51 protein-coding genes, 6 tRNA genes and 1 other RNA gene (2 of these 58 running past the window's edge) are annotated in these 55,996 nt (G+C 72.1%); 26 read left to right on the top strand and 32 right to left on the bottom strand.

Annotated elements, in window-relative coordinates; translation table 11 throughout:
- The 3 genes in view from BSL84_RS18460 to BSL84_RS18470 are tightly spaced (at most 25 nt apart) and all read left to right on the top strand, a layout consistent with a single transcriptional unit that may run on beyond the window.
- Positions 1–663 carry the end of a sensor histidine kinase gene (locus tag BSL84_RS18460; RefSeq protein WP_045320680.1) on the top strand. 987 nt of this gene lie to the left of the window's left edge, so 663 of the gene's 1,650 nt are visible here — the last part of the coding sequence; the start codon falls outside the window, past its left edge; its stop codon occupies positions 661–663.
- Between the two features lie 25 nt (positions 664–688).
- Positions 689–1,969, top strand: a complete 1,281-nt coding sequence (locus tag BSL84_RS18465; RefSeq protein WP_075970761.1) for a bifunctional glycosyltransferase family 2/GtrA family protein — start codon at positions 689–691, stop codon at positions 1,967–1,969.
- Positions 1,966–4,122, top strand: a complete 2,157-nt coding sequence (locus BSL84_RS18470; RefSeq protein ID WP_075970762.1) for a glycosyltransferase family 39 protein — start codon at positions 1,966–1,968, stop codon at positions 4,120–4,122. Before BSL84_RS18465 ends, BSL84_RS18470 begins: the two co-directional genes overlap by 4 nt.
- Before the next feature lie 101 nt (positions 4,123–4,223).
- On the opposite strand, the gene BSL84_RS18475 is transcribed toward BSL84_RS18470, so the two are convergent.
- Together BSL84_RS18475 and BSL84_RS18480 are read right to left on the bottom strand one after the other, a co-directional pair.
- Positions 4,224–5,798: an MDR family MFS transporter gene (locus tag BSL84_RS18475; protein ID WP_234363479.1), complete on the bottom strand. Its 1,575-nt coding sequence runs from the start codon at positions 5,796–5,798 to the stop codon at positions 4,224–4,226.
- Between the two features lie 61 nt (positions 5,799–5,859).
- Positions 5,860–6,318, bottom strand: a complete 459-nt coding sequence (locus BSL84_RS18480) for a MarR family winged helix-turn-helix transcriptional regulator (protein WP_075970764.1) — start codon at positions 6,316–6,318, stop codon at positions 5,860–5,862.
- Positions 6,319–6,433: 115 nt separating this feature from the next.
- Between BSL84_RS18480 and BSL84_RS18485 the strand changes: the two genes are divergently transcribed.
- On the top strand, positions 6,434–6,673 hold the full coding sequence (locus BSL84_RS18485; protein WP_030027646.1) for a hypothetical protein: 240 nt from the start codon (positions 6,434–6,436) through the stop codon (positions 6,671–6,673).
- Between the two features lie 22 nt (positions 6,674–6,695).
- Here the strand turns inward: BSL84_RS18485 and BSL84_RS18490 are convergent, their stop codons facing one another.
- The 10 genes from BSL84_RS18490 to BSL84_RS18530 all read right to left on the bottom strand — a co-directional run bounded on the left by BSL84_RS18490 (position 6,696) and on the right by BSL84_RS18530 (position 13,685).
- Entirely contained in the window at positions 6,696–7,505 is an 810-nt protein-coding gene (locus tag BSL84_RS18490; RefSeq protein ID WP_075970766.1) for a hypothetical protein, read from the bottom strand.
- Between the two features lie 109 nt (positions 7,506–7,614).
- Entirely contained in the window at positions 7,615–8,457 is an 843-nt protein-coding gene (locus tag BSL84_RS18495) for an RNA polymerase sigma factor SigF (protein ID WP_030027569.1), read from the bottom strand.
- Between the two features lie 230 nt (positions 8,458–8,687).
- Positions 8,688–9,530: an RNA polymerase sigma factor SigF gene (locus tag BSL84_RS18500; RefSeq protein WP_045320702.1), complete on the bottom strand. Its 843-nt coding sequence runs from the start codon at positions 9,528–9,530 to the stop codon at positions 8,688–8,690.
- Positions 9,531–9,922: 392 nt separating this feature from the next.
- A complete protein-coding gene (locus BSL84_RS36565) occupies positions 9,923–10,084 on the bottom strand; it encodes a hypothetical protein (RefSeq protein WP_167344740.1) in 162 nt (53 codons plus the stop codon).
- A 366-nt stretch (positions 10,085–10,450) separates the two neighbouring features.
- Positions 10,451–10,747 (bottom strand): hypothetical protein, encoded by a 297-nt coding sequence (locus BSL84_RS18505; protein WP_030027567.1) that lies wholly within the window; start codon positions 10,745–10,747, stop codon positions 10,451–10,453.
- A 143-nt stretch (positions 10,748–10,890) separates the two neighbouring features.
- Positions 10,891–10,975 (bottom strand) — tRNA-Ser (locus BSL84_RS18510).
- Positions 10,976–11,092: 117 nt separating this feature from the next.
- The gene (gene tadA / locus BSL84_RS18515) at positions 11,093–11,521 is read right to left on the bottom strand and encodes a tRNA adenosine(34) deaminase TadA (RefSeq protein ID WP_030027566.1); all 429 of its coding nucleotides are present in this window, start codon (positions 11,519–11,521) and stop codon (positions 11,093–11,095) included.
- A 59-nt stretch (positions 11,522–11,580) separates the two neighbouring features.
- Positions 11,581–12,129, bottom strand: coding sequence for a hypothetical protein (locus BSL84_RS18520; RefSeq protein ID WP_075970768.1), 549 nt, complete (start codon positions 12,127–12,129; stop codon positions 11,581–11,583).
- 293 nt (positions 12,130–12,422) lie between these two features.
- Complete coding sequence (locus BSL84_RS18525) at positions 12,423–12,602, bottom strand: hypothetical protein (RefSeq protein ID WP_030027564.1); 180 nt, start codon at positions 12,600–12,602, stop codon at positions 12,423–12,425.
- An 84-nt stretch (positions 12,603–12,686) separates the two neighbouring features.
- Positions 12,687–13,685, bottom strand: a complete 999-nt coding sequence (locus BSL84_RS18530) for a universal stress protein (RefSeq protein WP_075970769.1) — start codon at positions 13,683–13,685, stop codon at positions 12,687–12,689.
- A 163-nt stretch (positions 13,686–13,848) separates the two neighbouring features.
- Here BSL84_RS18530 and upp point away from each other — a divergent pair, with 163 nt between their 5' ends.
- Positions 13,849–14,484: a uracil phosphoribosyltransferase gene (gene upp, locus BSL84_RS18535; RefSeq protein WP_030027561.1), complete on the top strand. Its 636-nt coding sequence runs from the start codon at positions 13,849–13,851 to the stop codon at positions 14,482–14,484.
- Between the two features lie 68 nt (positions 14,485–14,552).
- Here the strand turns inward: upp and BSL84_RS18540 are convergent, their stop codons facing one another.
- Complete coding sequence (locus BSL84_RS18540; RefSeq protein ID WP_075970770.1) at positions 14,553–15,233, bottom strand: LytR C-terminal domain-containing protein; 681 nt, start codon at positions 15,231–15,233, stop codon at positions 14,553–14,555.
- Between the two features lie 93 nt (positions 15,234–15,326).
- Positions 15,327–15,623 (bottom strand): type II toxin-antitoxin system VapB family antitoxin, encoded by a 297-nt coding sequence (locus tag BSL84_RS18545; RefSeq protein ID WP_008740979.1) that lies wholly within the window; start codon positions 15,621–15,623, stop codon positions 15,327–15,329.
- A gap of 88 nt (positions 15,624–15,711) precedes the next feature.
- Here BSL84_RS18545 and BSL84_RS18550 point away from each other — a divergent pair, with 88 nt between their 5' ends.
- Together BSL84_RS18550 and opcA are read left to right on the top strand one after the other, a co-directional pair.
- The gene (locus tag BSL84_RS18550; RefSeq protein ID WP_079273243.1) at positions 15,712–17,403 is read left to right on the top strand and encodes a helicase HerA-like domain-containing protein; all 1,692 of its coding nucleotides are present in this window, start codon (positions 15,712–15,714) and stop codon (positions 17,401–17,403) included.
- 20 nt (positions 17,404–17,423) lie between these two features.
- Positions 17,424–18,356: a glucose-6-phosphate dehydrogenase assembly protein OpcA gene (gene opcA, locus BSL84_RS18555; protein WP_075970771.1), complete on the top strand. Its 933-nt coding sequence runs from the start codon at positions 17,424–17,426 to the stop codon at positions 18,354–18,356.
- Here the strand turns inward: opcA and BSL84_RS18560 are convergent.
- Together BSL84_RS18560 and BSL84_RS18565 are read right to left on the bottom strand one after the other, a co-directional pair.
- Positions 18,305–18,778, bottom strand: coding sequence for a cupin domain-containing protein (locus BSL84_RS18560; protein WP_045320685.1), 474 nt, complete (start codon positions 18,776–18,778; stop codon positions 18,305–18,307). The two genes, opcA and BSL84_RS18560, sit on opposite strands and share 52 nt — an antisense overlap.
- Positions 18,779–18,844: 66 nt before the next feature.
- A complete protein-coding gene (locus tag BSL84_RS18565) occupies positions 18,845–19,450 on the bottom strand; it encodes an HhH-GPD-type base excision DNA repair protein (protein WP_030031575.1) in 606 nt (201 codons plus the stop codon).
- 103 nt (positions 19,451–19,553) lie between these two features.
- On the opposite strand from BSL84_RS18565, the gene BSL84_RS18570 reads away from it, so the two are divergent.
- Positions 19,554–20,366 carry a VOC family protein gene (locus tag BSL84_RS18570; protein ID WP_045320686.1) on the top strand — a complete coding sequence of 271 codons (813 nt, stop codon included), beginning with the start codon at positions 19,554–19,556 and terminating at the stop codon, positions 20,364–20,366.
- Between the two features lie 65 nt (positions 20,367–20,431).
- Here BSL84_RS18570 and BSL84_RS18575 read toward each other — a convergent pair whose 3' ends face one another.
- From BSL84_RS18575 to BSL84_RS18590, 4 genes are all read right to left on the bottom strand, one after another.
- Complete coding sequence (locus tag BSL84_RS18575) at positions 20,432–22,855, bottom strand: helicase-associated domain-containing protein (protein ID WP_075970772.1); 2,424 nt, start codon at positions 22,853–22,855, stop codon at positions 20,432–20,434.
- Between the two features lie 278 nt (positions 22,856–23,133).
- Complete coding sequence (locus tag BSL84_RS18580; protein ID WP_030031567.1) at positions 23,134–23,556, bottom strand: PIN domain nuclease; 423 nt, start codon at positions 23,554–23,556, stop codon at positions 23,134–23,136.
- The gene (locus BSL84_RS18585; RefSeq protein WP_030031568.1) at positions 23,553–23,768 is read right to left on the bottom strand and encodes a type II toxin-antitoxin system VapB family antitoxin; all 216 of its coding nucleotides are present in this window, start codon (positions 23,766–23,768) and stop codon (positions 23,553–23,555) included. The genes BSL84_RS18580 and BSL84_RS18585 overlap by 4 nt, the downstream gene beginning before the upstream one ends.
- Before the next feature lie 147 nt (positions 23,769–23,915).
- Positions 23,916–24,000: transfer RNA gene (locus BSL84_RS18590), tRNA-Ser, on the bottom strand.
- Between the two features lie 131 nt (positions 24,001–24,131).
- Here BSL84_RS18590 and ffs point away from each other — a divergent pair.
- The 6 genes from ffs to BSL84_RS18620 all read left to right on the top strand — a co-directional run bounded on the left by ffs (position 24,132) and on the right by BSL84_RS18620 (position 32,718).
- Positions 24,132–24,226, top strand: an RNA gene (gene ffs, locus BSL84_RS18595) — signal recognition particle sRNA small type.
- A gap of 100 nt (positions 24,227–24,326) precedes the next feature.
- Positions 24,327–26,555 carry a DNA polymerase III subunit gamma and tau gene (locus BSL84_RS18600; protein ID WP_075970773.1) on the top strand — a complete coding sequence of 743 codons (2,229 nt, stop codon included), beginning with the start codon at positions 24,327–24,329 and terminating at the stop codon, positions 26,553–26,555.
- Between the two features lie 60 nt (positions 26,556–26,615).
- Positions 26,616–27,869: a phosphoribosylamine--glycine ligase gene (purD, locus tag BSL84_RS18605; protein WP_030032782.1), complete on the top strand. Its 1,254-nt coding sequence runs from the start codon at positions 26,616–26,618 to the stop codon at positions 27,867–27,869.
- 286 nt (positions 27,870–28,155) lie between these two features.
- On the top strand, positions 28,156–29,964 hold the full coding sequence (locus tag BSL84_RS18610) for a hypothetical protein (RefSeq protein ID WP_075970774.1): 1,809 nt from the start codon (positions 28,156–28,158) through the stop codon (positions 29,962–29,964).
- A 225-nt stretch (positions 29,965–30,189) separates the two neighbouring features.
- Positions 30,190–31,677, top strand: a complete 1,488-nt coding sequence (locus BSL84_RS18615; protein ID WP_075970775.1) for a N,N-dimethylformamidase beta subunit family domain-containing protein — start codon at positions 30,190–30,192, stop codon at positions 31,675–31,677.
- 135 nt (positions 31,678–31,812) lie between these two features.
- Positions 31,813–32,718 (top strand): phosphoribosylaminoimidazolesuccinocarboxamide synthase, encoded by a 906-nt coding sequence (locus tag BSL84_RS18620; protein ID WP_030026147.1) that lies wholly within the window; start codon positions 31,813–31,815, stop codon positions 32,716–32,718.
- 47 nt (positions 32,719–32,765) lie between these two features.
- Here the strand turns inward: BSL84_RS18620 and BSL84_RS18625 are convergent.
- The 8 genes from BSL84_RS18625 to BSL84_RS18660 form a co-directional block, all read right to left on the bottom strand.
- Positions 32,766–32,838, bottom strand: a tRNA-Gly gene (locus BSL84_RS18625).
- A gap of 22 nt (positions 32,839–32,860) precedes the next feature.
- Complete coding sequence (locus BSL84_RS18630) at positions 32,861–33,472, bottom strand: response regulator transcription factor (RefSeq protein ID WP_030026148.1); 612 nt, start codon at positions 33,470–33,472, stop codon at positions 32,861–32,863.
- Entirely contained in the window at positions 33,469–34,707 is a 1,239-nt protein-coding gene (locus BSL84_RS18635) for a sensor histidine kinase (protein ID WP_075970776.1), read from the bottom strand. Before BSL84_RS18635 ends, BSL84_RS18630 begins: the two co-directional genes overlap by 4 nt.
- A gap of 22 nt (positions 34,708–34,729) precedes the next feature.
- Entirely contained in the window at positions 34,730–35,494 is a 765-nt protein-coding gene (locus tag BSL84_RS18640) for an ABC transporter permease (RefSeq protein WP_030026150.1), read from the bottom strand.
- Entirely contained in the window at positions 35,491–36,435 is a 945-nt protein-coding gene (locus tag BSL84_RS18645; protein ID WP_030026151.1) for an ABC transporter ATP-binding protein, read from the bottom strand. Before BSL84_RS18645 ends, BSL84_RS18640 begins: the two co-directional genes overlap by 4 nt.
- Positions 36,436–36,594: 159 nt before the next feature.
- A tRNA-Gly gene (locus BSL84_RS18650) sits at positions 36,595–36,667 on the bottom strand.
- 72 nt (positions 36,668–36,739) lie between these two features.
- Positions 36,740–36,811, bottom strand: a tRNA-Gly gene (locus BSL84_RS18655).
- 88 nt (positions 36,812–36,899) lie between these two features.
- Complete coding sequence (locus BSL84_RS18660) at positions 36,900–37,217, bottom strand: histone-like nucleoid-structuring protein Lsr2 (RefSeq protein WP_030026152.1); 318 nt, start codon at positions 37,215–37,217, stop codon at positions 36,900–36,902.
- 320 nt (positions 37,218–37,537) lie between these two features.
- Between BSL84_RS18660 and purS the strand changes: the two genes are divergently transcribed.
- The 7 genes from purS (at position 37,538) to purM (ending at position 45,516) form a co-directional block, all read left to right on the top strand.
- Entirely contained in the window at positions 37,538–37,789 is a 252-nt protein-coding gene (gene purS / locus BSL84_RS18665; protein ID WP_008740952.1) for a phosphoribosylformylglycinamidine synthase subunit PurS, read from the top strand.
- Between the two features lie 2 nt (positions 37,790–37,791).
- Positions 37,792–38,472 carry a phosphoribosylformylglycinamidine synthase subunit PurQ gene (gene purQ, locus BSL84_RS18670; protein ID WP_075970777.1) on the top strand — a complete coding sequence of 227 codons (681 nt, stop codon included), beginning with the start codon at positions 37,792–37,794 and terminating at the stop codon, positions 38,470–38,472.
- Complete coding sequence (gene purL, locus BSL84_RS18675) at positions 38,469–40,718, top strand: phosphoribosylformylglycinamidine synthase subunit PurL (RefSeq protein ID WP_075970778.1); 2,250 nt, start codon at positions 38,469–38,471, stop codon at positions 40,716–40,718. Before purQ ends, purL begins: the two co-directional genes overlap by 4 nt.
- A gap of 139 nt (positions 40,719–40,857) precedes the next feature.
- Positions 40,858–41,640 carry a maleylpyruvate isomerase family mycothiol-dependent enzyme gene (locus BSL84_RS18680; protein ID WP_075970779.1) on the top strand — a complete coding sequence of 261 codons (783 nt, stop codon included), beginning with the start codon at positions 40,858–40,860 and terminating at the stop codon, positions 41,638–41,640.
- Between the two features lie 54 nt (positions 41,641–41,694).
- Entirely contained in the window at positions 41,695–42,501 is an 807-nt protein-coding gene (locus BSL84_RS18685; RefSeq protein WP_045320694.1) for an META domain-containing protein, read from the top strand.
- Positions 42,502–42,834: 333 nt separating this feature from the next.
- Positions 42,835–44,352 (top strand): amidophosphoribosyltransferase, encoded by a 1,518-nt coding sequence (gene purF / locus BSL84_RS18690; protein WP_030026158.1) that lies wholly within the window; start codon positions 42,835–42,837, stop codon positions 44,350–44,352.
- Positions 44,353–44,445: 93 nt separating this feature from the next.
- A complete protein-coding gene (gene purM, locus BSL84_RS18695; protein ID WP_030026159.1) occupies positions 44,446–45,516 on the top strand; it encodes a phosphoribosylformylglycinamidine cyclo-ligase in 1,071 nt (356 codons plus the stop codon).
- 79 nt (positions 45,517–45,595) lie between these two features.
- Here the strand turns inward: purM and BSL84_RS18700 are convergent, their stop codons facing one another.
- Entirely contained in the window at positions 45,596–45,859 is a 264-nt protein-coding gene (locus BSL84_RS18700; RefSeq protein ID WP_030026161.1) for a DUF3073 domain-containing protein, read from the bottom strand.
- A 280-nt stretch (positions 45,860–46,139) separates the two neighbouring features.
- Complete coding sequence (locus tag BSL84_RS18705) at positions 46,140–47,243, bottom strand: Leu/Phe/Val dehydrogenase (protein ID WP_030026163.1); 1,104 nt, start codon at positions 47,241–47,243, stop codon at positions 46,140–46,142.
- Positions 47,244–47,447: 204 nt separating this feature from the next.
- Between BSL84_RS18705 and BSL84_RS18710 the strand changes: the two genes are divergently transcribed.
- Positions 47,448–48,302, top strand: coding sequence for a hypothetical protein (locus tag BSL84_RS18710; RefSeq protein WP_234363481.1), 855 nt, complete (start codon positions 47,448–47,450; stop codon positions 48,300–48,302).
- A 568-nt stretch (positions 48,303–48,870) separates the two neighbouring features.
- Complete coding sequence (gene bldC, locus BSL84_RS18715; RefSeq protein WP_003949541.1) at positions 48,871–49,077, top strand: developmental transcriptional regulator BldC; 207 nt, start codon at positions 48,871–48,873, stop codon at positions 49,075–49,077.
- 643 nt (positions 49,078–49,720) lie between these two features.
- Here the strand turns inward: bldC and BSL84_RS18720 are convergent.
- Both BSL84_RS18720 and hrpA read right to left on the bottom strand, forming a co-directional pair.
- Positions 49,721–49,794, bottom strand: a tRNA-Asp gene (locus BSL84_RS18720).
- 71 nt (positions 49,795–49,865) lie between these two features.
- Positions 49,866–53,789: an ATP-dependent RNA helicase HrpA gene (hrpA, locus tag BSL84_RS18725; RefSeq protein ID WP_075970780.1), complete on the bottom strand. Its 3,924-nt coding sequence runs from the start codon at positions 53,787–53,789 to the stop codon at positions 49,866–49,868.
- Between the two features lie 111 nt (positions 53,790–53,900).
- On the opposite strand from hrpA, the gene BSL84_RS18730 reads away from it, so the two are divergent.
- The 3 genes from BSL84_RS18730 to BSL84_RS18740 form a co-directional block, all read left to right on the top strand.
- Positions 53,901–54,362 (top strand): hypothetical protein, encoded by a 462-nt coding sequence (locus BSL84_RS18730; RefSeq protein WP_075970781.1) that lies wholly within the window; start codon positions 53,901–53,903, stop codon positions 54,360–54,362.
- Positions 54,363–54,502: 140 nt separating this feature from the next.
- Positions 54,503–55,249, top strand: coding sequence for a DsbA family protein (locus tag BSL84_RS18735; RefSeq protein WP_075970782.1), 747 nt, complete (start codon positions 54,503–54,505; stop codon positions 55,247–55,249).
- Positions 55,246–55,996, top strand: the 5' portion of a protein-coding gene (locus tag BSL84_RS18740; RefSeq protein WP_030031433.1) for a cytochrome c biogenesis CcdA family protein. Its footprint extends 86 nt past the window's final position; the window shows 751 of its 837 coding nt (coding positions 1–751); it begins with the start codon at positions 55,246–55,248; its stop codon lies off the right edge, out of view. Before BSL84_RS18735 ends, BSL84_RS18740 begins: the two co-directional genes overlap by 4 nt.

A 55,996-nucleotide genomic window follows, 5' to 3' on the forward strand; every position in this document is an offset into this window, starting at 1 on the left:
GAGGACCTGCTCCTGCTGGCCCGACTCGACGCCGGCCGCCCGCCCTCCCCCGACCACACCGGTACCGGCCCCACCGGTACCGGCCCCACCGGTACCGGCCCCACCGACACCGGCCACACCACCCCCGACCGCACCGACACCGACCGCACCGGCCACACCGACACCGACCTCGCCCCGCTCGTCGTCGACGCCGTCAGCGACGCCCGCGCCGCCGGGCCCGACCACCACTGGCGGCTGAACCTGCCCGACGAGCCGGCGCCCGTACGCGCCGACGCGGCCCGCATCCAGCAGGTGCTGGTGAACCTGCTGGCCAACGCCCGTACGCACACACCGCCCGGCACCACCGTCACCGCCCATGTTTCACGTGAAACATCTGCCGTCCGGCTGCGCGTCGAGGACGACGGCCCCGGCATCGCACCCGAACTGCTCCCCCGAGTCTTCGAGCGCTTCGTCCGCGGTGACGCCTCCCGGTCCCGCTCCGCCGGTTCCACGGGTCTGGGGCTGGCCATCGTCCACGCGGTGGTCACGGCCCACGGCGGCACCGTCGGCGTACGGAGCAAGCCGGGGCGGACCTGCTTCGAGGTCGTCCTGCCGCTCGCCGGGGCCCCCGCAGCGGCGGAACCGCACTCACAGACAGGCCACAGGCTCAGCACACCGATGTGACAGGCGGCTCCAGCAGGGTCGGAGCATGTCAACCGACACCTCTCCCGGGGCTCTTCCGGTACGGGCGCCCCTCGCCCCCGTACCGGGCGAGCCCGTCCTCGACGTGGTGATTCCGGTCTTCAACGAGGAGAAGGACCTCGGGCCGTGCGTCCTCCGGCTGCACGAGCACCTGACACGGACCTTCCCCTACCCCTTCCGGATCACGGTCGCCGACAACGCGAGCACCGACCGCACCCCCGAGGTCGCGGCCCGGCTCGCCGCTGGACTGGACGGCGTACGCAGCACCCGGCTGGAGGAGAAGGGCCGGGGCAGGGCCCTGCACACTGTCTGGTCCGGTTCCGACGCTCCCGTCCTCGCCTACATGGACGTGGACCTCTCCACCGACCTGAACGCGCTGCTGCCGCTCGTAGCGCCCCTGATCTCCGGTCACTCCGACCTCGCCATCGGCACCCGTCTGGCGCGGTCCTCACGGGTCGTGCGGGGAGCCAAGCGGGAGTTCGTCTCCCGCGCCTACAACCTCCTGCTGCGGTCCTCCCTCGCCGCCCGGTTCAGCGATGCCCAGTGCGGCTTCAAGGCCATCCGGAGGGAGGTGGCCGAGCGGCTGCTGCCGCTGGTGGAGGACACCGGCTGGTTCTTCGACACCGAACTGCTCGTACTCGCCGAGCGGGCCGGGCTGCGGATCCACGAAGTGCCCGTGGACTGGGTCGACGACCCGCACTCCACCGTGCACCTCGTCAGGACCGCCACCGACGACCTCAAGGGCGTCTGGCGGGTGGGCCGGGCGCTGGCCGTCGGGGCGCTCCCGCTCGACCGGCTCGCCCGCCCGTTCGGCGACGACCCCCGCGACCGCACCGCGCTGCCGGGCGTGGACGGCGGACTGGCCCGCCAGCTCATCGGCTTCTGCACCGTCGGAGTCCTCTCCACCCTGCTCTACCTGGTGCTGTACTCCGCCTTCCGGGGCGGGACCGGCCCCCAGCTCGCCAACGGCGCCGCCCTGCTGCTCTCCGCCGTGGCCAACACGGCGGCCAACCGGCGCCTCACCTTCGGCGTCCGCGGCAGGGAGCGCGCCGTCCGCCACCAGGCCCAGGGGCTGGTGGTCTTCGGCGTCGGCCTGGCCCTCACCAGCGGCTCCCTCGCCGCCCTCGCGGCGGCCGCGCCCGAGCCCGCGCACGGCACCGAACTGGCGGTCCTGATCACCGCGAACCTCGCGGCCACCGTCGTGCGCTTCCTGCTCCTGCGGGCCTGGGTCTTCCCCGAGCGGCGCGGCACCGGTTCCCACCCGTCCACTCACCAGGAGGGCCGATGACCACGGCAGCACTCCCGATCCACCCGGCCGCCGTGGCCGGGGCCGCCACCGCCCGCCCGCGGTGGGAACGGCCCGCCCTCGCCGGGCTGCTGTTCGCCACCGCGGCCCTGCTCCTGTGGGACCTGGGCGCCTCCGGATACGCCAACTCCTTCTATTCCGCCGCCGTTCAGGCCGGCAGCGAGAGCTGGAAGGCCTTCTTCTTCGGCTCCTCCGACGCCGGTAACTCCATCACCGTCGACAAACCCCCCGCCGCCTTGTGGCCGATGATGCTCTCGGTCCGGCTCTTCGGGCTGGGCTCCTGGCAGATCCTCGTCCCGCAGGCACTGATGGGGGTGGCGGCCACCGGGGTGCTGTACGCCTCCGTGCGCCGCCAGTTCGGTCCGGGAGCCGCGTTGCTGAGCGGCGCCGCCTTCGCGCTGACGCCTGTCGCCGCCCTGATGTTCCGCTTCAACAACCCCGACGCGCTGCTGACCCTGCTGCTGACCGTCACCGTCTACTGCCTGCTGCGGGCCCTGGAAGGGGCGCACACCCGCTGGCTGCTCTGGGCCGGGGTCGCGGTCGGTTTCGCCTTCCTGACCAAGACGCTGCAGGCCTTCGTCATCCTGCCGCCGCTCGCAGTCCTGTACGCCGTCTGCGCGCCCACCGGGCTGCGCCGCCGGTTCGGGCAGCTGCTGCTGGCCGGGGGCGCCATGGTGGTGGCGGGTGGCTGGTGGGTCGCGGTGGTCGAGCTGTGGCCCGCCTCCTCCCGCCCCTACATCGGCGGCTCGCAGACCAACTCCTTTCTGGAGCTGACCCTCGGCTACAACGGGCTCGGCCGGATCAACGGCAACGAGACCGGCAGCGTCGGCGGCGGCGGTGCGGGCGGCCCGGGCGGGGCAGGCGGCGGCGGACGCTGGGGAGAGAGCGGGATCGACCGGCTGTTCTCCGGCAATGTCGGCGGACAGATCTCCTGGCTGCTACCGGCGGCTCTGGTCCTCCTCGTGGCCGGCCTGGTGATCACCTGGAGGGCCCGCCGGACCACCGACTCGGTGGACGGCATGGCGCGCGCGGCCTTCCTCGCCTGGGGCGGCTCGCTGCTGGTCACCGCGATCGTCTTCAGCTGGATGCAGGGCATCTTCCACGAGTACTACACCGTGGCACTGGCGCCCTTCGTGGCCGCGCTGATCGGCATGGGCGCCGCCGTGCTGTGGGAGGAGCGGGGTGGCAGGGCGGCCGCCGTCACCCTCTCCGGCACGCTCGCGCTCACCGCGCTCTGGTCGTACGTACTGCTCGGCCGCACCCCCGGCTACCTGCCGTGGCTGCGCTGGGCGGTGCCGGCGGCGGGGCTGCTCGCCGCGGTCGCGCTCCCGTACGCGGGGCGTGCCGGGCGGCGGATGCTGCGGGCCACGGCGGGGCTCGGGGTGGCGGCGGCCCTGGCAGGGCCGTTCGCGTACTGCCTGACCACCGTGAGTACGGGGCACACCGGGTCCATCGTGACCGCCGGTCCGGCGGTGACGGCGGGCCGGGGCGGCCCCGGTGCGATGCCGGGCGGCCCCGGTGGGATGCCGGGCGGCCCCGGTGGCCCGGGCGGCCCCGGTGGTCCCGGCGGCTTCGGTGAACTGCGCCAGGGCGGCGTGGGGCGTGCAGGAGGTCCGGGCGGCGCGCAGCAGCCGGGCCGCGGCCCCGGCGGCGTCGGCGGTCTGCTCAACGGGGCCCGGGTCAGCGCCGAGGCGAAGGCGGCCCTCATCGCCGACGCCGATGCCTACACATGGGCGGCGGCGGCCATCGGCTCGCAGAACGCGGCCAGTTATCAGCTGGCCTCCGGTGTCCCCGTCATGCCCGTCGGCGGCTTCAACGGCAGTGACCCCTCGCCGACCCTGGAGCAGTTCAAGGAGTACGTCCGGGACGGGAGGATCCACTGGTTCATCGGCCAGGGCGGCAGCACAGGCACGGGCACAGGCACGGGCACGGGCACGGGCACGGGCACGGGCACAAGCACGGGCACCGGAACCGCCGCCGGAGTGGGCGGGGACGCCGGACGCCGGGGCGGGGGCGGCCCCGCAGGGCCGGGCGGCGGCACCAGCTCGGAGATCGAGAACTGGGTGGAAGCCACGTTCGAGGAGACCACGGTCGGTGGAGCCGTCTTCTACGACCTGACGGCCCCGCTGCCCTGATCCACCGCCTGAGCGCAGCGGAGGGCTGCCGGACGACTCCGGTGGCGCTCCGCTGCGCGCCTCACGCGGCCGGTGCCTGCTCCCGGTACCGGCCGCGGGGGTCAGGCCTTGACGGCGGCGTCCGTGACCTCGGCGGCCGACGACTCCTGCGAAGCCGCCGCAGGGCTGTGGAGCGCGGGCTTCGACTTCAGGGCGACCTCCTTGATGAAGACCACCAGCACCAGTCCGAGGAGCGCGAAGGGGGCGGCGTACAGGAAGACGTCGCCGACGCCGTGGCCGTACGCCGACTCGATGACCTCGCGGATGGGCGCGGGCAGCTTGTCGAGGTCGGGGATCCCGCCGCCGGCGGCACCGCTGCTGCCCATGGCCGCGGCCTTCGGGCCGAGGGCGGTGAGCCCGTCCTGGACGTAGTGCGTGACCCGGTGGGCCATGACCGCGCCCAACGCGGAGACGCCCATGGCGCCGCCGAGGGAGCGGAAGAAGGTGACGACCGAGCTGGCAGCGCCCAGGTCCTCGGGAGCCACTTGGTTCTGCGTGGCGAGGACCAGGTTCTGCATCATCATGCCGAGACCGAGGCCCATCACCGCCATGTAGACCGCGATGTGCCAGTACGGGGTGTCGTGGCGCAGGGTGCCGAGCAGGCCCATACCGGCCGTCAGCAGCACGCCCCCGGAGACGAGCCAGGCCTTCCACCTACCGGTCTTGGTGATCACCTGACCGGAAAGCGTGGAGGAGACGAACAGCCCGCCGATCATCGGAATCGTGAGGATTCCGGACATCGTGGGGGACTCGCCACGGGCCAACTGGAAGAACTGGCTGAAAAACACGGTCCCCGAGAACATCGCGATGCCCACGAAGAGCGAGGCGGCGGAGGCGAGGGTGATGGTCTTGTTGCGGAAGAGCCGCAGCGGGATGATCGGGTCGCTCGCCCGGGACTCGGCGAGGACGAAGAGCAGACCGAGGAGCACGGAGCCGCCGGTCATGGCCCAGGTCTGCCAGGAGATCCACGCGTAGGAGTCGCCGGCCTGGGTGACCCAGATCAGCAGCAGCGAGACGGCGGCGCTGATCAGGAAAGCACCGAGCCAGTCGACCTTGACGTCGCGCCGGACCACCGGCAGCCGCAGCGTCTTCTGCAGGACGACCAGCGCGATGACCGCGAACGGCACGCCGACGTAGAAGCACCAGCGCCAGCCCAGCCACTCGGTGTCGGTGATGACGCCGCCCAGCAGCGGACCGCCGACGGTGGCGACGGCGAAGACGGCGCCGAGGTAGCCGCTGTACCGGCCGCGCTCGCGGGGCGAGATCATCGCGGCCATGACGATCTGGGCCAGGGCCGAAAGGCCGCCCACGCCGATGCCCTGGACCACGCGGCAGGCGATGAGCGTGCCGGTGTTCTGGGACATGCCCGCGACCACGGAGCCGAGGACGTAGATCACCAGGGATATCTGGACCAGCAGCTTCTTGCTGAAGAGGTCGGACAGCTTCCCCCACAGGGGGGTGGCCGCCGTCATGGACAGCAGGGCGGCGGTGACCACCCAGGTGTACGAGGACTGGGTGCCGCCGAGGTCGCTGATGATCTGGGGAAGGGCGTTGGAGACGATCGTGGAGGACAGGATCGCCACGAACATGCCGAGCATGAGCCCGGACAGCGCCTTCATGATCTGGGGATGGGTCATGTCCACGGATGGGGACACGGGGGTGGTCGTCGTCTCCGACTGGGCCATTTCTTTCCTTCCGCTAGAAGCTCGATCGGAGTCGGGCCAGCAGGGTGTTGAGTACGTCGATGTCCTGGGCGGACCAGTCGTGTAGCGCTCTCTCCAGGGCGGCCGTGTACCGGGCGCCGATCTCGGCGAGCAGTGCCCGGCCCGCCGGCGTGAGCCGAAGGATGCGGCAGCGCCCGTCGCCGGGGTCCGGCTCGCGCTCGATCCAGCCGCGGTCGGCGATGTGGGTGACGTGCCGGCTGGTGACCGAGATGTCGACGGCCATCAGGTCGGCCAGCCGGCTCAGCCGCATCTCGCCGTGGCGGTCGAGGACGGTGAGCACGGCGGCGGCTCCGGGCGGGCAGTCGGCGGGCAGGTTGCGGGCGAGCTCGCGCTTGACCGCGCCGATGCCGGTCAGCCGGCCGGCCAGCTCCTCGTGCGGAGTCGGCCGCGCCGTCCGTTCCGTCCGCGTTGTCCGCGTTGCGTGTGCCGACACCTGGCCCCCTATCTTGTTGCTTGAGGCAACCATAAGAGCGGATGGTTGCTACAGGCAAATGAATCGGGGGGTGGGGGCGGTAAAGGAATCGGAAAACCGGCTAGGGTCCTGCTCCATGGCTGAGAACCACAACTCACAGGTCCCCGAGGGCAACTACGACCCGGCGGGCAGCACCCAGATGTTCCGGGCCTTCGTCGAGGAGGCCGCACCGGCACGACAGGCGGGACCGGGGGCGCGCCAGCAGCGCCGTGCCGAGCAGGGGGCGTCCGGGTCCTCGGGCCAGGCGGTGAAGGCGGGGCTGCTCGTCGCACTCGTGCTCGTGATCGGCGCGGCCGCCTGGTTCCTGCTGCGCTGACGCGGCCGGGGGTCCGCCGCGGTCAGTTCCAGGTCGCGGTGACCTTCCGTGTGTCCACGTGCATGCCCAGCGGCACCCGCCAGGCCTCCAGGCACACCGTGTAGGTCTGCGTCCTCGAAGTTCCGCCCGCGATGGGCGCGGGCAGCGGCTGGGTCGTGGTGATGGTGGCCCAGTCGATGCCGAGGGCGCCGATGACGTGCGTGGCGAAGCTGACCGTGCCCGAGCGGGCCGGGGTGGTGCCCGTGTTGGTGAAGGTCACGGTGACCCGCTCGCACCAGCGGTCGGGCGCCGCGGACCGGGCCGGCGCGGACAGCGTCAGCTGTGCCGGGGTGGCCGGGGGCGGCGGCGCCGGTGGGGTGCCGGGCCTGCCGGGAGAGCCGGTGGGGCTCGTCGGCCCTGTGGGGCCCGTCGGCCCCGTGGGGCTCGCTGGGCCGGTGGGGCTCGCGGGGGTCGACGGCCGTTCGGGGGTGCCGGGGGGCGTGGTGATGCGGCCCGGACCGCCTGAGACGCCCGGGGCGCTTCCGGAGCCGCCGGGTCCGCCGCTCGTGGCTCCGCCCGGAGTGGAACCGGCCTCGCCCGCGGATCCCGGGGAGCCGGCCGACGTACCGGACGACTCGGGGGATCCGCCCGTCGTGGACGGGTCGCCGAGCTGCTGGAACTCCACTCCACCCTGCGGTGCGACCTTCTCTCCCGCGCCCCGTTCCGGGCCCGGGGCGGCGGCGCCCACGGCGGAGAAGCCCTCGCGCGCCGCGCCGCCGCAGCCGGTGAGGCCGGCGGCGGTCGTGCAGCACAGTGCGAGCAGGGCGGTGGCCGCCCGCGATCCCTTTCGCATCGCGCCAGTTTTCCTGACGTTCCGTCAATTGGGAAGGTGTGGTGCGGACGTGTCCGGACCCGACGGTCCGGCACCGGATCGCCCCACCGGGCGATCCGGTCCCCTTGCGTCAGTCCCCGATCAGGCCCACGCGCAGCTGCGCGAGCGTGCGCGTCAGCAGGCGGGAGACGTGCATCTGGGAGATGCCGACCTCCTCGCCGATCTGCGACTGCGTCATGTTCGCGAAGAAGCGCAGCATGATGATCTGGCGTTCCCGGGGCGGGAGTTTGGCCAGCAGCGGCTTGAGCGACTCGCGGTACTCGACGCCTTCGAGCGCGGTGTCCTCGTAGCCGAGGCGGTCCGCGAGCGAGCCCTCGCCGCCCTCGTCCTCGGGGGAGGGCGAGTCGAGCGAGGAGGCCGTGTAGGCGTTCCCGACGGCGAGGCCGTCGACGACGTCCTCCTCCGAGACGCCGAGCACGGCGGCGAGTTCCGGGACGGTCGGCGAGCGGTCCAGCTTCTGGGCGAGCTCGTCACTGGCCTTGGTCAGCGCCAGGCGCAGCTCCTGGAGTCGGCGCGGGACGCGCACGGACCAGGAGGTGTCCCTAAAGAATCGTTTGATCTCGCCCACGACGGTCGGCATGGCGAACGTCGGGAACTCCACGCCGCGTTCGCAGTCGAACCGGTCGATCGCCTTGATCAGCCCGATCGTGCCGACCTGGACGATGTCCTCCATCGGCTCGTTGCGGCTGCGGAAGCGGGCGGCGGCGTACCGCACGAGGGGCAGGTTCAGCTCGATCAGGGTGTCGCGTACGTACGCCCGTTCAGGGCTGTCCGCGTCCAGGGTGGCGAGTCGCTGGAAGAGCGAGCGGGAGAGGGTGCGGGTGTCGATGGCTTCCGAGCGTTCGGAGACTGCCGGCGGCGTCACGGGCTTTACGAGCGTGAGCACCTTGGAGCTGCCCTGGTCTACGGACATGCCACCCCCTTGAGGTCGCGGACGGTCGCGTACGGCGCGCCCGTCAGAGGAACGCAGCTTCCACCTGAATACCGGAGGCGGGGCCGCGGCAAACGCGGTTCAAGCAGAATGTCACATGTCGGCAACACGCTGTAGCGCCATGTCGACATATGGCTCCGGTGACAGAAGGGGGCAGAACGTGATCAGCCCGTTCTGTCGGGAAACGTGCGAATGATCTCCACCCGTTCCGGTTACGCCTCGATCCTGTTTGCGGATCTCAGTCGGGCGAAGCTGCGCGCGAGCAGCCGGGAGACGTGCATCTGCGACACCCCCAGCTCGGCGCTGATCTGTGACTGCGTCAGGTTGTTGTAGTACCGCAGGAGCAGGATCCGTTGTTCGCGCTCGGGCAGTTGTACGAGGAGGTGGCGGACGAGGTCGCGGTGCTCGACCCCGGCCAGCTCCGGGTCCTCGTAGCCGAGGCGGTCCAGCAGCCCGGGCATGCCGTCACCCTCCTGGGCCGCCTCCAGCGAGGTCGCGTGGTAGCTGCGCCCGGCTTCGATGCAGGACAGCACCTCGTCCTCGCCGATGCGCAGCCGCTCGGCGATCTCGGCGGTGGTAGGGGTGCGGCCGTGCAGGGTGGTGAGGTCCTCCGTGGCGGCGTTGACCTGCACCCACAGCTCGTGGAGGCGGCGCGGGACGTGGACGGTGCGGACGTTGTCGCGGAAGTACCGCTTGATCTCGCCCACGACCGTCGGCATGGCGAAGGTCGGGAACTGCACGCCGCGGTCGGGGTCGAAGCGGTCGATGGCGTTGATCAGTCCGATGGTGCCGACCTGGACCACGTCCTCCATCGGCTCGTTGCGGCTGCGGAAGCGGGCGGCCGCGTACCGGACCAGCGGGAGGTTCGCCTCGATCAGGGCTCCGCGGATCCGCGCGTGCTCGCCGGTGCCCGGCTGGAGGCCCTTCAGCTGGCCGAACAGGACCTGGGTGAGGGCTCGGGTGTCCGCACCGCGGCCGGCCGGTCTCGGAGCCGCAGGGGCCTCCGGGGCTCCCGGGGACGAAGGGGCTCCCGGGGTCCCGGGGTCTGGCGGGATCCCTGGTGCTGCGGGGGCCCCTGGGGTTGGTTGGGCCGCGGGGATCACAGGGGCCGTAGAGGCCCCGGGGCGGCCCGCCGGCGGCTCCTCGGGCGGCTGCGCCTGGAGGGTTCCCGACCGGGGCTCCTGCTGGGGCGGTACTTGGGGGTCCTGTCGGGGTGGCACTTGAGGCGCAGTACTGGCCGGCACGGTCACGCCACCCCTTCAGTCAACTCATCCGTCAAAAGCGGTCATAGCATCACAAGAGATGTGCACTGTGTGCAAGCACCGTATATCTCCGTGTTGGCGGCAAGTTGGGCATATCCGGGCATTATGCCTGGCGGTGGGTACGCAAAAGCCCCCCACCCGTCGAGTGGGGGGCCGGAAGTCCGGGAACCGCTTCGGCGTACGGGTCAGCGCACCAGTTCGGTTATGAACTCGCCGATGCCGGAGGCGGCATCCGATATCCCCTGGAACCCTATTTCCACGATCTCGGCGGCTCGCTTCGGCTGGGTGATGATCACGAAGAGGGCGAATACGGTGAGGGCACCTGTGATGAGCTTCTTGGTGTCCACGTGCGGGCGGCCTCCCCAACCGGTCCTTGCAAGTCGGGTGAGTCTAACCGGTCAGGTTTGGGCACTCACCTGTCCTTTAAGGACCAATGACCCGGTACTCCGGGCCCTTTGCCGGGCGGCCGGCGGTCGCGGCGGGCGGAGGATTGCTGTGAACCCGCCGGTTCTGGCAGGAAACCGGTGGGTGAGGGACAGGGCCTCACAGGCGGGGCCCGGGCTGCGAGCTTCCCCCTGACCGCGGCCCGGACCGGCAGGTCCCGTCCTCGTCGGGGGAAGCGGCCTGTACCCCCGATGCCGCTTCCCCCGTCCCGCGCGGAGAAGGCCCCGACCCGGTCGGGGCCTTCTCCGCGTGTAGCCGGGGAGCGGTGGTCACTGGATGGCGCCGGCCAGGTCGGTGAGGGGCTGTACGGGAGCGATCACGGGTGCCAGCTGGTTGGGCAGGTCGGTCAGCGCGTTGAGCCCGTTCGCGCCGGCGGCGACCTTCCCGACGACCTCCTGGACGGAGGCGGGCTGGGCCCCGGCGGGCATGCCGGGCGCGGGGATCGGCACGTCCGGCAGGGTGAGCGGGGAGGTCGGGGCCGTGTCCGCGGAGGCGGCGGGTGCGGCGAGGCCCGCGGCGGCCCCCGCGAGGGCGAAGGCGGCGAGGATGCGCTGGGTCTTGGTCATGCCGTGACAACGGCCTACGGGGCGGGCGGTCACGCCGCCGTCCTCCGGAGAGCCGATCGGCCGCCCGTCGGACGGAGCGCCGTACGGAGCGCCGGACACGCCGAGAGCCCCGACCCTTTACGGGGCGGGGCTCTCGATCGGAGCGGTAGTGGAGGGATTTGAACCCCCGATGGGTTGCCCCATACTCGCTTTCGAGGCGAGCTCCTTCGGCCACTCGGACACACTACCGAGATGGATCCTAGCCTAAGGAACCCCATCCGCTGAAATCGGTATGCGCGCGCCCCGCCGCGAGTCCCCCACGGGCCTCGACACGGGCTTCGACACGGGCCTCAAACGCAAGCCCGGTCACAGGTCGCGGAAGAAGTCCGTCAGCTGCCGTGCGCACTCGTCGCCGAGCACACCGCGCACCACTTCCGGCCGGTGGTTGAGCCTGCGGTCCCGTACGAGGTCCCACAGCGACCCGGCGGCGCCCGCCTTGTCGTCGTCCGCGCCGTAGACGACGCGGGCGACGCGCGACTGCACGAGCGCGCCGGCGCACATCACGCACGGCTCCAGGGTGACCACGAGGGTGCACCCGGGAAGCCGCCACTCCCCGAGCTTGGCGGCGGCCCTGCGCAGTGCCAGGACCTCGGCGTGTGCCGTGGGGTCGCCGCTCGCCTCGCGCTCGTTGTGCCCGGTGGCGAGGAGTTCCCCGTCCGGGCCCAGCACGACGGCGCCGACCGGCACGTCGCCGGCCGGCACCGCCCGGGCGGCCTCCTGGAGCGCCAGGCGCATGGAGTCCCGCCACGGGTCCCGTACGGGGTCGACGGGATCGGTGGTGTTCGCGGTGAGCACTAGCGGACGGCCTCCAGGACCTCGGTGGCGCCGAGGGATTCGGCGATCTCCGAGAGGGCGTCTCCGTCGAGGGTCATCAGTTGCTTGTTGGTCACGCCGAGGTCGTCCAGCAGCCGGGGATCGCCGAGCGGCCCGGCCGGTACCGGCTCGGAGCCGGCCCCGCGCTCCCCGTCCCCGTCGGAGTCGTCGTCCGTGAACGCGGTGACGGAGTCCTCCTCGCCGTCCTCGGTGCCGTCCAGGTCCAGCTCGTCGAGTTCGTCGTCCTCCTCGTCGCTGCCCAGCAGCTCTTTGGTCAGCATCGAGCCGTAGGAGCTGCGGGCGGCCGCGGCGGCGTTCGACACGAAATACCGCGGGTCCTCCTCGCCGTCCACGCGGACGACGCCGAACCAGGCATCCTCCTCCTCGATGAGGGCGACCACCGTGTCGTCGTCGACAGCGGCGGACCGGGCGAGATCGATCAGATCACTGAGGGACTCGACGTCGTCGAGTTCCATGTCGCTCGCTTCCCACCCGTCTTCGGTGCGCGCGAGCAGTGCGGCGAAATACACCGTGACTCTCCCACTGGTCTTAGGCGTGCCGGTTGGAGTCCCCCCGGCCGGAGGTTGGGACGGAAGCGGCCGTGCTGCTCGCCGCCCCGCCCCGCCCAATCGGCATCGTGGCAGAAACAGCGGCTCCGCGAGAGGTCTTCCGCGCTTGCGTCGTGCCGCGCCGTGCCCCGCCGGGGCCGGTGCGGGGTTGCGGCGCCGGGGCGTTGCGGGGTCGGCGGGGGTCCCGCCGGTTGCCCGACGGGCCGCTCGTGTCGCGCCCGAGCACACCCGGTCCGCGCCGGAGCACACCCGGTTCACCAGCGGAACGTACGCATGCGCATCTGCTGGCGCATACGCGCCGCACGGGCGCGGCGGGGCTGCACGCGATCGCGCAGGGCGCGGGCCTCCATCAGGTCACGCAGGAACTGCGCGCGGCGTGCGCGGCGCTGCGCCGCCGTCTCCGGAGCGTCGTCGCTCGGCTGCGTGTCGGGCATCGGCCACCACCCTGGGCTGGTCGGTCGGTTCCCCCTGCACCCACCTTCCCCCGGACCGGGCGGTTGATGCCACCCCTGTGCAGGTCAGAGGTCGTCCTTGAGGGTCGGGACGATCGCGACCGGACCGTGCGCGTGGTGCAGTACGGCATGGGCCACCGAGCCGATCTGGAGCGACATGGCGGTACGCCGCGGGTGGTGCCTGCCGACCACCACCAGGGCCGCCGACCGGGACGCGTCGACCAGCCGGCCGGCGGGGTCGCCGGGGACCGCGGCCTGTTCCACGGGGACGTCCGGGTAGCGCGTGCGCAGCGGTTCCAGGCGCCGGGTCTGGGAGCGGAGCATCTCCCGTTCGGCCGGTACGCCGCCGTCCCCGTCGTCGGCGAGTCCTTCCGGGGGGATCACCTCGAAGGGCCTGTCGATCACGAGGGCCGGCGAGGGCGGGACGGTGTACGCGGAGACCACCTGGACGGTGGTCCCCCGCACGGACGCCTCCTCGAAGGCGAAGGAGAGTACATCGTCGGGGGTCTCGGCGGCGTGCAGCCCGAGTACCACGCGCCCCGCGGACTGCCGGGAGCCGGACTGCCCGGAGCCGGATTCCCCGGTGGCGGCCGCGCCGGTGCCGTGGCCGGTGTCGTGGCCCGCGTCGCGTGCGGCGTGCGGGACCACCACCACGGGGCACGGGGCGGTCGAGGCCACCGCCCTGCTGTTCGATCCGAGGAGCAGGCTGGCGAAGCCGCCGCGCCCCCGCGAACCCATGACGAGCATCAGGGCGGCCGCTCCGATCACCCGCAGCGCCTCGGGGACGGAGCCCTCCAGCGACTCGTAGCGGATCCCGTCGGGAAGCGCGGCGCTCCCGCCCAGCTCGCCGCGGACCCAGTCGTGCACGGGGTCGGGGTAGGCGTCCGGCGCGGAGGAGTCGTGCAGCGACGCCCGGCGGCCGGCGTACAACTGGGCGTGGTCGGGCAGTACATGTGCGACGAGCAGCCCGGTACCGTGCCGCAGGGCGGCGCCCCGCGCCCACTGGAGGGCCTTGAGGCTGTGCTCGGACCCGTCGACGGCTGCGATCACCGGTGCGTGGCTCATCCGTCCAGCGTGCTGGGCCTCCGCGCGGGCCGCATCCGCAGGCCTTCGGGGGCGTGGCCGCCGCTTCGGACGCGAACGGGCCGCGTCAGCGCGTAGCCTTTTGGGTGCAGGTCGCGTCGGGCGGCCGTTTTTGCAGGTCGCAGGCTGAGTTTTGGAGGATGTTGTGCGTTTGCAGGTCGTCGATCACCCCTTGGTGGCGCACAAACTCACCACCCTGCGCGACAAGCGCACCGACTCCGCCACGTTCCGGCGGCTCGCGGACGAGCTGGTGACCCTGCTCGCGTACGAGGCCACCCGCGACGTGCGCACCGAGCAGGCCGACATCGAGACCCCGGTGGCCCCGACCACCGGCGTGAAGCTCTCGGCCCCGCGGCCGCTGATCGTCCCGATCCTGCGGGCCGGCCTCGGCATGCTCGACGGCATGGTGCGGCTGCTGCCGACCGCCGAGGTGGGCTTCATGGGCATGGTCCGCAACGAGGAGACCCTGGAGGCCTCCACGTACGCGACCCGCATGCCCGAGGACCTCTCGGGACGGCAGGTCTACGTCGTCGACCCGATGCTCGCCACCGGCGGCACCCTGGTCGCGGCGATCCAGGAGCTGATCAAGCGCGGCGCCGACGACGTCACGGCCGTGGTGCTGCTGGCGGCGCCGGAGGGCGTCGCGGTCATGGAGCGCGACCTGGCGGGCACGCCGGTGACGGTGGTGACGGCCGCGGTGGACGAGCGGCTCAACGAGCACGGCTACATCGTGCCGGGCCTCGGCGACGCCGGCGACCGGATGTACGGCTCGGCGGAGTAGTCCCCGGCCGGGCGTACGGCTCGGCGGGGTCGGTCCCCGGCCGGGCCGTACATCCGGTCGTCGGCGGCTCAGCAGTTCTTGGCGGGCGCGGGCACGGGGTTGGCCAGCAGGACCAGCGCCTTGTCCGCGTTCTCCTTCGTGCTGAGCTCCGTGAAGGCGTCGCCCAGGATCAGGTCGACGTCCGCGGTCTCGCGGGTGTCGGTCTGCAGGGTGGTGCCGGCGAGCTGGGTGCCGAGGACGGCGAAGACGGCCTTGTCGGTCGTCGGGGAGCCCAGCAGTATCCCCGTTCCGGGGACCTTCTTGTCGAAGTCGGCCGGGGCGTTGCCGACGCTGCCGACGACGAAGCCGCGTTTGGCGAGCTCGTCGCCGACGGCCTTGGCCAGCCCCGCGCGCGGGGTCGCGTTGTAGACGTTGACCGTGATCTCGCCGGGCGGCGGGAGTACGACCGCCGGTTTGGCCGGGGCGGACGCCGTGGCGGCGGCCGCGGGCGCGCCGCCCCCCTTGGCAGCGGCCTCGGGTGACTTCGTAGGGCAGTCCTTGGCACCGGCAGCCGTGTTCCGTTTCGGGCTGTCGCCCTGGAACACGTCGATGAGCTGCAGTGCCCCGTAGCCGACCAGGGCAAGCGCGAGGACCGAGCCGAGCACGCCGAGGACGATCCGTCGTCGGCTCCGCTTACGGCTCATGCGGGGGTAGGCGGTCCCCGTGACGCGGTACTTTCCGCCCATGCCGGGGGGAGTGAGCATGCTCATGGGCGCAGCGTAATGCGACCCGGTGGCGATGCCTACTAAATGATCTGCTGATAGGTCAATGGTGACCCGAAAGGCGCAATCTACGCGAAGCGCTCAGTCCATTTCGAGGACGCGGGCGTGCAGCACCTGGCGCTGCTGCAGGGCCGCGCGGACGGCGCGGTGCAGCCCGTCCTCCAGGTAGAGGTCGCCCTGCCACTTCACGACGTGGGCGAAGAGGTCGCCGTAGAACGTCGAGTCCTCGGCGAGCAGCGTTTCGAGGTCCAGCTGGCCCTTGGTCGTCACGAGCTGGTCGAGCCGGACCGGGCGCGGCGCGACGTCCGCCCACTGCCGGGTGGTTTCCCTGCCGTGGTCGGGGTACGGCCGCCCGCTTCCGATGCGCTTGAAGATCACACGGAAAGCCTACCGGGCCCGCGCCTGCGGGCGCAGCCTCGCAAGGGCGGTGCAAAAGTGGTGAACACTGCCATATGGGGAGTGATCCATGAGCGAGAGCACCGACGACACCGCCGCTGAGGCGGCCAGGACGGACCCGGCGGACAAGCCGGACCGGGCGACCAAGGTGGACGCGACAGATCCGGCGGACCCCGCGGCGCGGATCGCCGCCGGCTACGCCTTCACCGGGCCCGCGCTCGATCTGGGAGCCCTCCTCTGGGACGGCACGTGCCTGCCCGACCGCCAGATCCGCATCCCCCTGTCCATGCTCAACCGGCACGGACTGGTCGCGGGTGCCACCGGCACCGGCAAGACCAAGACGCTCCAGCTCATCGCCGAGCAGCTGTCGGCCAACGGCGTCCCCGTCTTCCTCGCCGACGTCAAGGGCGACGTCTCGGGCATCACGGCCCCCGGCACGCCCGGCGAACGGGTCGGCGAACGGGCCCGGCAGGTGGCCCAGAACTGGGAGCCCACCGGATTCCCGGGCGAGTTCTACTCTCTGGGCGGGATCGGCCCCGGCATCCCGGTCCGGTCGACCGTCACCGCCTTCGGCCCGGTGCTGATGTCGAAGGTGCTCCAGCTCAACCAGACGCAGGAACAGTCCCTGGGCCTGATCTTCCACTACGCCGACACCAAGGGCCTGGAGCTGGTCGACCTCAAGGACCTGCGCGCCGTCGTCGCCTTCCTCGTCTCCGACCAGGGCAAGGCGGAACTCAAGGGCATCGGCGGCCTGTCCACCGTGACCGCGGGGGTGATCCTGCGGGCGCTGACCGCCTTCGAGGCCCAGGGCGCCACGGAGTTCTTCGGCGAGCCCGAGTTCGACACCGGCGAGCTCCTGCGTACCGCCGCCGACGGACGCGGGGTGGTCTCCGTACTGGAGCTCCCGGCGGTCCAGGACAAGCCGCAGCTCTTCTCCACCTTCCTGATGTGGCTGCTCGCCGACCTCTACAACGACCTGCCCGAGGTCGGCGACCTGGACAGGCCCAAGCTCGTCTTCTTCTTCGACGAGGCCCACCTGCTCTTCGACGGGGCTTCGAAGGCCTTCCTCCAGTCGGTCACCCAGACCGTCCGGCTGATCCGGTCCAAGGGCGTCGGCGTCTTTTTCGTGACCCAGACCCCCAAGGACGTTCCGGCCGACGTGCTCGGCCAGCTCGGCAACCGCGTGCAGCACGCCCTGCGCGCCTTCACCCCCGACGACGCCAAGGCGCTGAAGGCGACGGTGAAGACCTTCCCGCACTCCGCCTACGACCTTGAGGAACTGCTCACCGGACTGGGGACCGGCGAGGCGGTCGTCACCGTGCTCAGCGAGAACGGCGCCCCCACCCCGGTCGCCGCGACCCGGCTGCGCGCCCCGCAGTCGCTGATGGGCCCCATCGGGGCCGCCGGCCTGGAGCGGGCCGTGCATGCCTCGCCCCTCTGGCCGCGCTACGCGCAGCCCGTCGACCGCGAGTCGGCGTACGAGAAGATCAGCGCCGAGCAGGCCGCGGCGGAGGCCCGGGCGGAGGCGGCCGCCACGGCGGCCGAGGCCGAGAAGGAGGCGGAGGCGGCGCGGAAGCACGCCGAGGCGGCGCAGAAGGAGCACGCGCGGGCGGCCGGACGCGGCGCGCCGAGGGAGGAGCCCTCGCTGGCCGAGCAGGTGGTGGGCAGCGGGCTGTTCCGCTCGCTGGCCCGCTCTGTCGGTACCCAGCTGGGCCGGGAGATCTCGCGCTCCGTCTTCGGTACGGCGCGCAGGCGCAGATGACGCGGTGACAGACTCGCCCCATGCGGACTGAACTCACCGACACCACGTCCAGCAAGGTCAACCGGGCCCTGCTCGCAGCACGCCGGGCGATAGGCAGCCCCACCATGGGGCTGGTGCTGACGCTCGTCGTCGTCACCGACGAGGAGAACGCCTACGACGCCGTACGCGCGGCCTCCGAGGCCTCGCGCGAGCATCCCTGCCGCATCATCGCGGTCATCAAGCGGGTCTCGCGCGGCCCGCACAAGCTTCGCGCCAGCCGGGTCGACGCCGAACTGCGGGTCGGGTCGGACGCCGGGACCGGCGAACTCGTACTGCTGCGCCTGCACGGGGCGCTGACCGAGCAGGCCGGGTCGGTCGTACTGCCGCTGCTGGTGCCGGACGCGCCGGTGGTGGCCTGGTGGCCCGGCGACGCCCCCGCCGACCTGGCACGGGACCCGCTGGGCGCGCTCGCGCAGCGCCGCATCACCGACGCGGCCGCCGCTGTCGACCCGGTGGGCGTGCTCGACGAGCGGGCCGCCGGCTACCAGCCCGGCGACACCGACCTGGCCTGGACCCGGCTGACGCCGTGGCGGGCCCTGCTCGCCGCCGCCCTGGACCAGAAGCCGCTGCCGGTGACCGGTGCGGCGGTGGAGAGCGAGCCGGACAACGCGAGCGCCGAGCTGCTGGCGCGCTGGCTGGAGGACCGGCTCGGGGTGCCGGTGGACCGGGTCGCGACCGCGGGCCCGGTCGTCACCGGCGTGGTGCTGCGCACCACGGGCGGGGAGATCCGGGTGGACCGGCCCGCGGGCGCGCTGGCCACGTTGATCCTGCCGGGCAGCCCCGACCGCAGGGTGGCCCTGAAGGTCCGCAGCGGCGCCGAACTGATCGCGGAGGAGCTGCGCCGCCTCGACGCGGACGTGGTCTACGGCTCCGCGCTGCGGCGGCGGCCGGCCCAGGCGGGGCTCTCGGCGTAGTGGTTGTCGTAGGTCGCCGAGCTGTCCCTGATGTCCTGGACGGTGGCCTCGCCCGCGTGGACCCGTCCGAGGAGGCGGTAGTAGTCGAAGCGGCCCATGCCGGGGGTGAAGCCGACGAAGACGCTCGCCGTGTGGCCGGCGGCGGGGGCGAACGCGTGCTTGACGCCCGGCGGGATCGCGATGAAGTCGCCGGCCTCCAGGGTCTGGACCTCGTCGCCGACCAGGACGTCGAGGCGTCCGGCGGTGACGTGGAAGAACTCCGTGGCCCTGGTGTGGAAGTGCACCGGGGCGCCTGCCGCGCCCTCCTCGAAGGAGGCGGTGTTGCAGGTCAGTTCGGCGGTGTCGGTCAGGAGGGTGATGAGGCTGCCGGGGGCGTCCCGGACGGTTTCGGCGGTGGCGGCGCGGGTCGCGATCTGTGTCATGTCCCCAACCTACGGCCCTGATCGACCGCGATCAGGGCTCGATCAGGACCGTGTGGGGCCGGTCGGTCACCCCTTCGGGGCCTTGGCGGCGGCGGCTTTGGCCGCCGCCTTCATCTCCTGCTTGTGCGCCCGCACCTTGGCCAGGGACTCCGGCCCGGTGATGTCGGCCGCCGAACGGTAGACGTTCGCCTGGCCGTAGCCGCCCGCGGCCTCCCGCCACCCGCTCGGCCGCACCCCGAAGCGCTTGCCGAGCAGGGCGAGGAAGATCTGTGCCTTCTGCTCCCCGAAGCCGGGCAGCGCCTTGAGGCGCGCCAGCAGGTCCCGCCCCGTCGCGGCGTCGGCCCACACGGCTTCGGCGCTCCCGCCGTAGTGCTCCACCAGGTAGGCGCACAGCCGCTGGATCCGCGTCGCCATCGAGCCCGGGTACCGGTGCACGGCCGGCTTCTCGGAGAGCAGGGCCGCGAAGGCCTCCGGGTCGTACGCGGCGATGGCGTGCGCGTCGAGGTCGTCCGCGCCCATCCGCCGGGCGATCGTCCAGGGCCCCGAGAACGCCCACTCCATCGGCACCTGCTGGTCCAGCAGCATTCCGACGAGCGCGGCGAGCGGGCTCCGGCCGAGGAGCGCGTCGGCCTCGGGCTGCTGCGCCAGCCGGATGGTGATGTCCTTGTCCATGGCTCCAGCGTCCCGCGCGGGCGCGCTCCCCGCGCGGTCGGCACACCACGCGCCTAGCGTGAGTACGACGACATCAGCGAACGAGCCGAGGAGTCGATCGATCATGCAGGAGTTCCCCGAAGGCGCGCCGTGCTGGGTGGACGCGATGTTCACGGACGTGGAGGGCGCCAAGACCTTCTACGGCGACGTGCTGGGCTGGACCTTCGGCGAGTCCAGCACCGAGTACGGCAACTACACGCAGGCCTACTCGGACGGCAAGGCCGTCGCGGCCGTCGTACCGCCGATGCCCGGGGTCGAGGCCCCCTCCCAGTGGTGCCTGTACCTCGCATCGCCCGACGCGGCGGCCACCGCCGGGAAGGTGACCGCCAACGGCGGTGAGGTCCTGATGGGCCCGATGCAGGTCGGCGCCTTCGGCACGATGCTCATCGCGAAGGAGCCGAGCGGCGCCGTCTTCGGTGTGTGGCAGCCGGGTGAGCACAAGGGCTTCGACAAGATGGGCGAGCCGGGTTCCTACGCCTGGGCGGAGGTCTTCACCCGGGAGCCGGCCAAGCCGGACGCCTTCCTGACGAAGGTCTTCCCGTACGCCGCGGAGCAGATGGACCCGGGCGACGACCCGGAGATGGCCGACGTGGACTTCAAGGTCTTCAGCGTCGGCGCGCCGGGGCGCCCGGTGCTGGGCCGGATGAAGATGGACGACGACTTCCCGCCGGAGCTGCCGCCGTACATCCAGGTCTACTTCGCGGTCCCGGACTGCGACGAGGCGGTGTCGAAGACCCAGAAGCACGGCGGGAAGCTGCACTTCGGACCGATGGACAGCCCGTTCGGCCGCTTCGCGGCGGTCACGGACCCGCAGGGCGCGGCCTTCGCGGTGATCGACATGTCGACGACGGTCGGCGAGATGCCCACCTTCGGCTGACCCGCCCCGAGCCACCGGGCCGCGCCGCCACGGCACGACCCGGCAGGCTCTGCGGGACGGTCCGGCTACGCGGGCATGACGCCGTGGATGCGGGAGAGGGTGAAGACGCGTTCGTCGCTGCGCAGGTGGCACCAGGCTTCGAGGTACGGCGGATCGAGTTCGAGGTCGCTGAGGGTGCGCACGGTCCGGTTGCCCGAGGCCGCGACGTACTCGACGGTGACGGCGCCACCGGTGTCGACGGCGTGGGCGAGCTGGCGGACGTCGCTGTACGTCAGGAGCTTCGCCCACCCTGAGACGATCTCCTCGGTGTCCGTGCCGAAGGGCGGTCCTCCCGTGAACGGTGCCGGATCGGGGAGCGTGGCCGGGGCGGCCAGCAGCCGTGCCGCCAACGCCGCCGGGCCGAGGCCGGGGGTTTCCCGCGCCGGGTGCGCGGCGGCTGTCCGGCCGCCGCTGCCCTGGCCGCGGCCGCGCGGGGCCGGTACGGCGGCGGCCCGGGTCGGCCGGTCTTTCTCGATGCGCAGCGTGCCCTCGGCCGTCTCGGCGACGGGGGCGTATCCCGCGGCCCGGAGCGCGGACAGCGTCGTGTCGAGCGGGCTCCGGCTGACCAGCACGGTCGGCGCCAACTGCCGTAGCCCCAGCTTGGCCAGTCCGCGGTGGGCGGCGAGTTCGGCGAGGAGCGCGGGCTCGCCGCCGTGGAGGACGCAGGCGGCGGGGGCGATGCGTACCCGCCCGTGACCGCGTGCCGTGTCGGCGATCAGATACGACAGCGGCTGCGGCAGCGGTCCGGCCGCGACGTCGGCCAGGCCGGCCGTGATGTCCTCGGGAGCACGGCCCGCGTCCAGGGCCCGGCGGACACTGCGGGCGCTGAACCGCCACACCGACGCCGTGCCGCTGGTCTCCCGGTCCGCGACCGAGTCCAGGAGGGAGGCCAGCCGCGCGGACGGTGTGCCGGTGACGACGGCGGTGAGGTCGGCGCCGATCCGGGCCGTCGCCGTGGCTCGGGGCAGCAGCCGACGGCACTCGACCTCGACCCCCTCCTCGTCGCCGGTCTGCAGGTGGATGCCGTGGGCGGACAGGGCGCCGCGGGCGATGACGCCGAGGATTTCGGCCTCCCGGATCAGGGTGGCGAACGGCGTCCCGTCCGGCGACGGGTCGGCGAGGGGCCGATGCCAGGCGATCAGCGGCCCCAGATCCGACGCGACCTCCACACCCTGCGCCGCCGGGAGGGCCGCGGCGGCGTCGAGCAGTCCCTGCCGGGCCTGTAGACAGCCGCTGCACGGCGGCGCGCCGGCGAGTGCGGGCAGAGCCTTGCCGTCCCCGTCGCGCGCCTGGGTGGGGGTGAGCGGCAGGTTCCGCCATGCCTGGAGCAGTACGGCGAACTGCTCCGGCGGCTCCTGCTCGGCCCAGGCGTCGTACGCCTCGGTGGGAGGCACGCGGTCGCCGTCCGCGGCCAGCAGCCCGGCGGCATGCGCCGTCTCCAGAGTGAGGCGTACGACGGCGTCGCCGGCCTGGGCCGCCTTGCCCAGCCTGGCCAGTTCGCGCGTACCGACTCCACCGGACTTCAGCCTGGCCGGCGGGGTCGTGGAGCAGGCGGCCAGGATCGAGGCGGCGTGGGCGGCGAACGCCGCGGCCGCGGCCGAAGCCTCGCGGTCCACCTCTCGCGGGGTGACGTACACCGTTCGGGGGGACGGCGGGAGGGGTTGGAACGGCGCGTGCCGGCCGGGCCCGCGCAGCGCGAGCGTCACCTCGGCGGGCATACGGGCCGGGCCGTAGCCGTAGAGGTCCGGGACCAGGAGCCCCCGATCCACGGCCCAGCGGGCGCCCGCTTCGAGGTCGGCGCCCCGGCTCCCGAAGACGGCGAACTGCGCGGGCTCCGCCGGCCCGGCGCCCGCTCGGGCTTCGAGCAGCTTCCGGGTCACCGCAGGAGCCCTGGCGGTCAGGGCGAGGATCCTCTCGGGGGCGCTGTGGTGCTCCACCAGGGCCACCAGACGCTGTGCCGCGCCGTCCGGCGGCTCGACGCCCAAGGTCAGCAGGATGCCGCGCAGTTCGTCGGAGGTCGTGTCCGCGAGCAGTTCCTCCAGCGGTGCGTCCAGTCCCAGGGGTGCGTCCCACGCCTGCCGCAGGGGTCCGGCCGTGTGGAGTCCGGCCGCGTCGTCCGGCCAGACCAGCGCACGATCGGCCAGCGCCTCCAGCACGGCCGCCAGCGCCCGGTCGGCGTCGTCGCCGGCCACCCTCAGCAGCTTCGCGAGGGCGCCGCGCGACGCGGGCGCGGGCAGCGCCGCCAGGGCTTCGGCGACCTGGAGGTGCGGCAGCGCGAGCCACGGCAGGGCGAGCGCCACCGATGCCGGGCGCTGAAGGCGGTCGGCCAGCTCTCCCAGCGAGCGCGGCTCCGGGGCGCCCATGGCATCCCTCCGCGTCTCCAGCACCCGTTCCAGACGGCGGCTGTCGAGGCTGGCGAGCCATGTCGTGAGCGCCGACTGGGACTTCATGCTGTCGTACCTCGCGGGGTCGGGACCGTGGCAGTGTGCGGGCTCGCCGCAGGCTTCCAGGATGTCCCGCCGCCGGGACCCGCAGATGCCGTTCCGGAAAGGACCCCCCTTTCCGGGCACGGACACCCGGCGGTTCGGTTCGCCGCGGTACGCCCGTCTGGCGGGTCATGCCCGTCCTGACCTGCGGCGGAGTTCGTGCACCGCCTCCTTCCGGACGGCCCCGGACGGAGGCAGACGGACGGAGGCGGATGCAACCAGGACTGCAAACCACTGCTCGACTACTTACGCCCCTCCGGGCCGTACCACTGGAGGGGCTGGCCGGTTAGTGCGGCGATGCCTTCGAAGTCGTGGTCGCAGTGCAGGAGGGTAAGCCCCTGCAGCTCGGCGGTCGCTGCGACGACGAGATCGACTGCGCCTGCGCTGCGGTGCCTGCCCTGCTTGGTGAGGGCCTCCTGGACCTGCCAGGCCCGGTCGTAAGCGCGGTCGTCGACGGGGACCCAGCCGAAGAGCAGCCGTATGTCCTCGATGCCGTGTGCCCGGTCGGCGGCCGATCGGGCGCTGTAGAAGAACTCCAGCTCCGTGATCGGGCACGTGGCGATCAGGCCGGCGGCCGCTGCCTGGTCCCAGCCGTACTGCTCCGCGTCGCCCCGCATGAACCGGGCGAGGGCGCTGGTGTCGATCAGGTAGAGCGCGGCGTTCACCGTCGGTAGTTCCGCTTGTCCTCGAAGAGCGTCAGATCGAACGCGCCTTCGTCGGCCGCGGCGCGCAGGCGGGTCAGGGCCAGCGCCCGCCGCCTGTTCTCCAGTACCTCGCGCAAGGCTGTGTTGACCGTCTCCTTCTTGGTACTGGTGCCCAGGGCTTTGGCTACGTCTGCCAGCAGCTCGTCATCGAGGTCTATGACTGTCCGGCTCATGCGCACCTCCGTATATCAACTATGGAAACAAGTATATCTCTCGTGGTTCATCGATGTCATGGATTCACGTCGGCATGCAACCACGGAACGACGAAGGTCCCGGCCGCTGAGCGGTCGGGACCTTCGGTTCGCCTCTTCAGGCGGCTGCGGAGGATACGAGATTCGAACTCGTGAGGGGTTGCCCCCAACACGCTTTCCAAGCGTGCGCCCTAGGCCTCTAGGCGAATCCTCCGCCGCAAACAATACAAGACGCGGAGGGGTGCTCGCGAACGTGATCGTCCGGAGGGGATCCGGCGGGGGCGGCGCGGGTGCCGGGACGGGGGCGGGGTCGATTCCGGGGGTGCGGATCCGCTAGGGTGGGGCCCAGCCCCTCACGTGGCGCTATCTCACCCAACTCCCCCAGGGCCGGAAGGCAGCAAGGGTAAGTGGGCTCTGGCGGGTGCGTGGGGGGCCCTTTGCGTTCCCGGGGCCTTGCGCGGAGGGCCCGGGGTGCAGCCCTCCGGGCCCGGTGGCGTCGGCGGGCCGCTGTTGTCGGTGGGCCCGGATAACCTCGTAGACGTGTCGTCCCTTGCGCTGTACCGCCGCTACCGCCCCGAGTCGTTCGCCGAGGTCATCGGTCAGGAGCATGTCACTGCACCCCTGATGCAGGCCCTGCGGAACAACCGGGTCAATCACGCGTACCTGTTCAGCGGGCCGCGCGGGTGTGGAAAGACCACCAGCGCGCGCATCCTCGCCCGGTGCCTGAACTGTGAGCAGGGTCCCACCCCGACTCCCTGCGGGGAGTGCCAGTCCTGCCGCGACCTCGCCAGGAACGGGCCGGGGTCCATCGACGTCATCGAGATCGACGCGGCCTCGCACGGTGGTGTGGACGACGCCCGCGACCTGCGCGAGAAGGCCTTCTTCGGTCCGGCGTCCAGCCGCTACAAGATCTACATCATCGACGAGGCCCACATGGTCACCTCGGCGGGCTTCAACGCCCTGCTGAAGGTGGTCGAGGAGCCGCCGGAGCACCTCAAGTTCATCTTCGCCACCACCGAGCCGGAGAAGGTGATCGGGACCATCCGGTCGCGGACGCACCACTACCCCTTCCGGCTGGTCCCGCCCGGGACCCTCCGCGAGTACCTGGGCGAGGTCTGCGGCCGGGAGGGCGCCCGGGTCGAGGACGGTGTGCTGCCGCTCGTCGTGCGCGCCGGCGCGGGTTCCGTGCGTGACTCGATGTCCGTCATGGACCAGCTCCTCGCCGGCGCCGGCGAGGAGGGTGTGACGTATGCCATGGCCACCTCCCTGCTCGGCTACACCGAGGGCTCGCTGCTCGACTCCGTCGTCGACGCCTTCGCCTCCGGGGACGGCGCGGCCGCCTTCGAGGTCGTCGACCGCGTCGTCGAGGGCGGGAACGACCCGCGCCGGTTCGTCGCCGACCTGCTGGAGCGGCTGCGCGACCTGGTCATCCTCGCCGCCGTGCCCGACGCCGGGGAGAAGGGGCTGATCGACGCCCCCGCCGATGTCGTGGAGCGGATGCAGGCCCAGGCGTCGGTGTTCGGCGCGGCCGAGCTGTCGCGCGCCGCCGACCTGGTCAATGCCGGCCTGACCGAGATGCGGGGCGCGACCTCGCCCCGGCTCCAGCTGGAGCTGATCTGCGCCCGCGTGCTGCTTCCCGCCGCCTTCGACGACGAGCGGTCCTTCCAGGCCCGTCTGGACCGCCTGGAGCGCGGCGGAGCCGCCGCCTTCGCCGCCGGGCCGCCGGCCGTGGCCCCCGCGATGGGCTATGTCCCCGGGCCCGAGGCGCACACCATGGCGCCCGCCGGGCCCGGCGGAGGGCCCGCCGCCGCGCGGGCCGCCGCTGCCGCCGCGATCTCCGCGCCGGCTCCCGCGGCGCCGGTCGCCGCCGTCCAGGCCCCCGTCCAGGCGGTTGCGCCGGCCGCGGCTCCCCCGGCGCAGCCACAGGCCGCGCCCGCCGCCCCGCCCGCTCCTGCCCCGGCCGCCCCCGTGCCCGGCGCGTGGCCCGGAGCCGCGCAGCCCGGCAGCGGGGCCCCGGCTGCCACCCGGCCCGCCGCCGGTGCCCCCGCACCCGGCGCGTGGCCCAGCGCGGCCGCCCCCGGGCAGGGTGCGCCCGTACCCGCGCACGTTCCGGCCACCGAGGCCCCGGCGGCTCCCGCCCCGGCGGCAGCGCCCGCGCCCTCACCCGGCATGGCGGCCGGTGCCGGACAGGTCCAGGCGATGTGGCCCGGCGTCTTGGAGGCCGTCAAGAACCGCCGCCGCTTCACCTGGATCCTCCTCAGCCAGAACGCCCAGGTCACCGGCTTCGACGGGACCACCCTCCAGCTCGGCTTCCCCAACGCCGGAGCCCGCGACAACTTCGCGAGCAGCGGCAGTGAGGACGTGCTCAAGGCGGTCCTGGCCGAGCAGTTCCAGGTCAACTGGAAGATCGACGCCGTCGTGGGCGGCGGCTCCCCCGCTCCGGCGGGCGGCCCGGGCCCGGCGTACGGAGCGCCCTCAGCGCCCGCGCCGGCCTACAGCCCGCCCGCCTACAGCCCGCCGCCCGCCCCGCCGCAGCAGGCGCAGGCCCCACAGGCTCCGTCCACGCCGCCGCAGCAGCAGTCCCAGCAGCCCCGGCAGTCGGTCGCCGCGCCGCCGCCGCCCGTACAGCAGGCGCCCCCGCCGGTGGCTCCCGAGGACGACTTCGCGGAGGACGACGACCCCGACCTCGTCGAGAGCGCGCTGACCGGACACGACCTGATCGTGCGGGAGCTCGGAGCCACCGTTGTGGAGGAATACACGAACGAGTAGGCCGTCCGGATTGGGTGGCCGCACGAATCCCGCCCCGCCGTCCGGGCTAGGCTGAGCAGCGTGAAGGTCCTCGTCATCGGCGGCGGCGCCCGCGAACACGCCCTGTGCCGCTCTCTGTCCCTCGACCCCGACGTCTCCGCGCTGTACTGCGCTCCCGGCAACGCCGGCATCGCCGAGGTGGCCGAGCTCCGCCCGGTCGACGCCCTCGACGGCGAAGCCGTCGCCGCTCTCGCGACCGACCTCGGCGCCGAGCTGGTCGTCGTCGGCCCGGAGGCCCCGCTGGTCGCCGGCGTCGCCGACGCCGTGCGCGCCGCGGGCATCCCGGTCTTCGGCCCGTCCGCCGAAGCGGCGCAGCTCGAAGGCTCCAAGGCCTTCGCCAAGGACGTGATGGCGGCGGCCGGGGTCCCGACCGCGCGCAGCTACGTCTGCACCACCCCGGAGGAGGTGGACGCGGCCCTCGACGCCTTCGGCGCCCCCTACGTCGTCAAGGACGACGGTCTGGCGGCCGGCAAGGGCGTCGTGGTCACCGAGGACCTCGCCGCGGCCCGCGCCCACGCGCTGGCCTGCGACCGCGTGGTCATCGAGGAGTACCTCGACGGGCCCGAGGTCTCCCTCTTCGCCGTCACCGACGGCGTGACCGTGGTCCCGCTCCAGCCCGCGCAGGACTTCAAGCGCGCCCTGGACGGCGACCAGGGCCCCAACACCGGCGGCATGGGCGCCTACTCCCCGCTGCCCTGGGCCGACCCGAAGCTGGTCGACGAGGTCATGGAGCTCGTGCTCCAGCCGACCGTCGACGAGCTGCGCCGCCGCGGCACCCCCTTCTCCGGGCTGCTCTACGCGGGCCTGGCGATCACCAGCCGCGGGACCCGGGTCATCGAGTTCAACGCCCGGTTCGGCGACCCGGAGACCCAGGTGGTCCTGGCCCGGCTGCGCACCCCCCTGGCGCGGGTGCTCCTGCACGCCGCCAAGGGCACCCTGGCCGACGAGCCGCCGCTGGTGTGGCGCGAGGACGCGGCCGTCACGGTCGTGATCGCCTCGCACAACTACCCCGACACCCCCCGGACCGGCGACCCGATCGAGGGCCTGGCCGAGGTGGCCGCCGAGGACGCGCCCGACGCGTACGTGCTGCACGCGGGGACCCGGCGCGAGGGCGACGCCGTCGTCAGCGCGGGCGGCCGCGTGCTGTCGGTGACGGCGACCGGTTCCGATCTGGCGCAGGCGCGGGAGAAGGCGTATAGGGCGGTCGCGCGCATCCGGCTGGACGGCTCGCAGCACCGTACGGACATCGCCGCCAAGGCGGCCGGCCTCGGCTGAGCAGCGGTTCGACAGCCCCGCGGGCCCGGTGCGCACCTCTCGCGCCCGGGCCCGCGGGCGTGTGCGCGTGCGACTGCATCCGGCCTCGTTCGAACGCACCCAGCTTTACCCAAAGCCATTCCATCGGGTGATCGTCACCTCGTCTGCCTGACGGCCGGGCGTGCCCCAACTAGGGTGCGGCGCAAGCATTCCGGCACTTGGCCCACCGACCTTGCGATGTCAGTGGCGGGTGTCACAGTGGGGGAGTGAGCAACGCAGCCGCAGGGCAGAGGGGGTGAGACCGGCCGTGTCCGGATTCGGTTCGACCATGGAGGCGGGCGTTCCGTCCGCGCGGTCCCGCGCTCTCGCCGTGCTGCGCGTGCGCAGCCGGGCCCTGGCCGCGGCGCTGCTGCCCGCCGCCCTCGCCGTGGTCCTGGTGACCGCCAGGGCGACGGGCCGGCTGTCCGGCGAGCCCTGGGCCGCCGTGACGCTCGTGGTGTGCGCTGTCGCCGCACTGGTGCTGCTCCTCGCCGGGATCTTCGCCGCGGTGGTGCTGCGGGCGAGCCCGGCGGTGACGCCGACGGTGCCGCTGTCCGAGGCGGCCGCCCCCGATCTCTACCGCCTCGTGCGGGACCTGGCCGAGCGGATGGACGTGCCGCCGCCCTCCGCCATAGCCCTGACGCCGGACTGCGACAGCTGGCTGGAGGACCGCGCCCATGCGGCCCACCGCCGGGGCGGCATAGCCGGCGGCCCCCAGTCCGCGCCGGGTGCGGCCCCCGTGCTGGTGATCGGCTCGCCGTTCCTGTGGTGGATGCGGGTCGCGGAGCTGCGGGCGGTGCTCGCCCCGGTCGTCGCCGGTACGGGGCCCTCCGCGCACCCGGACATAGCCGACGCGCGCGGCTTCGTGCGGGGCCTGGACGCGGCCGTGGACGTCGGCGGGCGACGGGGCCTCGGCTGGATCGCCGCGCCGGCCCGGCTGCTGCTGAGGCTGTGCAGGACGGACGCCGCCGAGATGGAGCGCGGGGTGGCCGCCGCCGCGTCGGACCGCGCACAGGACGTGGACTACGGGCTGCGCATCGTCGCGCAGGAGCAGGTCGGCCTCGCTTATGCGGGGTGGGACCGGCTGCTGACCCGGGTGGCGCTGCCCGCCTGGCGGATGGGACGCTGGCCTGCCCACCTGGACGCCGGGGTGGTCTCGGCGCTGACCGAGCTGTCGAGGCGGGACCGGCTGGCCGACGGTTTCACCTCGCGGCTCGGCGAGCGGCCCGCCTGCGACCTGCTGGAGCAGCCCGGCGTGATCGACGAGGAGACCTCGCTGCTGGCGGCCCGGCTCTTCCACGGAGGCCCGGCCGAGGCCGGACCGGACTGGTCGCCGGTGGAGTGGGCGGCCTATCCGGAGGAGGTCGTGGACCGCACATGGCGTGCCGAGGCGGCCCGCCTGCACGCCGCACTGGACGCCCTCGCCGGCCCGGCGGTCCGCCCCGCCGGGTCCGCAGGCCCCACCGGGCCGCACGGCTCCGCCGGACCCGCCGCGTCGGCAGGCTCCGCGAGCCCGGCCGGCGCCGGTTCCGCCGCCTCGGGAGGTCCCGCCGCTGCCGCCGGCTCGGCCGCCCCGTCGGGTCCCTCGGGCGCGGCGGGACCGGCCACGATCGAGGCCGCCGGGGCCGCGCATCCCATCGCGGACGGCTTCGCCGGGCCCACCCTGGAGCGGGTGCTGGACTGTCTCGCGAACGCCTCGGGGGACGGGGCGCTCGGTGAGGCGCTGGCCGGCCGGCTCAGCGCCGACCTCGCCCGCGAGGAGCGGGCCGGTGGCGCCGCGGGCAAGGCCCGTGGCGCGGACGCCGTACCGCTGTTCCCGCTCCAGCCGCCCCGCAGCGGCCGGGACCTGCTGGCCGACCACGTGACGGCGATGGTCTGCTGCGCCGCCGTGGACTCGGCCGGGGCCGCACCCGGCATGGACTGGCTCGACGGCCCGGTCCTGCTGGTCGACGGCGACCGCCGGACCGATCTGGCGCCCCGTGTGCTCTGCCTGGTCGAGGACGGGGACCCGGAGCCCCTGAGGGAGTGGCTGTCGGCCCTGGGCGTCCGTACGGAGGAGCCGGTCCGCCTCGCCTGAGACGTCCGGTCGCGCCAATTCACGACGAACGGTGACGGAGTGCGTGCGTAATGTGATGTGCTGGGACCGGTCGCGGCTGGATGCCCCGAAGCGGATGTCCGAGAAGCGGCGCACCGGCGTGACGCAACCGGCGCCACGAAACCGGCACCACGCGCGCGCCGCGCAACCGGCGCAACGCACCGAGGCGGAGCACGCCGGCCGGGGGAGCGAGGGAGGGGAGCGGTCATGGGTACGGACCAGATCCGGCGTTGGGAGTCGGGTGCGCTCGCGCACGCGGTGAACGACCCCTTCGGACAGGGCCCCCTGCCCTGGTTCCGGGGCAGCGAGCTCTACTTCGACGACACCGGGCAGGTCGTCCCCTGGTACGTGGACCCGGCCGCGGCGGCCGCCGGCACCGGCCAGATCCCCCGGGCCCGCGTCAACGGCGGCCCCCGCACGGCCGACGACGTTCACCGCCAGATCAAGGGTTTCGCCTCCGACGGCGCCGTCGCCCCGGGCGAGGCCATCGACTTCCACATCACCGTCGACCCGCCCCAGCAGTTCTCCGTCGACGTGTACCGGATCGGCCACTACGGCGGCGACGGCGCCTCGAAGATCACCACCAGCCCCCGGCTCTCCGGCATCGTCCAGCCCGCCCCCCTCGCCGCGGACCGCACCGTCTCCTGCCACCACTGGTGGCTGTCCTGGCGCCTGCAGGTCCCGTCGTACTGGAGCGTCGGCGCGTACGTCGCCGTCCTCACCACCGTCGACGGCTACCGTTCGCACATCCCCTTCACGGTCCGCGACGACCATCCCGCCGACCTCCTGCTGCTGCTCCCCGACATCACCTGGCAGGCGTACAACCTCTACCCGGAGGACGGCCGGACCGGCGCCAGCCTTTACCACGCCTGGGACGAGGCGGGCCGCCTCCTCGGCGAGCAGGACGCGGCCGTCACCGTGTCCTTCGACCGCCCCTACGCGGGCGCCGGACTGCCCCTCCACGTCGGTCACGCCTACGACTTCATCCGCTGGGCCGAGCGCTACGGCTACGACATCGCCTACGCCGACACCCGCGACCTGCACGCCGGCCGCGTCGACCCCACCCGGTACCGGGGCCTGGTCTTCCCCGGCCACGACGAGTACTGGTCGGCGCCGATGCGCCGCACCGTCGAGCGCGCCCGCGGCCACGGGACCTCGCTCGTGTTCCTCTCCGCGAACACCATGTACTGGCAGGTCGAGCTGGCCCCCTCGCCCTCCGGGGTGGCCGACCGGCTGCTCACCTGCCGAAAACGCCGCGGACCGGGCCGCCCCAGCCTCTGGCGCGAGGTCGACCGCCCGGAGCAGCAGCTGCTCGGCATCCAGTACGCGGGCCGGGTCCCCGAGCCCGCGCCGATGATCGTGCGCAATGCCGGGCACTGGCTGTGGGAAGCCACCGGCGCCGGCGAGAACGACGAGCTGCCCGGCCTGGTCGCGGGCGAGGCCGACCGGTACTTCCCGCGCACCCAGCTCCCCGAGCACGAGGACCGGATCCTGCTCGCGCACTCCCCGTACCTCGACAGCGAGGGCCAGCGCCGCCATCAGGAGACCTCCCTCTACCGGGCGCCCAGCGGGGCGCTGGTCTTCGCCTCCGGCACCTTCGCCTGGTCCCCGGCCCTCGACCGCCCCGGGCATGTCGACGAGCGCGTGCAGCGGGCCACGGCCAACCTCCTCGACCGGATCTGCAAGCGCGACTGACACACGCCCCGCGAGCGCCCCAGGGGCGGCCCGGAGGCGGCCCGCGGGCCCCGGCGCACGCACCCCTTGTCTTGGGAGGGGACGCCGGTGCGCGAGAATCGGGGTGCGCTTCATACAGAACCACAGGGAGACCCCGTGTCCGGATTCGTCGAAAAGCCCGAGCCGGTTCAGGTTCCGGGCCTCGTCCACCTCCACACCGGCAAGGTGCGCGACCTCTACCAGGACGAGGACGGCCGCCTCGTCATGGTCGCCAGCGACCGCATCTCCGCCTTCGACTGGGTCCTGCCCACCGAGATCCCGGACAAGGGCCGCGTCCTGACGCAGCTCTCCCTGTGGTGGTTCGACCAGCTCGCGGACCTCGTCCCGAACCACGTCATCTCCACCGAGCCGCCCGCCGGTGCTCCCGCCGACTGGGCCGGCCGCACGCTGATCTGCAAGAAGCTCGACATGGTCCCGGTCGAGTGCGTGGCCCGCGGCTACCTCACCGGCTCCGGCCTCGCCGAGTACAACCAGACCCGCACGGTCTGCGGACTGGGCCTGCCCGAGGGTCTCGTGGACGGCTCCGAGCTGCCCGGCCCGATCTTCACCCCGGCCGCCAAGGCCGAGGTCGGCGAGCACGACGAGAACGTCTCCTACGAGGAGGTCGCGCGCACCACCGGTGTCGAGACGGCCGCGCTGCTGCGCCAGACGACCCTCGCCGTGTACTCCCGGGCCCGGGACATCGCCCGCGAGCGCGGCATCATCCTGGCCGACACCAAGTTCGAGTTCGGCTTCGACCCGCAGGACCGCACGCTGGTGGCCGCGGACGAGGTGCTGACCCCGGACTCCTCCCGTTTCTGGCCGGCCGACCAGTGGGAGCCGGGCCGCTCGCAGCCCTCCTTCGACAAGCAGTACGTCCGCGACTGGCTGTCCTCCGCCGCCTCCGGCTGGGACCCGAAGGGCGAACTCCCGCCGCCGGCCCTCCCGACGGAGGTCGTCGCGCAGACCCGCGCGAAGTACATCGAGGCCTACGAGCGCCTGACCGGCCTGGACTGGTCGTAGGGAAACGAAGAAGCCCCGGTCCGAGGACCGGGGCTTCTTCCCTACAGAGCGGACAACGCGACTCGAACGCGCGACATCCACCTTGGCAAGGTGGTGCTCTACCAACTGAGCTATGTCCGCAGGCGCCGTAAGGCGAGACCTACTATACCCAACCTCGCTCCCGTGCGAGACGCACTGCCGTGTGCCGGTTCTCCGCACCGAGCTTCGTGGCCGCCGAGGAGAGGTAGTTGCGGACGGTCCCCTGCGAGAGCGAGGCCCGCTCCGCGATCTCCGCGATCGGCGCGCCGTCCTCCGCCAGCTCCAGCACCTCGGCCTCCCGGGCGGTCAGCGGGGAGTCCCCCGCGCTGATCGCGTCGGCAGCCAACTCCGGGTCCACGTAACGGCCTCCGGCGTGCACGGTCCGGATCAGTTCGGCCAGCCGCTGCGCCGAGACCGTCTTGGGGGCGAAGGCCCGCACCCCCGCCGCCAGGGCCCGCTTCAGGTGCCCGGGCCGCCCATGACTGGTCACGATCATGGCCTTGCAGTCGGGGAGTTCGGCGCGCAGCGCTGTGGCGACGCTCACACCGTCGGCGCCCGGCATCTGCAGGTCCAGTACCGCCACGTCAGGCCGGTGCGCCCGTGCCATCGCCAGTGCCTCGGGGCCCGAGGCCGCCTCCGCGACGACAAGCAGGTCGTCCTCCAGCGCGAGGAGCGCGGCCAGCGCCCCGCGGATCAGGTGCTCGTCGTCGGCGAGCAGTACGCGTACGGGGCTCACGCCCGCACCTCCAGTTCTTCCAGTCCTCGGCCCGGTATCTGCGCTCGCAGGCGGAACCGGCCGTCGCCGACGAGGCCGGCTTCCAGCGTCCCTTCCAGTACGGCGAGCCGTTCGCGCAGGCCGGCCAGACCGGAGCCGGGCGGCCCGGCGGGGGTCTGCGGCGCCCCGTCGTTCTCCACGACCAGCGTGACGGCTCCGCCCTCCAGGGCGGTCAGCCGGATCAGGCAGCGTTGCGCGTCCCCGTGCCGCAGCACGTTCGTGGTGGCCTCGCGGACCACCCAGCCGAGCGCCGACTGGACCTCGGAGGGCAGTTCGGGTGCGGTCCCGAAGTCGACGCGGCAGTCCATCCCGGCCGCGCTGAGCACTCCGCGCGCGCCCTCCAGTTCCACCGCGAGGTCCGCTTCCCGGTAGCCGCGCACCACGTCCCGTACCTCCCGCTGCGATTCCCGGGCGATCCGCTGGACCTCGATCATCTGCTCCACGGCCTCCGGGCGTTCGCGTCGGGCCAGCTGTACCGCCAGCTCGCTCTTGAGGGCGATGACCGCCAGGTTGCGGCCCATCACGTCGTGCAGGTCCCGGCCGAAGCGCAGCCGTTCCTCGGCCACCGCGAGCCGGGCCTGGACCTCGCGTGAGCGGTCCAGCTCGTAGACGGTGGTCAGCAGCCACGCCGAGAACCCGCAGGTGGCGCCGAAGAACAGGCTGCCCAGCAGTACGCCGACGGCGTACCCGAGCGCCGTGGCGGCCGGTATGCCCAGGGCGAGCGCGGCCATTCCGGTCGAGACCGCCGCAGCCGCGGGGACGTACCACATGCGCTTCACGGGCCGCAGGCACAGGACCAGGGATCCGGAGGCGAACCAGGTCAGTCCCGCCACCAGCGTCGGTGCCATGGCCGGTTCGGATATGTGGCCGGTCACCCGGAGGATCAGGACGCCGAGGACGCACGCGGCCGTCGCGGCGGCAGTCGCCAGCGCCAGCCGGGTGGGGTGCTCGCGTCGCCCCAACACCCAGTGCAGCGCCTTGGAGGTGAGCACCCCGCACAGGATGGCGTGGGCGAACACCAGCAGGAAGAGCGACACCGCCACCGCTGCGGGGGACTCCCTCGCCGCGGAGGCCACGGGGGCCAAGCCGAACGACGTGATCTCCAGGAGCACGAAGAGGTGGAACGACCCCCGCGTGTACAGCTCGATCTTCCCCGCACTGCTGCGGTTCTTCCACCATCCCGTCAACTTCGGCACTGGGCCCGTCCCCCGACTCGTTCTACCGGCGCGGTTCCCAGCGGAACCACCGCTGGACAGCAAACACGCTGATCACGATCCAGGCCAGCGTGGTGAGGCCGGCACCGAGCAGGTCCCCGCCCGCGGCGCCGCCGCTCCAGCCGGCCCGTACGAGTGCCATCACGCCGCTCAGCGGCAGCAGTTCGCACACCGAGGCCACCGCGTCCGGCAGCGCGTCGGTCGGGGCGAACATCCCCGAGCCGAGCACGGTCGCCAGGAACAGCGGCAGCGTGGTGAGGCCGGCGGTCTCCACGGTGCGGGTGAACGCGCTGGTCACGGCGGACAGCGCGGCGAGCAGCAGGACGCCGGCGAGGACGGCCGTCACGAGCAGCAGCGGGCTGCGCGGCATGCGCACGTCCAGGGCGGCCGCCCCGGCGACCGCGAGGACGGCGACCTGGGCCAGCGCGAGGGCGGCGGCGGGCAGTGCGGTGCCCGCCAGGATCTCCACGTCGCTCGCCTCGCCGGTCCGCAGCCGCTTCAGGACGAGCTCCTCGCGGCGGGCGACGTAGGAGGAGACCAGGTTCATGTGGACGACGAGGAGCAGCACCATGCCGATCCCGCCGGTCAGGGTGGCCTCGCCCACGGCCTGGGCGCCCTCGGCCCCGTCGAGGGAGGAGCGCAGGACGAACACCATCAGCAGCGGCATCAGCAGGGCCAGGGTGAGCGTGGCCCGGTTGCGCACCAGCAGGGTGAGTTCGGAGCGGCCGAGTGCGGTGATCCGGCCGGTGTTGAGGGTGAGCGTGTTCATCGGGTCCCCGCCATCGTGTCCTCGGTACGGCCGCCGGTGTCGCGGCGGCTGTGGGCGATCTCCAGGAAGGCCTCCTCCAGGGAGGCGGACCGGGCGTCGAGTCCGGCCAGTTCGACGTCGTTCTCCCGGGCCCAGCCGAGCAGTTCGGTCAGGTCCGCCTGGAGGCGTCCGGTACGGATCTCCACGCGCTGCCCGGAGGCCGCCGCCCGCAGCGTCAGCGGGAGCCGGGCGGCGGGCACCCCGTCGGGCAGGGTGAAGCGGATCCGGGCCGGGCGGGTGGCGGTCACCTCTGCCGGGGTTCCGGACAGGACGAGTTCGCCGTCGTGGAGGATCGCGAGGCGGTCCGCGAGCTCCTCGGCCTCCTCCAGGTAGTGCGTGGTCAGCAGTACGGTGGTGCCCTGTTCGCGCAGCTCGCGGACCAGCGCCCAGGTGTCCCGGCGCCCCTCGGGGTCCATGCCGGTGGTCGGCTCGTCCAGGAAGAGCACCTCGGGCCGGCCGAGCAGGGCCAGCGCCAGGTCGAGGCGCCGCCGCTCACCGCCGGACAGCTGCTTCACCCGTACGGAGGACCGTGCTGCCAGGCCGACCATCTCCAGCACCTCGGCCGCCGGGCGGGCGCCGGTGGTGACACCGCCCCACATCCGCACGGTCTCGGCGACCGACAGGTCGGAGGGGAACCCGCCCTCCTGGAGCATGACCCCGGTGCGCGGCCGGACCTCGGCCCGCCGGGCGAAGGGGTCGAGGCCGAAGACCCGCACCTGGCCGGCGCTCGGCGCGGCCAGTCCCTCCAGCAGTTCGACGGTGGAGGTCTTGCCGGCGCCGTTGGTGCCGAGCAGGGCGAAGACCTCGCCCCGCGCCACGGAGAAGGAGACGCCCCGTACGGCTTCGAACCCTCCGGAGTAGCCGCGGCGCAGGTCCCGCGCTTCGATCACGGTGTCAGTCATGACTCAAGCGTCGCGGCGCCCGGAGCGGGCCGGCAGTGCGCGCTGTCATGACCGGGGATGACATTTGTCAGGAGGCCCGGCGGAAGCATGAGGAGCCATAAGGACGGGAGCCGATACGACGAAGGCCCCGATCGCAATGATCGGGGCCTTCGCTCACAGAGCGGACGACGCGACTCGAACGCGCGACATCCACCTTGGCAAGGTGGTGCTCTACCAACTGAGCTACGTCCGCAAGCAGTGCACTGCCGGAGCAGTACGTGCATCACTCTACCCGATCCACCGGAGTGGTCGGAAAGTCATGCAGAGCGGGTGACAGGAATCGCACACTGCGCCTTCCCTCTGGAAGAGGGATGTTCTGCTACTGAACTACACCCGCACGACCTCGGAGGCTCTGACCTGCGGCCTCGCCCCTCGGCGTGATCCACACATTAGCCGATGGGAGGGGGTGGATGGCAAATCGGCCCTCAGTGGGCCGCGTTGTAGGCCTCGTAGATCTTCTTGGGGATGCGGCCCCGCGGCGGCACGTCGTGCTGGTTGGACCGGGCCCAGGCGCGGACGACCGCCGGGTCGGGGGCGACGGAGGTGTGCTTGAAGGCCTTCCCCGAGCGGGACTGGCGGCGGCCGGCGGCCACGAACGGCTCCAGGCTCTTCCGCAGTTTCTTTGCGTTGGCGACATTGAGGTCGATCTCGTAGGACTTCCCGTCCAGGGCGAACATGACCGTTTCCGCCGCTTCTCCGCCATCGATGTCGTCGGAGAGCGTGACCACTACGCGCTGCGCCACGGATATCGGTCCCTTCGTGCGACGCCGCCAGCTGCTGACGTGCGGCGATGTCGCCTGTTCGGATGTTTTGGGGCAATGCAACTTTCGTCCGGAATCCCGGTTGATTCCTTTGTACCTCGATTCCCATTGCATTGCGAAGCTCAGTTAATTCTCTCCGCGTGTCCCGCCGCAATGCCGGGTGCGTGGTTTTCCTGCGGATTTTGCGAAGCGTTGGTGAAGCCGAAACTGCCCGGTGATCAAGGCCGTCCGATATCTACCCGCGTAGAAATTTCGGCCGGGTACGCTGAAGGAACCGCCTTGCACCAACCACCTCATCGGGAGTGCCAGTGGCACGCGTCGTAGTCGACGTCATGCTCAAGCCGGAGATCCTCGACCCCCAGGGCCAGGCGGTGCAGCGTGCACTGCCGCGCCTGGGCTTCGAGGGGATCGCCGACGTCCGTCAGGGGAAGCGCTTCGAACTGGAAGTGGAGGGACCGGTCGACCAGGCCGCCCTCGATCGCATCCACAAGATGGCCGAAACGTTCCTCGCCAACACCGTCATCGAAGACTTCACCGTGAAGGTCGAGGCCTGACGGTGACCACTCGCATCGGTGTCGTCACGTTCCCCGGAACGCTCGACGACCGTGACTCGCTGCGCGCCGTCCGCCTCGCCGGGGCAGAGCCCGTCTCGCTGTGGCACCGCGACAAGGACCTGCACCAGGTCGACGCGGTCGTCCTCGCGGGCGGCTTCTCCTACGGGGACTACCTGCGCGCCGGAGCCATCTCCCGCTTCTCGCCGGTGATGGAGACCATCATCGAGCAGGCCCGGGGCGGCATGCCCGTCCTCGGCATCTGCAACGGCTTCCAGGTCCTCACCGAGGCCCACCTGCTGCCGGGGGCGATGCTCCGCAACAACCACCTGCACTTCATCTGCCGCGACCAGAAGCTGCGGGTGGAGACCGCGGAGACCGCGTGGACCAGCGACTACACCGCCGGCCAGGAGATCTCCGTACCGCTCAAGAACATGGACGGCCGGTACGTCGCCGACGAGCGCACGCTCGACGAACTGGAGGCCGAGGGCCGAGTGGCCTTCCGGTACCTGGACATGAACCCGAACGGGTCGCTCCGCGACATCGCCGGCATCACCAACGCCCAGGGCAACGTCGTCGGCCTCATGCCGCACCCCGAGCACGCGGTCGAACCGCTGATCGGCACCGGCGGCACCGACGGCCTCCCGTTCTTCACGTCGGTCCTGAAGAAGCTGGTCAGCGCATGAGCCTCGACACCGTCAAGAACGCCACCGAAACCCCGGACGCCTCCCAGCCGTGGAAGGAGCTCGGCCTCAAGGAGGACGAGTACGCCCGGATCCGGGAGATCCTCGGCCGCCGCCCGACCGGCGCCGAGCTCGCCATGTACTCGGTCATGTGGTCCGAGCACTGCTCGTACAAGAGCAGCAAGGTCCACCTGAAGCAGTTCGGCGAGAAGGCCCCCCAGAACGACGCCATGCTCGTCGGCATCGGCGAGAACGCCGGCGTCGTCGACGTCGGCCAGGGCTACGCGGTCACCTTCAAGGTCGAGTCGCACAACCACCCGAGCTACATCGAGCCCTACCAGGGCGCGGCCACCGGCATCGGCGGCATCGTCCGCGACATCCTCGCCATGGGCGCCCGCCCCGTCGCCGTCGTCGACCCGCTGCGCTTCGGCGCGGCCGACCACCCCGACACCAAGCGCGTCCTGCCGGGCGTCGTCGCGGGCATCGGCGGCTACGGCAACTGCCTGGGCCTGCCCAACATCGGCGGCGAGGTCGTCTTCGACGCCTGCTACCAGGGCAACCCGCTCGTCAACGCCGGCTGCATCGGCGTCATGAAGCACGAGGACATCCACCTCGCCCAGGCCTCCGGCCCCGGCAACAAGGTGATCCTCTACGGCGCCCGCACCGGCGGCGACGGCATCGGCGGCGTGTCCGTGCTGGCCTCGGAGACCTTCGACGACAGCAAGCCCGCCAAGCGCCCCGCCGTCCAGGTCGGCGACCCCTTCCAGGAGAAGCTCCTCATCGAGTGCACCCTGGAGATCTTCAAGGAGAAGCTGGTCGCGGGCATCCAGGACCTCGGCGGCGCCGGCCTGTCCTGCGCCACCTCCGAGCTGGCCTCCGCCGGCTCCGGCGGCATGCGCGTCGAGCTCGACACCGTCCCGCTGCGCGACGCGACGCTCTCGCCCGAGGAGATCCTCATGAGCGAGTCGCAGGAGCGCATGTGCGCGATCGTCGAGCCGCAGCACGTCGACCGCTTCATGGAGATCTGCGAGAAGTGGGACGTCATCGCCACCGTCATCGGTGAGGTGACCGAGGGCGAGCGCCTGGAGATCTTCTGGCACGGCGAGCAGATCGTGGACGTGCCCCCGGGCACCGTCGCCCACGAGGGCCCGGTCTACAACCGCCCGTACGCCCGCCCCGACTGGCAGGACGCGCTCCAGGCCGACGACGCGGGCAAGCTGCCCCGCCCGCAGACCTCCGAGGAACTGCGCGCACAGGTCCTGGCGCTGGTCTCCTCCCCGAACCAGGCCTCCAAGTCCTGGGTCACCGACCAGTACGACCGCTTCGTGCAGGGCAACACCGTCCTGGCGCAGCCCGAGGACGCGGGCATGGTCCGCATCGACGAGGAGTCCAACCTCGGCGTCGCCATGGCCACCGACGGCAACGGCCGCTACGCCAAGCTCGACCCGTACACGGGCGCGCAGCTGGCCCTGGCCGAGGCGTACCGCAACGTCGCCGCGACCGGTGCCAAGCCCCTGGCGATCTCCGACTGCCTGAACTTCGGCTCCCCCGAGGACCCGGGCGTCATGTGGCAGTTCGCCGAGGCCACCCGCGGCCTCGCGGACGGCTGCCTGGAGCTGGGCACCCCGGTGACCGGCGGCAACGTCTCGCTCTACAACCAGACCGGCGACGTCGCGATCCACCCGACCCCGGTCGTGGCCGTGCTCGGCGTGATCGACGACGTCAACCGCCGTACGCCGATGGCGTTCGCGGAGGCCGGCCAGCTGCTGTACCTGCTCGGCGACACCGCCGAGGAGTTCGGCGGCTCCGCCTGGTCGCAGGTCGTCCACGACCACCTCGGCGGCCTGCCGCCGAAGGTGGACCTGGGCCGCGAGAAGCTGCTCGCCGAGATCCTGATCTCCGCCTCCCGCGACGGCATGATCGACGCCGCGCACGACCTGTCCGACGGCGGCGTCATCCAGGCGCTCACCGAGTCCTGCCTCAAGGGCGGCAACGGCGCGCGCGTCGTGGTCCCCGAGGGCCTGGACGCCTTCACGTTCCTCTTCTCCGAGTCCGCGGGCCGCGCCATCGTGGCCGTCCCGCGCAGCGAGGAGCTCCGCTTCACCGACATGTGCGGTGCGCGCGGCCTGCCGGTCGCCCGTATCGGCGTGGTGGACGGCGACGAGATCGAGATCCAGGGCGAGTTCAGCCTGTCCCTGGCCGAGCTCCGCGAGGCCCACGAGGCGACGATCCCGGCCCTGCTGGCCTGATCGACGCCACGCACGGCGAGAACACGACCGGGGCCCCGCACGCAGTCCGCGTGCGGAGCCCCGGCCGTGCCGCCTGCCCCGCTGCTCGGCGGCTGTTCGGGCGGTGCGCGGGCGGCGCCGGATCGGGCAGACTCCCGGCATGGCACCCAAGACCCGCAAGTACGACGACGCCAAGATCAGGGCGGCCGTGATCGCACAGTTCGGCCATGTCGGACGGGCCGTGGGGCAGTTGGAGCCCGAGCAGCTGCAGCGGCCCAGCGGGCTCGGGGACTGGACCGTCGCCGACCTCGCCGCGCACATCGCGTGGATCGCCGACTCGCTGGCCGCGGGCCTGGCGCGGCCGCCCGCCGCCGTCTCCGAGCTGACGGCCGTCGAATGGCCCTTCGCCACCGCCTCCCTCGCCGGGAAGATCTCCGAGGCGACCCGGGAGACCCTGGCCGGCGCGCCCCTGCCCGCGCTCTACGACCGGGCGGCCGCCGCTCTGGCCCGGGAGCTCGCGGCGAACCGGGGCGGGCGTGTGCTCCAGCTGTGGATCGGGGACATGACCCTGGCCGACTTCCTGGTCACCAGAACGGTGGAGCTGGTGGTCCACACCGACGACCTGAACCGGGCCGCGGGACTGGACATCCCGATCGAGCGGCAGGCGCTGGCCGCCTGCACCCGGCTGCTCGCCGACGCCCTGGCCCTGCGGGCCCCCGGCGGGTCGGTCGAGGTACGGATCCCGCCCTTCGCGGTGGTCCAGTGCATCGAGGGCCCACGCCACACCCGCGGCACGCCGCCCAACGTGGTGGAGACCGACCCGCTGACCTGGATCCGGCTCGCGACGGGCCGTACCTCGTGGGACGCGGCGCTCGACGGGGGCCGGGTGCGGGCCGGCGGCGAACGGGCCGACCTGTCGGCGCTGCTCCCCCTGATGAGCTGAGCGGGGGCCGCAGCCGTGGGGGAACCGATCGCCCGGGGTGTTCGTCCCAGGGGCATGCTCACCCTTCGGCACGTCCCCGTCCCCGCAGGGCTGGCCCTCGTCCTCGCGCTCGCCGCGGCCGGTTGCGGCCAGGCCGGTGAGGGCGCCGGCGCGGTGCTGCCCGACCCGGTGGGCCGCTGGTCCGTGGAGTCCCTGACCACGGGCGGGCGCACCCTGCACGCCCCGGAAACAGCCCGTCTGGACATCGGCGAGAACCGGGCCGACGGCAACTACGGTTGCAACCGCTTCACGGCGGCCCTCTCCTTCGCCGGCACCTCCGCGGTGACGGTCACGCCCGGCGACACGACCGCCATGGCCTGCGCGGACATGGAGTTCGAGACGGCCTTCGCCAAGCTGTTCAGCGGCAGGCTCACCATCGACCGGGGGCCGGACCGGCTCACCCTGAAGACCGCCGACGGGAGCACGATCGCGATGACCTCCGAACCCGTCGTCCCGGACGCTCCGCTGACCGCGGTCGAGTGGACCGTGCAGTCCCTGATCAGCGGCGGGTCTGTGTCCTCGCTGCCCGCGGGGGCCGCCGGCACGGCCCGGTTCACCATCGCCGCCGACCTGTCGGTGAGCGGGAGCCTCGGCTGCAACCGGTTCAGCGCCCAGGCCACCCGGGACGGCGACCGGCTGACCTTCGGGCCGCTCACCACCACGCGGATGGCGTGCGACGGCCCGGCGGGCGAGGTCGAGCGGAAGCTGACCGAAGTGTTCGCGAGCGGACCCCTCGTCCACGGCATCCAGGGTCGTCTGCTGACCCTCACCGCCGCGGACGGCAACGGCCTGATCGCGGAGGCGCCGTCCGACGCCGAATAGCCGCTGCGGCCCGTCGGCGGGCCTCTGAGGCGGTACTCCGGCCCAGCCGGACCTCGTACGAACGCACAAGGCCCTGTCAGGCGGGACCGGCGGGCCCTCATGTAACGGATTGCCTTCCAGCGCCCGGCCCGAACCGACCTGCCGACGCTCCGGGAGGGTGACGGTCCGGTCACTGAGAGGCCCCGCGCACCCGGTACGGACCGAGAGGCCTTCGTAGGAATCGACAGGGCGCTCCGGCGCCGGCGCGCAGGCGCCCCGTCACCCTCTGTGCTGTGACATTTCCCGGCCGTCCCCAATTCGGACCAGTGGTCGATCTCGCCTACACTCGGGAGCGTGCCTCGTGGTGATGGACGACTCAACCACGACCTGCTCCCCGGCGAAAAGGGCCCCCAGGACGCTTGCGGCGTCTTCGGTGTCTGGGCTCCGGGTGAAGAGGTCGCCAAGCTCACCTACTTCGGACTGTATGCGCTACAGCACCGTGGACAGGAGTCCGCGGGAATCGCTGTGAGCAACGGTTCCCAGATCCTCGTCTTCAAGGACATGGGACTCGTTTCCCAGGTCTTCGACGAAACCTCCCTCGGTTCGCTCCAAGGTCATATCGCGGTCGGTCACGCCCGCTATTCGACCACCGGCGCGTCCGTGTGGGAGAACGCGCAGCCCACTTTCCGCGCGACCGCCCACGGCTCCCTGGCCCTGGGTCACAACGGCAACCTGGTGAACACCGCCGAGCTCGCCGAGATGGTCGCCGACCTCCCCCGTCAGGACGGCCGTGCCACCCAGGTGGCCGCCACCAACGACACCGACCTGGTCACGGCCCTGCTGGCCGGCCAGGTGGACGACGACGGCAAGCCCCTGACCATCGAGGAGTCGGCCGCCAAGGTCCTCCCGAAGGTCAAGGGAGCCTTCTCGCTCGTCTTCATGGACGAGGGAACCCTCTACACCGCCCGTGACCCGCAGGGCATCCGCCCGCTGGTCCTCGGCCGCCTGGAGCGCGGCTGGGTGGTGGCGAGTGAGACCGCCGCCCTCGACATCTGCGGCGCAAGCTTCGTCCGCGAGGTCGAGCCGGGCGAGCTCATCGCGATCGACGAGAACGGCCTGCGCACCTCCCGATTCGCGGAAGCGAAGCCCAAGGGCTGTGTCTTCGAGTACGTCTACCTGGCGCGCCCGGACACCGACATCGCCGGCCGGAACGTCTACCTCTCGCGTGTCGAGATGGGCCGGCGCCTGGCCAAGGAAGCCCCGGTCGAAGCCGACCTGGTGATAGCGACGCCGGAATCCGGTACGCCCGCCGCGGTCGGATACGCCGAGGCCAGCGGGATTCCGTACGGCTCGGGCCTGGTCAAGAACGCCTACGTGGGCCGGACCTTCATCCAGCCGTCGCAGACGATCCGCCAGCTCGGCATCCGCCTGAAGCTCAACCCCCTCAAGGAAGTCATCCGGGGCAAGCGCCTGGTGGTCGTGGACGACTCGATCGTCCGCGGCAACACCCAGCGCGCGCTGGTCAAGATGCTTCGCGAGGCCGGCGCGGCCGAGGTCCACATCCGGATCTCCTCGCCGCCGGTGAAGTGGCCGTGCTTCTTCGGCATCGACTTCGCCACCCGGGCCGAGCTCATCGCCAACGGCATGACGGTCGACGAGATCGCCACGTCGCTGGGCGCGGACTCCCTCTCGTACATCTCGATCGACGCGATGATCGAGGCGACGACGATCCAGAAGCCCAACCTCTGTCGTGCCTGCTTCGACGGCGAGTACCCGATGGACCTGCCCGACCCGCAGCTCCTCGGCAAGCAGCTCCTGGAGACCGAGCTGGCCGGCGGCGCGGACGCCGCCGACGCGCTCCGTCGCCCGTAAGTCCCCGGCTCGACCTGCGCGGGGCCCTGTCTTTCAGGCTTTTCCCAGGGCCCCGCACCAACCGCAGTAACGACACGAAAGCTCTCTCCTGTCATGACAGAGAAGACCACCGGTGCCAGCTACGCAGCCGCGGGCGTCGACATCGAAGCGGGAGACCGCGCCGTCGAGCTGATGAAGGAGTGGGTGAAGAAGACGCAGCGCCCCGAGGTCCTCGGCGGCCTCGGCGGCTTCGCCGGCCTCTTCGACGCCTCCGCCCTCAAGCGGTACGAGCGCCCCCTGCTGGCCTCCGCCACCGACGGGGTCGGCACCAAGGTGGACATCGCCCGCCAGCTGGGCGTGTACGACACCATCGGCCACGACCTGGTCGCGATGGTCATGGACGACATCGTCGTCTGCGGCGCCGAGCCGCTCTTCATGACCGACTACATCTGCGTCGGCAAGGTGCACCCCGAGCGTGTCGCCGCCATCGTCAAGGGCATCGCCGAGGGCTGTGTCCTCGCCGGCTGCGCCCTCGTGGGCGGCGAGACCGCCGAGCACCCCGGCCTGCTGGGTCCGGACGACTTCGACGTGGCGGGAGCCGGAACGGGTGTCGTCGAGTACGACCGCCTGCTGGGCGCGGATCGCATCCGTACGGGGGACGCCGTCATCGCGATGGCATCCTCCGGCCTTCACTCGAACGGGTACTCGCTGGTCCGCCACGTCCTCTTCGACCGCGCCGGCATGTCGCTCGACCGCCATGTGGAGGAGCTCGGCCGGACCCTCGGCGAGGAACTGCTCGAACCCACCAAGATCTACTCGCTGGACTGCATGGCGCTCACCCGTACGGCCGAGGTGCACGCCTACTCGCACATCACCGGCGGAGGCCTCGCGGCCAACCTGGCCCGGGTCATCCCGGACCACCTGCACGCCACCGTCGACCGGTCGACCTGGACCCCCGGCGCGATCTTCGACCTGGTCGGCAAGGCCGGGCAGGTGGAGCAGCTGGAGCTGGAGAAGACCCTGAACATGGGCGTCGGCATGATGGCCGTGGTCCCGCAGGAGTCGGTGGACGTGGCACTGACCGCGCTGGCCGACCGGGGCGTCGACGCCTGGGTCGCGGGCGAGATCCTGGACCGCGGCGACCACACCGAGGGTGCGACCCTCACCGGCTCCTACGCGAGCTGAGCAGCACTGAAACCCGGCCCGGGGCTATGCCCTGGACCGGGTTTCAGTCTTTGTCGTGTCGAGCAGACGCCTCTGGGCGTCAAGCGCCGCGACGCTGTGTCGACGGACCGGACTCGTCGTCCTCGTCGTCGTCATCGCTGTTGTAGAGATCCGCGTACCTGGCGTACGGGTCGTCGTCGTCATCCAACTCGTCATCGACTTCGACCGGCTCGCTGATCTGCAGCGGCTCTGTCGGCGATGCGCCCAGCTCATTGGCCAGACGCGAGAGGTCAGTCCCGCCGCTGTTGTACTTCAGCTGGCGGGCGACCTTTGTCTGCTTGGCCTTGGCCCGGCCGCGCCCCATGGCTCGACCCCCTCGGTGACGGGGCTCGACGGCCCCAGAGTCTGACACGCGTTCATGGTTCGGAGCGGGCTCTCCGTGAAGAGACCGTCCGTAGGGGTTTAACGGTACCTGCTTCCGCGGCCATACGGTACGCCGCCCACATGACGCGCCCCGGTGCAGAACCAGCAAGGCGCCCCGTCCTCGCTGGTCAGCTGCGATTTTAACCCTTTCCCGGGGAGCGACCCGCCGAAGTGCAGTGAGTTCCGTCTCGCCGCACCCCGGCGGGTCCCGTGAGAGGCCCCTAGGAGGCCGTCACCGAGAGGGTCCGGCGGCCGTCCGCCATGCGCTGCTCGGCGATCCGGTCGGCCGCGGCGGCCGGCGGGATGCCGTCGGCCTTCGCACGAGCGAAGATCTCCAGCGTGGTGTCGAAGATCTTCGTGGCCTGCACCTTGCACCGGTCGAAGTCGAAGCCGTGCAGCTCGTCGGCGACCTGGATGACCCCGCCCGCGTTGACCACGTAGTCCGGGGCGTAGAGGATGCCGCGGTCCGCGAGGTCCTTCTCGATGCCCTGGTGGGCGAGCTGGTTGTTGGCCGCTCCGCACACGATCGCGGCGGTGAGGGCCGGGACCGTGTCGTCGTTCAGGGCGCCGCCGAGCGCGCACGGGGCGTAGATGTCCAGGCCCTCGACGCGGATCAGGGCATCCGTGTCGGCGACCGCGGTGACCTTGCCCGGGTGCTTGTCGAGGATGCGCTGCACCGACTCCTGGCGGACGTCGGTGATGACGACCTCGGCGCCGTCCTCCAGCAGGTGCTCCACCAGGTAGTGGCCGACCTTGCCGACGCCCGCGACGCCGACCTTGCGGCCGCGCAGCGTCGGGTCGCCCCACAGGTGCTGCGCGCTGGCGCGCATGCCCTGGAAGACGCCGTAGGCGGTGAGCACCGAGGAGTCGCCGGCGCCGCCGTTCTCGGGGGAGCGGCCGGTGGCCCAGCGGGTCTCACGGGCGACGACGTCCATGTCGGCGACGAAGGTGCCGACGTCGCAGGCGGTCACGTACCGGCCGCCGAGGGACTCGACGAACCGGCCGTAGGCCTCCAGGAGTTCCTCGGTCTTGATGACGTCGGGGTCACCGATGATCACGGCCTTGCCGCCGCCGAGGCCGAGGCCGGCCATGGCGTTCTTGTAGGACATGCCGCGCGAGAGGTTGAGCGCGTCGCGCACGGCCTCCTCGTCCGAGGCGTAGGCGTGGAAACGCGTACCACCGAGGGCGGGGCCCAGGGCGGTGGAGTGGATCGCGATGACGGCTTTCAGGCCGGTGGCTCGGTCCTGGCACAGCACGACTTGCTCGTGGCCGCCCTGCTCCGTGCGGAACAGGGTGTGCAGGACGCCGTCGGTCATTTCGGTCACGGTGGTGACTCCCATGGAAGAGATGCGGCGGGAAGACGCCCCCCTGCGGGTGGGGGAGGGCGTGCTGGGAGCAGCGTAAGACCTGTAGGCCGGACGGGGGTGATCTGTCCGGGGATCGAAACACTCCTGGAGTACGGCGGGGCCCGGGCGGGTGGCGGTCGGCCCGGAGGTGAAGGGGACGCCTGAAGGGGGGAGTACGAGAGGGTGACCGAATCCCCGGATCCCCTGCTGCCGTCCGCCCGCTCCGCGCCGGCCGTCCCGTACGCCTCCTACCTGCGCGTCTACGAACCCCTGGCCGCCTTCGCGGAGCCGGAGCGCATGCACTGGGCGCAGTACGCCCGGCGCGGGGCGGCGCCGACGGCCCAGGACGAGCTGCGCCGGTCGCTGGCGGACCTGGTGCGGGTCCCCCTGGTGGGGGTGCCGGCGCAGGAGAGCGCCGACGCGTTCACCGCGCGGGTCGACGGGGTGCTGCTGGTCTGTCCGTGGCGCACCCGGCTGCGCGGGTGGCTGGCCCTGGAGGAGCTGGTCGACCAGTTCCCGCGCCCGGTGCTGGACGCCGCGCTCCCGCCGCCGGCCCGTCGGCGGGCGGCCGAGGAGTACGAGCGCTGGCGCGAGCGGAACCCGGACGCGCGCCCGTGGATCCGTACGGGGGTGTGGCAGATCCCGCTGCGCTGGTTCGTACTGGTGGCGGACGAGGAGCGGGAGTACGTGCCGGGGGAGCTGCTGCGCTACCGGACGCAGATGGTGCAGGCGCGCCGGCGGCTCGCCCGGGCCCTGCGGACGCTGCGCGACGCCGAGGGGTACGGGATGCTCGCCGAGGGGCTGGTGGAGGTGGGGAGCTGGCTGGAGGAGTTCCATCCGCGGTCGATGGTCGAGCTGGACTACGGCGGGCTGGTGCACGCCCTGCCCCCGGACCGGCTGGCGGCCGACCGCTCGGCGGGGGATCTGGCGGCGGGCATCGCGGCCCTGCGGGCGGGGGACGCCGAGGGCGCGGCGGGCGCGTACTCGGGGCTGGCGGAGCGTTGGAGGGCGGTCCGGGAGCGGCTTTTCGCGAATTAGGCCGAAAGTCACCGGTGTGGCTGGTTTCACCATTTGTGAGTCCGTACGTACCGTGGCGTATCGGTCGTTCGGGCAAAACTGGCTGATCAGAGGCCTGATCATGGCATTCGGGACGTAGTGCCAGGACCTACGTCCCGATACGGGCCATTGGCCCAAGGGTGACGGACCGCACTAACCACACCCTTGCGCCCTTCCCCTACCCTCGTGCCAAAATAGGACAAGGAGTCCGGGGAGGGTTCCTTCCGCCCAACTAAGGGCGGAATGCTCGGCATTGCACTCTACGGGGGGTCTGAGGACTCCTGATCGCTCTGTGACTGATCGTCACAGTGGGGTGACTGTCCGTTATGGGACGGTCCATCGGGCTTCCGCCGCTGATGAACACCTCGGAGGGCAATTCCGTCGGTTTGGCCGTCGAGGCTGGACGGATGGTGTAGTTGTAGTGCCGAGGACAAGCCGTTCGTCCTATAACCGACTCGGCCCGCGTATGTCCATTTCGGGCAACGCGGGCCAAGGTGCAGAATTTAGAGGAAAGAACCGAGATGGTTCGGTTCTCCCGAGGAGGCCGCTCATGACCGCTCGCACCCCTGATGCCGAGCCGCTGCTGACCCCGGCTGAGGTTGCCACGATGTTCCGCGTGGACCCGAAGACGGTCACCCGTTGGGCCAAGGCTGGCAAGCTCACGTCCATCCGCACCCTGGGTGGGCACCGCCGGTACCGCGAGGCCGAGGTCCGCGCACTGCTGGCGGGAATTCCGCAGCAGCGCAGCGAGGCCTGAGGTCGCGTAAACACCCCGCTTTAAACGGGTCTGTGTCGGGTCCCCCAATCCGACGAGAACCCACATGGCTTCAAACGGCCCGGCCTGCCCCAACAGGTTCTCGGGTCGTTCGATCGCGCTGGACTCCGCCGGGTCCAGCGCGATCTTTTTTATGCCCAGGTCAGGGGGAGTGCCGGAAGCCGGCGAGGGCCTCATCAAGGTAGGTACCATTGCACATATTAAATCGAGCCCGCGTATGGATGCGATAAAAGTGTGACTCCGAAAAACTCATGCGGTGACACCCGTCACAGATGATCACTCTTGTATATCCGGCAATGCACCCCGTAATGGGGAAGTGGCTCGCGGTGGGCGTCATGCGAACGGGGGATTCTCGCCAGGGCGCGGCAGAGGGCGCCCAAGAGGTCCACTCAAACGCCGCCGGAGCCCGCACGGCGGCCCGGTCACCGGAGTGGCGGCGAGGAAGGCGCGGAGGGGAACGACCGCCGGTGCGCGGGCCACAGGGGCGGCGTCCGGGCGTTCGGGCAGTTGGGGCGGCGGGCGGCCGGCAGCCGGGCGGTGGCAGCCCCAACCCGGGCCGGGCGGGCACGCCCGTCAACGCGTCAGGGCCCGTATCCGCTGGGGGATACGGGCCCTGATGTCGTTGCGATCCTGACGGGACTTGAACCCGCGACCTCCACCTTGACAGGGTGGCGAGCTAACCAACTGCTCCACAGGACCTTGATTCGCGGCCGCTCTGCGGCGGCTGCGAATCAGACTGTACAGCAGCTCAGGGGGTGCGGTCGAACCGATCAGGGGGCCGCCGCGTCCACCGCCTTCACGATCCGCTTGTCGGAGATCGGGTACGCCGTGCCGAGCGCGTGCGCGAAGTAGCTGACGCGCAGCTCCTCGATCATCCAGCGGATGTCGGTGACGGCGGCGGGAACGGGCCGCCCCTTCGGCAGCTGCTCCAGCAGCCAGGCGTACTCGTCCTGCATCTCGTGGACCTTCTCCATGCGCGTCGTGTCGCGCTGGACGCCCGTGGGCATCTGCTGGAGCCGCCGGTCCGCCGCCACCAGGTAGCGCATCAGGTCCGGCAGCCTGCGCAGCCCGGTGAGCGTCACGAAGCCGGCCGGAACCAGCGCCGCCAGCTGCGTCCTGACGTCCTGGATGTTCGCGACCAGGGCGAGGCTGGAGGTGGCCTTCAGCCGCCGCTCACAGGCCTGCCAGGCGGCCAGCACCTGCTGCACCTGGTTCACCGCGCGGACGGTCGCGTCCACCAGGTCCGCGCGGACCGCCTCGTAGAGCTTGCGGAAGCCCGCCTCGTCCCACGCCGGGCCGCCGTGGTCGGCGATGAGCTTGTCGGCCGCCGCCGTCGCACAGTCGTCGAACAGCGCCTGGATCGAACCGTGCGGGTTCCTGGAGAGGGCGAGCTTCTGCTGGTTGGTGAGGTGGTCCGAGGCGAACTTCGCCGGGTTCACCGGGATGTTCAGCAGGATGAGCCGGCGGGTGCCGAGCCACATCGCCTGCTGCTGCTCCGCCTCGGTGTCGAAGAGCCGTACCGAGACGGTCGCGCCCTCGTCCACCAGCGCCGGGTACGCCTTGACCGGCTGGCCGGCCCGCCGGGTCTCGAAGACCCTGGCCAGCGAGCCGATGGTCCAGTCGGTCAGCCCGGTGCGCTCCAGCGACTCCCCGCCCGCCCGCTCGGCGGTGGCGGCCGCGGCCTTGGAGAGGGCCTGGCGGGCCTTCGGCTTCAGCCTGAGCCGCAGGGCCTCCAGGTCCTTGTCCTCGGCGATCTTGCGGCGCCGCTCGTCAACGATCCGGAAGGTGATCTTCAGATGGTCGGGGATCCGGGTCAGGTCGAAGTCCTCGGCCGACACCGGCACCCCGACCATCCGCTGGAGCTCGCGCGCCAGGGTGACCGGCAGCGGCTCCTGCAGCGGCACGGCCGTGTCCAGGAAGCGGCCCGCGTAGTTCGGCGCGGGCACGTAGTGCCGGCGGATCGGCTTGGGCAGCGAGCGGATCAGCTCGGTGACGACCTCCTCGCGCAGGCCCGGGATCTGCCAGTCGAAGCCCTCGTCGGTGACCTGGTTCAGCACCTGCAGCGGGATGTGGACGGTCACGCCGTCCGCGTCCGCGCCCGGTTCGAACTGGTAGGTCACCCGGAACTTCAGCTGTCCCTGCCGCCAGGAGTCCGGGTAGTCCGCCTTGGTGACCCCGGCCGCCTTCTCCGTCAGCAGCATCTCCCGCTCGAAGTCGAGCAGTTCGGGCTCGTCGCGCTTCTTGTGCTTCCACCAGGAGTCGAAGTGCGCCCCGGACACCACGTGCTCGGGGATCTTCTGGTCGTAGAAGTCGAAGAGGGTCTCGTCGTCCACGACGATGTCGCGGCGCCGGGCCCGGTTCTCCAGCTCCTCCACCTCGGTGAGGAGCTTGCGGTTGTCGGCGTAGAACTTGTGGTGAGTGCGCCAGTCGCCCTCGACCAGCGCGTTGCGGATGAACAGCTCGCGCGAGACCTCGGGGTCGATCCGGCCGTAGTTGATCTTCCGCTGGGCGACGATCGGCACGCCGTACAGCGTGACCTTCTCGTACGCCATCACGGCCGCCTGGTCCTTCTCCCAGTGCGGCTCACTGTAGGTGCGCTTGACCAGGTGCTGCGCCAGCGGCTCCACCCACTCGGGCTCCACCTTGGCGTTCACTCGGGCCCACAGCCGCGAGGTCTCCACCAGCTCGGCCGACATCACGAACTTCGGCTGCTTCTTGAACAGCGACGAGCCCGGGAAGATCGCGAACTTGGCGCTGCGGGCCCCCAGGTACTCGTTCTTGTCGGTGTCCTTGAGGCCGATGTGCGAGAGCAGACCGGCCAGCAGGGAGACGTGGACGACCTGCTCGGGGGCGTCGGCCTCGTTGACGTGGATGCCCATGCTCTTGGCGACGGTGCGCAGCTGGGAGTAGATGTCCTGCCACTCGCGGATCCGCAGGAAGTTCAGGTACTCCTGCTTGCACATCCGGCGGAAGGAGGAGGAGCCCCGCTCCTTCTGCTGCTCGCGGACGTAGCGCCACATGTTCAGGAACGACAGGAAGTCGCTGGTCTCGTCCTTGAACCGGGCATGGTGCTGGTCGGCCTGGGTCTGCTTGTCCGAGGGCCGCTCGCGCGGGTCCTGGATGGACAGGGCCGCCGCGATGACCATGACCTCGCGGACGCAGTTGTTCTTGTCGGCCTCGATGACCATGCGGGCCAGCCGCGGGTCGACGGGCAGCTGGGACAGCTTGCGGCCCATCTGCGTCAGGCGCTTCTTCGGGTCCTTCTCCGCCGGGTCCAGCGCCCCGAGCTCCTGGAGGAGCTGTACGCCGTCGCGGATGTTGCGGTGGTCCGGCGGGTCGATGAAGGGGAACTTCTCGATCTCGCCGAGGCCGGCGGCGGTCATCTGCAGGATGACGGAGGCCAGGTTCGTGCGCAGGATCTCGGCGTCGGTGAACTCGGGACGGGCGTCGAAGTCGTCCTCGGAGTACAGCCGGATGCAGATGCCGTCGCTGGTACGGCCGCAGCGGCCCTTGCGCTGGTTGGCGCTGGCCTGGGAGATCCGCTCGATCGGCAGGCGCTGCACCTTGGTGCGGTGGCTGTAGCGGGAGATCCGGGCCGTGCCCGGATCGATCACGTACTTGATGCCGGGGACGGTGAGCGAGGTCTCGGCGACGTTCGTCGCGAGCACGATCCGGCGGCCGGTGTGCTGCTGGAACACCCGGTGCTGCTCTGCGTGCGAGAGGCGGGCGTAGAGGGGGAGGACCTCTGTGAAGCGGAGCTTTTTTTTGATGAGCGCGTCCGCGGTGTCGCGGATCTCGCGCTCGCCGGAGAGGAAGACCAGGATGTCGCCGGGGCCCTCGGCCTGGAGCTCGTCCACGGCGTCGCAGATCGCGGTGATCTGGTCGCGGTCGGAGTCCTCGGAATCCTCCTCCAGAAGCGGCCGGTAGCGGACCTCCACCGGGTACGTCCGCCCGCTGACCTCGACGATCGGGGCGTCGCCGAAGTGGCGGGAGAAGCGCTCGGGGTCGATGGTCGCGGAGGTGATGACGACCTTGAGGTCGGGCCGCTTGGGCAGCAGCGTCGCCAGGTAGCCGAGCAGGAAGTCGATGTTCAGGGACCGCTCGTGCGCCTCGTCGATGATGATCGTGTCGTAGGCGCGCAGCTCGCGGTCCGTCTGGATCTCGGCGAGCAGGATGCCGTCCGTCATCAGCTTCACGAAGGTGGCGTCCTGGTCCACCTGGTCGGTGAACCGGACCTTCCAGCCGACGGTCTGCCCGATCTCGGACTTCAGCTCCTCGGCGATGCGCTCCGCGACCGTGCGGGCGGCGATCCGCCGGGGCTGGGTGTGCCCGATCATGCCCCGGACGCCGCGGCCGAGCTCCATGCAGATCTTGGGGATCTGCGTGGTCTTGCCGGAGCCGGTCTCGCCCGCGACGATCACGACCTGGTGGTCGCGTATCGCCTCGGCGATCTCGTCCTTCTTCTGGCTGACGGGCAGGTTCTCGGGATACGTGACCTCCGGCATCCGCGAGGCGCGGCCGGCCAGTCGCTCGGCGGCCTTCGCGGCCTCCGCGGCGATCTCGTCGAGCACGGCCTGCTTGGCCTCGGGCTTGCGGATACGGCGGGCGCCTTCGAGGCGGCGGCCGAGGCGGTGCGCGTCACGGAGGGAGATCTCACCGAGAAGCGTCTGCAGGGCGGCGAAGGAAGTAGACATACCTGATCGAGGATCGCACCTGGACCCTCCGGGTGGCGAACGCATTTGTCGGGTGGACCCGTACCATTTCGGGACGAGTCCCTCGGCCGCACGAGTGAGAGGCAGCCCACCTTGTCCCGCCCCCGCCCCTTCGGCCGCGCCGTGCTCGCGGTGCTGGTGGCGGTCCTGGCGGTACTGCTGGGCGGGACGGCCCCCGCCGCTGCCGGAACGGTCCTGCCCGATGCCGCGCCGGCCGGCACCACCGGCCGGGCCCCGCTCCGCGCCGAGCCCGACGCGCCCGGCGCCGTGCCCGGCCGGTCCGAAGCGCCCCGGGCCGTGCCCGGCTCGCCCGACGCGCCCCGCGTCGGCCCCCTCGCGCGCGGCGGAGGGCCCTCCTGCGCGCCCGCGGCCCCCGACCACGGCGGGACGCCCGCCGTCCCGGCCCGGGCCGGGGGCGACCACGCCCAGGTCCCGCCGGGCCGCCCGGTGCCGCCGGTCGCCCGGCCGCACGCGGGCCTGCCCGTACGGGCGCCCGTACGCGGCCCCGACCGCCCGGCGCCCGGCCCGGTGGAGCTGTCCGTGATGCGGGTCTAGGGCCTGTATCGAGTTGCCCCGCGGCGTCGCGACGCCCGGCACGCCGCTCCTTGCTCCACGGGGCAACTCGACACAGACCCTAAGAGCAACCGGTCCACCTCCCCGGTCCGACTCACCACCCGTCTCGCTGGAGCACCCGCATGTCCTCTCCCAAGACCCGTACCAAGGCCGCATCCAAGTCATCGGCCAAGCCCCTCCTGATCTCCGCGGGGGTCGCCCTCGCCGCCGTCACCCTGGGCCTGGTCTCCTGGCAGGCCACCGCCCCCGCCGACCAGGACCGGGGCTCCACCGGCTCCGCGCCCGCCGCCGCGCCCCGGAGCGACACCTCCGCCGCGCTCAGGGCCCTGGCCCGCCGCGAGGCCGGCGACAAGCTCGCCGTCGGCCGCGCGGACGCACCCGTCGTGCTCATCGAGTACTCCGACTTCAAGTGCGGGTACTGCGGCAAGTTCGCCCGGGACACCGAGCCCGAGCTGGTGAGGAAGTACGTCGAGAACGGCACCCTGCGCATCGAGTGGCGCAACTTCCCCATCTTCGGCGCGGAGTCGGAGGCCGCCGCCCGGGCCGCCTGGGCCGCGGGGCAGCAGGACCGGTTCGCCGCCTTCCACTCGGCCGCGTACGCCGACGGCTCCAAGGAGAAGGGCTTCGCCGAACCGCGGCTCCTGGAGCTGGCCCGTGAGGCCGGTGTCCCCGACCTGGAGCGCTTCAAGGCCGACTCGGCCGGCGCGGAGGCCGCCGCGGCCCTGAAGAAGGACCAGGAGGAGGGCTACCGCATCGGTGTCACCTCCACCCCGTCCTTCCTGGTCAACGGCAAGCCGATCGCCGGAGCCCAGCCGCTCGGCGCCTTCACCGCCGCCATCGAGCAGGCGGCCGCGGCGGCGAAGCCGTGACCGACATCGGCTACCTGGCCGCCCTGCTGGGAGGCCTCCTCGCGCTGCTCAGCCCCTGCAGCGCCCTGCTCCTGCCGGCCTTCTTCGCGTACTCGATCGACTCCGCCTCACGCCTGCTGGCCCGCACCGGCATCTTCTACGCGGGCCTCGCGAGCACCCTCGTACCGCTGGGGGCGGCCGGCTCGTACGCCGGGCGGTTCTTCCACGGCAACCGCGACCAGCTCGTGCTGGCCGGCGGCTGGCTGATCATCGCGCTCGGCGCGGCGCAGATCCTGGGCCTGGGCTTCGCCTCGCGGCGGATCTCGGAGCTGTCGGGCAGGATCCGGCCGACCACCGCCCTGTCCGTCTACGCGCTCGGCGCGGTCTACGGGCTGGCCGGCTTCTGCGCCGGCCCGATCCTCGGCAGCGTCCTGACCGTGGCGGCCGTCAGCGGCAGCCCGGTCTACGGCGGCCTGCTGCTCGCCGTGTACGCGCTGGGGATGGCCGTGCCGCTCTTCGTGCTGGCCCTGCTGTGGGAGCGGTTCGAGCTGGGCCGGCGGCGCTGGCTCCGCGGCCGGGCCTTCCGCGCGGGCCGGTTCGAGCTGCACACCACCTCGCTGCTGTCCGGGCTGTTCTTCGTCACCCTGGGCGTGCTGTTCCTCGTCTACGACGGGGCCAGCGCACTGCCGGGGCTGCTGGACGTCGACGACTCCTTCGCGGTGGAGCAGCGGGTCCGGACGCTGGCCGGGGCGGTTCCGGACGGGGCGC

This window comes from Streptomyces sp. TN58, from assembly GCF_001941845.1.
Classification (GTDB): Bacteria; Actinomycetota; Actinomycetes; order Streptomycetales; family Streptomycetaceae; genus Streptomyces.

What these genes read in the sequence shown, in the direction of transcription:
- BSL84_RS18685 (WP_045320694.1), top strand. Translation starts at nt 41,695, where the DNA reads ATGCTCACCCTTCGGCACGTCCCCGTCCCCGCAGGGCTGGCCCTCGTC.
- BSL84_RS18570 (WP_045320686.1), top strand. Translation starts at nt 19,554, where the DNA reads ATGCAGGAGTTCCCCGAAGGCGCGCCGTGCTGGGTGGACGCGATGTTC.
- BSL84_RS18525 (WP_030027564.1), bottom strand. Translation starts at nt 12,602, where the DNA reads ATGCCCGACACGCAGCCGAGCGACGACGCTCCGGAGACGGCGGCGCAG.
- purL (WP_075970778.1), top strand. Translation starts at nt 38,469, where the DNA reads ATGAGCCTCGACACCGTCAAGAACGCCACCGAAACCCCGGACGCCTCC.
- BSL84_RS18485 (WP_030027646.1), top strand. Translation starts at nt 6,434, where the DNA reads ATGGCTGAGAACCACAACTCACAGGTCCCCGAGGGCAACTACGACCCG.
- BSL84_RS18470 (WP_075970762.1), top strand. Translation starts at nt 1,966, where the DNA reads ATGACCACGGCAGCACTCCCGATCCACCCGGCCGCCGTGGCCGGGGCC.
- BSL84_RS18560 (WP_045320685.1), bottom strand. Translation starts at nt 18,778, where the DNA reads ATGACACAGATCGCGACCCGCGCCGCCACCGCCGAAACCGTCCGGGAC.
- bldC (WP_003949541.1), top strand. Translation starts at nt 48,871, where the DNA reads ATGACCGCTCGCACCCCTGATGCCGAGCCGCTGCTGACCCCGGCTGAG.
- purM (WP_030026159.1), top strand. Translation starts at nt 44,446, where the DNA reads ATGACAGAGAAGACCACCGGTGCCAGCTACGCAGCCGCGGGCGTCGAC.
- BSL84_RS18475 (WP_234363479.1), bottom strand. Translation starts at nt 5,798, where the DNA reads ATGACCCATCCCCAGATCATGAAGGCGCTGTCCGGGCTCATGCTCGGC.
- BSL84_RS18645 (WP_030026151.1), bottom strand. Translation starts at nt 36,435, where the DNA reads ATGACTGACACCGTGATCGAAGCGCGGGACCTGCGCCGCGGCTACTCC.
- BSL84_RS18640 (WP_030026150.1), bottom strand. Translation starts at nt 35,494, where the DNA reads ATGAACACGCTCACCCTCAACACCGGCCGGATCACCGCACTCGGCCGC.
- BSL84_RS18585 (WP_030031568.1), bottom strand. Translation starts at nt 23,768, where the DNA reads ATGAGCCGGACAGTCATAGACCTCGATGACGAGCTGCTGGCAGACGTA.
- BSL84_RS18615 (WP_075970775.1), top strand. Translation starts at nt 30,190, where the DNA reads ATGGGTACGGACCAGATCCGGCGTTGGGAGTCGGGTGCGCTCGCGCAC.
- BSL84_RS18505 (WP_030027567.1), bottom strand. Translation starts at nt 10,747, where the DNA reads ATGACCAAGACCCAGCGCATCCTCGCCGCCTTCGCCCTCGCGGGGGCC.
- BSL84_RS18530 (WP_075970769.1), bottom strand. Translation starts at nt 13,685, where the DNA reads ATGAGCCACGCACCGGTGATCGCAGCCGTCGACGGGTCCGAGCACAGC.
- BSL84_RS18735 (WP_075970782.1), top strand. Translation starts at nt 54,503, where the DNA reads ATGTCCTCTCCCAAGACCCGTACCAAGGCCGCATCCAAGTCATCGGCC.
- BSL84_RS18575 (WP_075970772.1), bottom strand. Translation starts at nt 22,855, where the DNA reads ATGAAGTCCCAGTCGGCGCTCACGACATGGCTCGCCAGCCTCGACAGC.
- BSL84_RS18490 (WP_075970766.1), bottom strand. Translation starts at nt 7,505, where the DNA reads ATGCGAAAGGGATCGCGGGCGGCCACCGCCCTGCTCGCACTGTGCTGC.
- hrpA (WP_075970780.1), bottom strand. Translation starts at nt 53,789, where the DNA reads ATGTCTACTTCCTTCGCCGCCCTGCAGACGCTTCTCGGTGAGATCTCC.
- BSL84_RS18565 (WP_030031575.1), bottom strand. Translation starts at nt 19,450, where the DNA reads ATGGACAAGGACATCACCATCCGGCTGGCGCAGCAGCCCGAGGCCGAC.
- BSL84_RS18550 (WP_079273243.1), top strand. Translation starts at nt 15,712, where the DNA reads ATGAGCGAGAGCACCGACGACACCGCCGCTGAGGCGGCCAGGACGGAC.
- opcA (WP_075970771.1), top strand. Translation starts at nt 17,424, where the DNA reads ATGCGGACTGAACTCACCGACACCACGTCCAGCAAGGTCAACCGGGCC.
- BSL84_RS18680 (WP_075970779.1), top strand. Translation starts at nt 40,858, where the DNA reads ATGGCACCCAAGACCCGCAAGTACGACGACGCCAAGATCAGGGCGGCC.
- BSL84_RS18495 (WP_030027569.1), bottom strand. Translation starts at nt 8,457, where the DNA reads ATGTCCGTAGACCAGGGCAGCTCCAAGGTGCTCACGCTCGTAAAGCCC.
- BSL84_RS18700 (WP_030026161.1), bottom strand. Translation starts at nt 45,859, where the DNA reads ATGGGGCGCGGCCGGGCCAAGGCCAAGCAGACAAAGGTCGCCCGCCAG.
- tadA (WP_030027566.1), bottom strand. Translation starts at nt 11,521, where the DNA reads ATGCGCCTGGCGCTCCAGGAGGCCGCCCGGGCGGTGCCGGCCGGCGAC.
- BSL84_RS18465 (WP_075970761.1), top strand. Translation starts at nt 689, where the DNA reads ATGTCAACCGACACCTCTCCCGGGGCTCTTCCGGTACGGGCGCCCCTC.
- BSL84_RS18540 (WP_075970770.1), bottom strand. Translation starts at nt 15,233, where the DNA reads ATGAGCATGCTCACTCCCCCCGGCATGGGCGGAAAGTACCGCGTCACG.